The sequence below is a fragment of the Ruegeria sp. BF6 genome, from assembly GCF_056538665.1.
Genome location: NZ_JBQFTN010000007.1, coordinates 1 through 56,271, shown reverse-complemented (window position 1 = coordinate 56,271; position 56,271 = coordinate 1). Strand labels below are relative to the sequence as shown.

General features: G+C 58.8%; 56 protein-coding genes and 1 pseudogene (1 of these 57 only partly in view). 27 read left to right on the top strand and 30 right to left on the bottom strand.

From position 1 onward, the window contains the following. Positions 1–383, bottom strand: partial view of a crotonase/enoyl-CoA hydratase family protein gene (locus tag ACR0IM_RS15700; RefSeq protein WP_480642967.1) — the beginning only. 400 nt of this gene lie to the left of the window's left edge; the window shows 383 of its 783 coding nt (coding positions 1–383); the start codon lies at positions 381–383; the stop codon falls past the left edge of the window. A gap of 131 nt (positions 384–514) precedes the next feature. On the opposite strand from ACR0IM_RS15700, the gene ACR0IM_RS15695 reads away from it, so the two are divergent. Then, on the top strand, positions 515–1,624 hold the full coding sequence (locus ACR0IM_RS15695) for a pyridoxal phosphate-dependent aminotransferase (protein WP_480682486.1): 1,110 nt from the start codon (positions 515–517) through the stop codon (positions 1,622–1,624). A 14-nt stretch (positions 1,625–1,638) separates the two neighbouring features. Here ACR0IM_RS15695 and ACR0IM_RS15690 read toward each other — a convergent pair whose 3' ends face one another. The 6 genes from ACR0IM_RS15690 to ACR0IM_RS15665 form a co-directional block, all read right to left on the bottom strand. Continuing rightward, positions 1,639–2,829 carry a pyridoxal-phosphate-dependent aminotransferase family protein gene (locus ACR0IM_RS15690; protein WP_480682485.1) on the bottom strand — a complete coding sequence of 397 codons (1,191 nt, stop codon included), beginning with the start codon at positions 2,827–2,829 and terminating at the stop codon, positions 1,639–1,641. 50 nt (positions 2,830–2,879) lie between these two features. Then, positions 2,880–3,512, bottom strand: a complete 633-nt coding sequence (locus ACR0IM_RS15685; RefSeq protein ID WP_480682484.1) for a bifunctional 4-hydroxy-2-oxoglutarate aldolase/2-dehydro-3-deoxy-phosphogluconate aldolase — start codon at positions 3,510–3,512, stop codon at positions 2,880–2,882. Between the two features lie 5 nt (positions 3,513–3,517). Next, on the bottom strand, positions 3,518–5,323 hold the full coding sequence (gene edd / locus ACR0IM_RS15680; RefSeq protein ID WP_480682483.1) for a phosphogluconate dehydratase: 1,806 nt from the start codon (positions 5,321–5,323) through the stop codon (positions 3,518–3,520). Position 5,324: 1 nt separating this feature from the next. Beyond that, positions 5,325–6,770 (bottom strand): glucose-6-phosphate dehydrogenase, encoded by a 1,446-nt coding sequence (zwf, locus tag ACR0IM_RS15675; RefSeq protein ID WP_480593888.1) that lies wholly within the window; start codon positions 6,768–6,770, stop codon positions 5,325–5,327. A gap of 139 nt (positions 6,771–6,909) precedes the next feature. Then, positions 6,910–9,153, bottom strand: a complete 2,244-nt coding sequence (ptsP, locus tag ACR0IM_RS15670) for a phosphoenolpyruvate--protein phosphotransferase (protein WP_480593889.1) — start codon at positions 9,151–9,153, stop codon at positions 6,910–6,912. A gap of 46 nt (positions 9,154–9,199) precedes the next feature. Next, entirely contained in the window at positions 9,200–10,438 is a 1,239-nt protein-coding gene (locus tag ACR0IM_RS15665) for an aspartate kinase (protein ID WP_480593890.1), read from the bottom strand. Between the two features lie 164 nt (positions 10,439–10,602). On the opposite strand from ACR0IM_RS15665, the gene ACR0IM_RS15660 reads away from it, so the two are divergent. Then, entirely contained in the window at positions 10,603–10,956 is a 354-nt protein-coding gene (locus ACR0IM_RS15660) for a hypothetical protein (protein ID WP_480642957.1), read from the top strand. On the opposite strand, the gene ACR0IM_RS15655 is transcribed toward ACR0IM_RS15660, so the two are convergent. The 5 genes from ACR0IM_RS15655 to ACR0IM_RS15635 form a co-directional block, all read right to left on the bottom strand. Continuing rightward, positions 10,950–11,588, bottom strand: a complete 639-nt coding sequence (locus ACR0IM_RS15655; RefSeq protein WP_480642956.1) for an SDR family NAD(P)-dependent oxidoreductase — start codon at positions 11,586–11,588, stop codon at positions 10,950–10,952. The two genes, ACR0IM_RS15660 and ACR0IM_RS15655, sit on opposite strands and share 7 nt — an antisense overlap. A gap of 3 nt (positions 11,589–11,591) precedes the next feature. After that, positions 11,592–12,047, bottom strand: coding sequence for a DUF1178 family protein (locus ACR0IM_RS15650; protein WP_480593893.1), 456 nt, complete (start codon positions 12,045–12,047; stop codon positions 11,592–11,594). A gap of 71 nt (positions 12,048–12,118) precedes the next feature. Beyond that, complete coding sequence (locus ACR0IM_RS15645; RefSeq protein ID WP_480642955.1) at positions 12,119–12,688, bottom strand: NUDIX hydrolase; 570 nt, start codon at positions 12,686–12,688, stop codon at positions 12,119–12,121. A gap of 15 nt (positions 12,689–12,703) precedes the next feature. Next, positions 12,704–13,447 carry an EcsC family protein gene (locus ACR0IM_RS15640; protein WP_480593895.1) on the bottom strand — a complete coding sequence of 248 codons (744 nt, stop codon included), beginning with the start codon at positions 13,445–13,447 and terminating at the stop codon, positions 12,704–12,706. A gap of 53 nt (positions 13,448–13,500) precedes the next feature. Continuing rightward, the gene (locus ACR0IM_RS15635; protein ID WP_480593896.1) at positions 13,501–13,995 is read right to left on the bottom strand and encodes a GNAT family N-acetyltransferase; all 495 of its coding nucleotides are present in this window, start codon (positions 13,993–13,995) and stop codon (positions 13,501–13,503) included. Between the two features lie 72 nt (positions 13,996–14,067). On the opposite strand from ACR0IM_RS15635, the gene ACR0IM_RS15630 reads away from it, so the two are divergent. Then, positions 14,068–14,673, top strand: a complete 606-nt coding sequence (locus tag ACR0IM_RS15630) for a flavin reductase family protein (RefSeq protein ID WP_480642953.1) — start codon at positions 14,068–14,070, stop codon at positions 14,671–14,673. A 127-nt stretch (positions 14,674–14,800) separates the two neighbouring features. On the opposite strand, the gene ACR0IM_RS15625 is transcribed toward ACR0IM_RS15630, so the two are convergent. Next, positions 14,801–16,435 carry a SulP family inorganic anion transporter gene (locus ACR0IM_RS15625; protein ID WP_480593898.1) on the bottom strand — a complete coding sequence of 545 codons (1,635 nt, stop codon included), beginning with the start codon at positions 16,433–16,435 and terminating at the stop codon, positions 14,801–14,803. 204 nt (positions 16,436–16,639) lie between these two features. Here ACR0IM_RS15625 and ACR0IM_RS15620 point away from each other — a divergent pair, with 204 nt between their 5' ends. After that, positions 16,640–17,512, top strand: a complete 873-nt coding sequence (locus tag ACR0IM_RS15620; RefSeq protein ID WP_480682482.1) for an S-methyl-5'-thioadenosine phosphorylase — start codon at positions 16,640–16,642, stop codon at positions 17,510–17,512. On the opposite strand, the gene ACR0IM_RS15615 is transcribed toward ACR0IM_RS15620, so the two are convergent. Continuing rightward, on the bottom strand, positions 17,509–18,381 hold the full coding sequence (locus ACR0IM_RS15615) for an alpha/beta hydrolase (protein WP_480642949.1): 873 nt from the start codon (positions 18,379–18,381) through the stop codon (positions 17,509–17,511). The two genes, ACR0IM_RS15620 and ACR0IM_RS15615, sit on opposite strands and share 4 nt — an antisense overlap. Before the next feature lie 245 nt (positions 18,382–18,626). Here ACR0IM_RS15615 and ACR0IM_RS15610 point away from each other — a divergent pair, with 245 nt between their 5' ends. Next, the gene (locus ACR0IM_RS15610) at positions 18,627–19,256 is read left to right on the top strand and encodes a LysE family translocator (RefSeq protein ID WP_480682481.1); all 630 of its coding nucleotides are present in this window, start codon (positions 18,627–18,629) and stop codon (positions 19,254–19,256) included. Positions 19,257–19,259: 3 nt separating this feature from the next. Here ACR0IM_RS15610 and ACR0IM_RS15605 read toward each other — a convergent pair whose 3' ends face one another. Continuing rightward, positions 19,260–19,433: a hypothetical protein gene (locus tag ACR0IM_RS15605; protein WP_480682480.1), complete on the bottom strand. Its 174-nt coding sequence runs from the start codon at positions 19,431–19,433 to the stop codon at positions 19,260–19,262. 322 nt (positions 19,434–19,755) lie between these two features. Between ACR0IM_RS15605 and ACR0IM_RS15600 the strand changes: the two genes are divergently transcribed. Next, the gene (locus tag ACR0IM_RS15600) at positions 19,756–20,295 is read left to right on the top strand and encodes an adenine phosphoribosyltransferase (protein WP_480593903.1); all 540 of its coding nucleotides are present in this window, start codon (positions 19,756–19,758) and stop codon (positions 20,293–20,295) included. Between the two features lie 168 nt (positions 20,296–20,463). Further along, complete coding sequence (locus ACR0IM_RS15595; protein WP_480682479.1) at positions 20,464–20,946, top strand: fasciclin domain-containing protein; 483 nt, start codon at positions 20,464–20,466, stop codon at positions 20,944–20,946. A 39-nt stretch (positions 20,947–20,985) separates the two neighbouring features. Here the strand turns inward: ACR0IM_RS15595 and ACR0IM_RS15590 are convergent, their stop codons facing one another. From ACR0IM_RS15590 to coxB, 12 genes are all read right to left on the bottom strand, one after another. Then, entirely contained in the window at positions 20,986–22,398 is a 1,413-nt protein-coding gene (locus tag ACR0IM_RS15590) for an FAD-binding oxidoreductase (protein WP_480682478.1), read from the bottom strand. Between the two features lie 38 nt (positions 22,399–22,436). Then, complete coding sequence (locus ACR0IM_RS15585) at positions 22,437–23,255, bottom strand: MBL fold metallo-hydrolase (RefSeq protein WP_480682477.1); 819 nt, start codon at positions 23,253–23,255, stop codon at positions 22,437–22,439. Between the two features lie 289 nt (positions 23,256–23,544). Continuing rightward, positions 23,545–23,943 (bottom strand): hypothetical protein, encoded by a 399-nt coding sequence (locus ACR0IM_RS15580; RefSeq protein WP_480682476.1) that lies wholly within the window; start codon positions 23,941–23,943, stop codon positions 23,545–23,547. Positions 23,944–23,967: 24 nt separating this feature from the next. After that, complete coding sequence (locus ACR0IM_RS15575; protein ID WP_480593908.1) at positions 23,968–24,552, bottom strand: GNAT family N-acetyltransferase; 585 nt, start codon at positions 24,550–24,552, stop codon at positions 23,968–23,970. Further along, complete coding sequence (locus tag ACR0IM_RS15570) at positions 24,552–25,814, bottom strand: M16 family metallopeptidase (RefSeq protein ID WP_480682475.1); 1,263 nt, start codon at positions 25,812–25,814, stop codon at positions 24,552–24,554. The genes ACR0IM_RS15575 and ACR0IM_RS15570 overlap by 1 nt, the downstream gene beginning before the upstream one ends. Beyond that, a complete protein-coding gene (thrC, locus tag ACR0IM_RS15565) occupies positions 25,811–27,199 on the bottom strand; it encodes a threonine synthase (protein ID WP_480682474.1) in 1,389 nt (462 codons plus the stop codon). Before thrC ends, ACR0IM_RS15570 begins: the two co-directional genes overlap by 4 nt. Continuing rightward, positions 27,196–27,873: an SURF1 family protein gene (locus tag ACR0IM_RS15560; RefSeq protein WP_480593913.1), complete on the bottom strand. Its 678-nt coding sequence runs from the start codon at positions 27,871–27,873 to the stop codon at positions 27,196–27,198. The genes thrC and ACR0IM_RS15560 overlap by 4 nt, the downstream gene beginning before the upstream one ends. 155 nt (positions 27,874–28,028) lie before the next feature. Next, positions 28,029–28,844 (bottom strand): cytochrome c oxidase subunit 3, encoded by an 816-nt coding sequence (locus ACR0IM_RS15555; RefSeq protein ID WP_480642936.1) that lies wholly within the window; start codon positions 28,842–28,844, stop codon positions 28,029–28,031. A 22-nt stretch (positions 28,845–28,866) separates the two neighbouring features. Then, a complete protein-coding gene (locus ACR0IM_RS15550; RefSeq protein ID WP_480682473.1) occupies positions 28,867–29,442 on the bottom strand; it encodes a cytochrome c oxidase assembly protein in 576 nt (191 codons plus the stop codon). Beyond that, positions 29,442–29,603, bottom strand: a complete 162-nt coding sequence (locus ACR0IM_RS15545; protein ID WP_480593918.1) for a hypothetical protein — start codon at positions 29,601–29,603, stop codon at positions 29,442–29,444. The genes ACR0IM_RS15550 and ACR0IM_RS15545 overlap by 1 nt, the downstream gene beginning before the upstream one ends. After that, positions 29,600–30,556: a heme o synthase gene (gene cyoE, locus ACR0IM_RS15540; protein WP_480593919.1), complete on the bottom strand. Its 957-nt coding sequence runs from the start codon at positions 30,554–30,556 to the stop codon at positions 29,600–29,602. The genes ACR0IM_RS15545 and cyoE overlap by 4 nt, the downstream gene beginning before the upstream one ends. A gap of 74 nt (positions 30,557–30,630) precedes the next feature. Next, positions 30,631–31,542, bottom strand: a complete 912-nt coding sequence (gene coxB, locus ACR0IM_RS15535) for a cytochrome c oxidase subunit II (protein ID WP_480593920.1) — start codon at positions 31,540–31,542, stop codon at positions 30,631–30,633. 176 nt (positions 31,543–31,718) lie between these two features. Between coxB and tldD the strand changes: the two genes are divergently transcribed. The 5 genes from tldD to ACR0IM_RS15510 all read left to right on the top strand — a co-directional run bounded on the left by tldD (position 31,719) and on the right by ACR0IM_RS15510 (position 38,707). Continuing rightward, positions 31,719–33,140: a metalloprotease TldD gene (gene tldD, locus ACR0IM_RS15530; protein WP_480682472.1), complete on the top strand. Its 1,422-nt coding sequence runs from the start codon at positions 31,719–31,721 to the stop codon at positions 33,138–33,140. Positions 33,141–33,367: 227 nt separating this feature from the next. Beyond that, positions 33,368–34,495 carry a DNA-processing protein DprA gene (gene dprA / locus ACR0IM_RS15525; protein ID WP_480682471.1) on the top strand — a complete coding sequence of 376 codons (1,128 nt, stop codon included), beginning with the start codon at positions 33,368–33,370 and terminating at the stop codon, positions 34,493–34,495. Positions 34,496–34,654: 159 nt separating this feature from the next. Beyond that, entirely contained in the window at positions 34,655–37,273 is a 2,619-nt protein-coding gene (gene topA, locus ACR0IM_RS15520; RefSeq protein ID WP_480682470.1) for a type I DNA topoisomerase, read from the top strand. Positions 37,274–37,376: 103 nt separating this feature from the next. After that, the gene (locus ACR0IM_RS15515; RefSeq protein ID WP_480642926.1) at positions 37,377–38,081 is read left to right on the top strand and encodes a CoA transferase subunit A; all 705 of its coding nucleotides are present in this window, start codon (positions 37,377–37,379) and stop codon (positions 38,079–38,081) included. Then, entirely contained in the window at positions 38,081–38,707 is a 627-nt protein-coding gene (locus ACR0IM_RS15510; protein ID WP_480593927.1) for a CoA transferase subunit B, read from the top strand. Before ACR0IM_RS15515 ends, ACR0IM_RS15510 begins: the two co-directional genes overlap by 1 nt. 42 nt (positions 38,708–38,749) lie before the next feature. Here the strand turns inward: ACR0IM_RS15510 and ACR0IM_RS15505 are convergent, their stop codons facing one another. Next, the gene (locus ACR0IM_RS15505) at positions 38,750–39,616 is read right to left on the bottom strand and encodes a lytic transglycosylase domain-containing protein (protein ID WP_480593928.1); all 867 of its coding nucleotides are present in this window, start codon (positions 39,614–39,616) and stop codon (positions 38,750–38,752) included. 353 nt (positions 39,617–39,969) lie between these two features. On the opposite strand from ACR0IM_RS15505, the gene ACR0IM_RS15500 reads away from it, so the two are divergent. The 15 genes from ACR0IM_RS15500 (at position 39,970) to pdeM (ending at position 55,220) form a co-directional block, all read left to right on the top strand. Beyond that, complete coding sequence (locus ACR0IM_RS15500; protein ID WP_480593929.1) at positions 39,970–40,179, top strand: Flp family type IVb pilin; 210 nt, start codon at positions 39,970–39,972, stop codon at positions 40,177–40,179. A 98-nt stretch (positions 40,180–40,277) separates the two neighbouring features. Continuing rightward, positions 40,278–40,493, top strand: coding sequence for a Flp family type IVb pilin (locus ACR0IM_RS15495; RefSeq protein WP_480593930.1), 216 nt, complete (start codon positions 40,278–40,280; stop codon positions 40,491–40,493). Between the two features lie 150 nt (positions 40,494–40,643). Beyond that, positions 40,644–41,519 carry a Flp pilus assembly protein CpaB gene (cpaB, locus tag ACR0IM_RS15490; protein WP_480593932.1) on the top strand — a complete coding sequence of 292 codons (876 nt, stop codon included), beginning with the start codon at positions 40,644–40,646 and terminating at the stop codon, positions 41,517–41,519. A 192-nt stretch (positions 41,520–41,711) separates the two neighbouring features. Continuing rightward, positions 41,712–43,118, top strand: a complete 1,407-nt coding sequence (locus ACR0IM_RS15485) for a type II and III secretion system protein family protein (RefSeq protein ID WP_480593933.1) — start codon at positions 41,712–41,714, stop codon at positions 43,116–43,118. Between the two features lie 16 nt (positions 43,119–43,134). Next, the gene (locus tag ACR0IM_RS15480) at positions 43,135–43,755 is read left to right on the top strand and encodes an OmpA family protein (protein WP_480593934.1); all 621 of its coding nucleotides are present in this window, start codon (positions 43,135–43,137) and stop codon (positions 43,753–43,755) included. 198 nt (positions 43,756–43,953) lie between these two features. Next, positions 43,954–45,186 (top strand): CpaE/TadZ family protein, encoded by a 1,233-nt coding sequence (locus tag ACR0IM_RS15475; RefSeq protein WP_480593935.1) that lies wholly within the window; start codon positions 43,954–43,956, stop codon positions 45,184–45,186. A gap of 26 nt (positions 45,187–45,212) precedes the next feature. After that, a complete protein-coding gene (locus ACR0IM_RS15470) occupies positions 45,213–46,646 on the top strand; it encodes a TadA family conjugal transfer-associated ATPase (protein ID WP_480593936.1) in 1,434 nt (477 codons plus the stop codon). A gap of 11 nt (positions 46,647–46,657) precedes the next feature. After that, positions 46,658–47,626 carry a type II secretion system F family protein gene (locus ACR0IM_RS15465; protein ID WP_480593938.1) on the top strand — a complete coding sequence of 323 codons (969 nt, stop codon included), beginning with the start codon at positions 46,658–46,660 and terminating at the stop codon, positions 47,624–47,626. Positions 47,627–47,636: 10 nt separating this feature from the next. Then, positions 47,637–48,623 (top strand): type II secretion system F family protein, encoded by a 987-nt coding sequence (locus tag ACR0IM_RS15460; protein WP_480593940.1) that lies wholly within the window; start codon positions 47,637–47,639, stop codon positions 48,621–48,623. Positions 48,624–48,726: 103 nt separating this feature from the next. Beyond that, positions 48,727–49,209, top strand: a complete 483-nt coding sequence (locus tag ACR0IM_RS15455) for a tetratricopeptide repeat protein (protein WP_480593942.1) — start codon at positions 48,727–48,729, stop codon at positions 49,207–49,209. A gap of 29 nt (positions 49,210–49,238) precedes the next feature. Next, complete coding sequence (locus tag ACR0IM_RS15450; protein ID WP_480593943.1) at positions 49,239–50,090, top strand: tetratricopeptide repeat protein; 852 nt, start codon at positions 49,239–49,241, stop codon at positions 50,088–50,090. A 3-nt stretch (positions 50,091–50,093) separates the two neighbouring features. Next, entirely contained in the window at positions 50,094–50,639 is a 546-nt protein-coding gene (locus tag ACR0IM_RS15445) for a prepilin peptidase (protein WP_480593945.1), read from the top strand. Positions 50,640–50,756: 117 nt separating this feature from the next. Beyond that, positions 50,757–52,064, top strand: a complete 1,308-nt coding sequence (locus ACR0IM_RS15440) for a P-loop NTPase family protein (RefSeq protein WP_480593947.1) — start codon at positions 50,757–50,759, stop codon at positions 52,062–52,064. A 40-nt stretch (positions 52,065–52,104) separates the two neighbouring features. Continuing rightward, complete coding sequence (locus ACR0IM_RS15435; protein WP_480682469.1) at positions 52,105–54,516, top strand: ligase-associated DNA damage response DEXH box helicase; 2,412 nt, start codon at positions 52,105–52,107, stop codon at positions 54,514–54,516. Positions 54,517–54,557: 41 nt separating this feature from the next. Then, entirely contained in the window at positions 54,558–55,220 is a 663-nt protein-coding gene (pdeM, locus tag ACR0IM_RS15430; protein WP_480642918.1) for a ligase-associated DNA damage response endonuclease PdeM, read from the top strand. 6 nt (positions 55,221–55,226) lie between these two features. Here the strand turns inward: pdeM and ACR0IM_RS15425 are convergent, their stop codons facing one another. Together ACR0IM_RS15425 and ACR0IM_RS15420 are read right to left on the bottom strand one after the other, a co-directional pair. Further along, positions 55,227–55,973, bottom strand: coding sequence for a LytTR family DNA-binding domain-containing protein (locus ACR0IM_RS15425; RefSeq protein WP_480682468.1), 747 nt, complete (start codon positions 55,971–55,973; stop codon positions 55,227–55,229). Between the two features lie 205 nt (positions 55,974–56,178). After that, a pseudogene (locus ACR0IM_RS15420) lies at positions 56,179–56,271 on the bottom strand (bifunctional methylenetetrahydrofolate dehydrogenase/methenyltetrahydrofolate cyclohydrolase); the annotation flags it as partial.

Here is a 56,271-nt window from a genome sequence, read left to right as displayed (position 1 = left end):
GCGATACGGATGTCCGCGCCCAGTGCGATTTGCAGACCACCTCCATAGGCCACGCCCTGAATGGCGCAGATCACCGGCACCGGCACGCGCCGCCAGACCAAGGCCAGTTCCTGCATCTCGTTGGCATCTTCATGGCTGCGGGCCATCAACCACTCGGTCGGATCCATATGGGCCATCTTGGCAAAGCTGGCCATGTCGAGTCCGGCGCAAAAACTCTTGCCTTCACCCGACAGAACCACGGCACGCGCGTCCGAGGCCGCGACCTCTTGCCCGGCCGACAGAAGCGCCTTGACCATCGCGTCATCCAGCGCGTTCATCTTGTCGCCGCGCGTCAGGGTGACATGAGCGATGTGATCTTTGTACTCGACGGATACGCGTGTCATGAAGACCTCCCAAACTCTCTTGCCCCAACCATGCCCGGAAGGCTCTCCGAGTTCCACCGCAACGTCGGGGCACGTTTGGCGGTGCTATTGCAGGTGTTGCCTGACGGGCGACCTTGGGTTTATCTCGCTGCATGACTGACCCACGCTATACCCCGCTTGCCCTGTCACTGCCCGCAACCGTGCCCTTTGTCGGGCCCGAAACCCAAGAGCGTCAGCGTGGCGCGCCTTTTGTGGCCCGGCTTGGCGCGAATGAGAGCATCTTCGGCCCCTCCCCCCGTGCAATCCAGGCAATGGCGGCGACAGATATCTGGATGTACGGCGACCCCGAGAATCATGACCTGCGCAATGCGCTTGCGGATCACCACGGGGTAAAACCGGAAAACATTGTGGTTGGCGAGGGTATTGATGGCTTGCTGGGTTACCTCGTACGGCTTCTGGTTGGACCGGATGATGCGGTTGTCACTTCGGACGGGGCTTACCCCACCTTCAACTACCACGTCGCGGGCTATGGCGGCGTGGTACACAAGGTGTCATATCAGGGCGACCACGAGAACCCCGCGGCGTTGTTCGCCAAAGCGGCTGAAGTGGATGCAAAGCTGGTCTACCTGGCCAACCCCGACAACCCGATGGGCAGTTGGCACAGCGGCGCTGAAATCGTCGCCGCCATGGAGGCTCTGCCCGAAGGATGCCTGCTGGTTCTGGACGAGGCCTATGTGGAATGCGCGCCCGAAGGCACCGCAGCCCCGGTCGCGGCGGATGATCCGCGCGTGATCCGGATGCGCACCTTTTCCAAGGTCTACGGCATGGCCGGGGCGCGGGTTGGCTATGCGATTGGCGCGCAGGGATTGATCGAAGCTTTCAACAAGGTGCGCAACCATTTCGGCATGAACCGGGCCGCACAGGCAGGCGCCCTGGCCGCATTGCAGGATGCTGAATGGCTGACCCATGTGCAGGCGCAGATCGCGGCCGCACGCGACCGGATTGTACAAATCGCTCAGAATAACGGGCTGGAACCGCTGCCCTCTGCCACGAATTTTGTGGCCATCGATTGCGGGCAGGATGGCGCCTTTGCCAAGGCAGTTCTGGAGGCACTGGTGACACAGGGTATCTTTGTGCGCATGCCCTTCGCCGCTCCACAGAACCGGTGTATCCGTGTCAGCTGTGGCACGGCGGCGGATCTGGACGCCTTTGCCGCCGCGCTACCGAATGCCTTGGCAATAGCGCGTGGAGACGAACGATAAAAGGCGCCGGTACCTTAATGGGAAAGAACAGCGGCAGCGGCCTCAAGCGCGCCTTTGCCGCGCGGGATGTTAAGCGCGGCCATTGCCGTCTCCATCCCACCCAACATAGCCATTACCATCTGACCGTTCACATGGCCCATATGACCGAGACGGAAAAAGCCGTTCCAGTCTTCCATGCCAAGGCCGATACCCAGCGTCAAACCCATCTGTCCCTCGGTAAACTGGCGCAATGGCGTGCCGCGCTCATCCGTCAGGCACAGGGTGGTGACGGCATGGCTACGATGGGCGCGATCCACGACGTTCAGGTGTAGCGCGCCACCTTCAGCCCAGTTTTCGCAGGCTGTCCATATTGCAGTGGCAAGGCGATCGTGGCGCGCCCAGACATGCTCGATGCCTTCTGCGTGAATCATGTCCAGTGCCGCGCGCAGTCCAAACAGGTGATGCGTCGGCGCAGTACCATTGAAATACTGATAGAACAGGTCCGGGTTCACGCGCGGCTGCCAGTCCCAATACTGAGAGACTCGCGGCATTTCGGCCCGCTTGGCTTGCGCTTTGTCGTTGAAAAAAACAAAGCCAACACCCGCCGGAGTCATCAGCCCCTTTTGGCAAGCGGTGACCATGACATCGACGCCCCAGGCGTCCGTCTCGAACCGGTCACAGCCAAGCGAGGCGATGCAATCCGCCATCAAAAGCGCCGGGTGGTGCAGGTCGTCCAGCAGCGCCCTCAGCGCCGGGACGTCGTTGCGGATGGAGCTTGAGGTATCCACATGCACCGCCAGAACCGCCTTGATCCGGTGGCCTGTATCCGCGCGCAGAGCGTCCGCGATACGCTCCAGATCCCACGGTGAGGACATGCCGAAATCAATCAGCTCGACCTTGGCTCCGATTGCCTCGGCCATTTCGGCCCAGCCATGGGTGAACCGGCCCGAAGCCGGAGCCAGCACGGTTTCCCCCGGCGCGATCACGTTTGACAGCGCGGCCTCCCACGTACCGTGACCGTTGGCGATATAGATGGCGACGTGATGCTCGGTCCGGGCCACGCGCTTCAGATCGCGGGTCAGAGCGGGCATCATCTCGATCAGTTCACCGTCATAGATATTGGGCGATGGGCGATGCATGGCCTGCAGAACCGCATCGGGCATGACCGACGGGCCGGGAATAGCCAGATACTCGCGGCCCCGCGCGCGAGAGACTTGGTTTGTCATGGGATCAACCTGTTTGAATTGCCCCCACCCTAGCGCCGCAAAAGGTGGCGTCAATCCACCAGCTTGGCGGCCTCACGGGCAAGTGCTTCGATCCCGGCCCAGTCGCCATCCAGAACCATCTGCTTGGGCGCAACCCAGCTGCCACCGGCACAGACGACATTTGACAGCGACAGGTAATCCCGCGCATTTGCGGGCGAAACGCCGCCGGTGGGGCAGAAGGTGATCTGGGGCAGAGGTGCGCCTATTGCCTTCAGAGCAGGCGTGCCGCCCGACGCTTCGGCTGGGAAAAATTTCAGCATGTCGTAGCCCTGCTCCAGCAATCGCATCGCCTCGCTGGCCGTGGCGGCACCGGGCAGCAATGGCAGGCCTTCGGCTTCACAGGCGGCGATTAGTACATCAGTTGCACCGGGTGAGACGCCAAACTGCGCGCCGGCCTCTTTGGCGGCGCGGACATCATCAGGAGTAACCAGCGTGCCTGCGCCAACGACACCGCCGGGCACCTGCGCCATCTCGCGGATCACGTCCAGCGCCGCAGGTGTGCGCAGCGTGACTTCGAGCGCGGGCAGCCCACCGGCGACCAGAGCCTCGGCCAGGGGACGGGCGTGCTCGGCATCATCGACGACCAGAACGGGTACAATCGGCGCAAGGGCGCAAATTTCGCGGGTACGTTGAGTTTTCGACATGGGGATTACGCTCCGAAAATGCTGGCACCGGCGTCGGCAGAACCGACGTTGTTGCGAAATGCGGTGAACAGCTCACGCCCGACGCCATGTTGATTGGCAGACAGATCCGCGGTGACGGGGCTTCGATCCAGAACACCAGGGGTGAGGATTTCCAAGTCACCCTTCACCGCATCAACGCGCAGCAGGTCGCCATCCTGCAGACAGGCAATTGCACCGCCCTCCAGCGCCTCGGGGCAAACATGGATCGCGGCGGGCACCTTGCCCGAAGCCCCGGACATGCGGCCATCTGTGACCAGCGCGACCTTTTGCCCCCGGCCCTGCAAGATCGACAGCATTGGTGTCAGCGAGTGCAGTTCGGGCATGCCGTTGGCCTTGGGGCCCTGAAAGCGGACAACAACGATGACGTCGCCAGTGAACTCTCCGGCCTTGAAGGCGGCTTTGACCTCGTCCTGATCTTGGAACACGCGTACGGGGGCCTCGACCACCTGGTGTTCGGGGGCCACGGCCGAGACCTTCATGACAGCGGTACCAAGGTTACCGGTCAGGCGTGACAGACCGCCGGTGGGCTGGAACGGGTCCTTGGCAGGGCGAACGATCTTGTCGTTCAGGCTGTGGCCCGCGCCCTCTTCCCAAATCAATTCGTCGCCCTTCAGCTTGGGCTCTTTGGTGTAGTTGTGCAGGCCCTGCCCCGCCACGGTCAGCGTGTCGGGATGCAGCAACCCGTCTTCCAGCAGCGTGCCGATGCAATAGCCCAGACCACCGGCTGCGTGGAAATGGTTTACGTCGGCCAGACCGTTGGGATAGACCCGCGCGACCAATGGAACCACGGCAGAGATGTCGGAAAAGTCTTCCCAATCCAGCACGATACCACCCGCACGCGCCATTGCTATCAGGTGGATCAGCAAGTTGGTCGATCCACCCGTCGCCATCAGGCCGACGATGCCATTCACAAAGGCGCGCTCGTCAAGCACTTGGTAGACCGGCGTGTATTCATTTCCCAAAGCGCTGAGAGACAGGGCGCGGCGGGCGCCCTCCTGTGTCAGCGCATCGCGCAGGGGGGTGTTGGGGTTGACGAAGCTGGAGCCCGGCAGGTGCAGGCCCATGAACTCCATCAGCATCTGGTTGGTGTTGGCAGTGCCGTAGAAGGTACAGGTGCCGGGGCCGTGATAGGCGGCCATCTCGGCAGCCATAAGCTCTTCGCGCCCAACCTCTCCGGCGGCGAATTTCTGGCGGACCTTGGCCTTTTCGTCATTCGGCAAGCCGCTGGTCATGGGGCCAGCGGGCAGGAAAACAGCAGGCAAATGGCCAAAGGCCTGCGCACCGATGATAAGGCCCGGCACAATCTTGTCGCAAACGCCGAGGAACACCGCCGCGTCGTAGGTATTGTGGCTCAGCGCCACGCCGGTCGCCAAGGCGATCACGTCGCGCGAGAAGAGAGACAGTTCCATCCCCGCCTCACCCTGCGTGACGCCATCGCACATCGCGGGAACACCGCCTGCGACCTGTGCGGTGCCACCCGCCGCGCGGATCGCATCGCGGATCAGGCCGGGATAGCGTTCGAACGGCTGGTGGGCCGAGAGCATGTCGTTATACGAGGTGACAATGCCCAAATTCCCGGCAGTCCCCGTTGCCATAGATTGCTGATCCTGACCCGCGCCAGCATAGGCGTGGGCCTGACCGCTGCAGGACAGATGCGCGCGAGCCGGCCCTTTCGAGCAGGCTTGTTCCATCCGCTCTACATGTGGCCCCCGCAGATCAGCGCTGCGGTCGATGATCCGCTGGGTGACGTCGGTGATAACAGAGTGGACCATTTTAACCTCCGATCTGACGCCAGCGGCGCCCATCGCGATGCATCAGCATCAATGCTTCTTCGGGGCCGGAACTGCCCTGATCATAACGCGCCGGGCGATCGCCCCGATCCTCCCAGCCCTGAATGATGGGATCGACCCAGGCCCATGCGGCCTCGGCCTCGTCCCCGCGCATGAACAGGGTCTGGTCGCCGCGAATGACGTCCATCACCAGCCTTTCATAGGCGTCAGGCACACTGGCCTCGGCGCCCAGCGCGTCGGCAAAGCTCATGTCCAGCGCCACGTCTGACAGTCGGAAGCCGCCCGGGCCGGGGTCTTTGATGGTGGTGCGCAAGGTGATGCCTTCGTCCGGTTGCAAACGGATCACCAGCACGTTGCCGTGCAGCGGGCCGACATTCGGAAAGATCGTATGCGGGGGATCGCGGAAGAACACGGCAATCTCGGATTCCCGTGCCCGAAGACGTTTGCCAGTGCGCAGATAAAACGGCACCCCGGCCCAGCGCCAGTTGCCCAGATGAACCTTGAGGGCAATGAAGCTTTCGGTCCGGCTGGCGGGATTGCCAACATGATCGACATAGCCGCCTTGCCCATGTTCCGCGCGATACTGACCGCGCGCGATGTCTTTAGGCTCAATCGGCTCCAACGCCTCAATTACCTTGACCTTTTCATCACGTACGGCGTTGGGCGAGAATTTCGAGGGCGGCTCCATCGCCGTAAGGCACAGAAGCTGCACCAGATGGTTCTGGATCATGTCCCGCATGGCGCCGGACTGGTCGTAATAGGCTCCACGCCCCTCGACCCCGACGGTTTCGGCCACGGTGATCTGCACATGGTCGATATGGGTCGCGTTCCACAGCGGCTCGAACAGCGAATTTGCGAAGCGCAGGGCCATCAGATTTTGCACCGTCTCTTTGCCCAGATAGTGATCGATCCGGTAAATCTGATGCTCTTCGAAACAGGCGCGCAAGCCTTCGTTCAGCGCCTTGGCCGAGGCCAGATCGTGTCCGAAGGGTTTTTCCACTACTATGCGGCTATCCGGCGTGGCCAGCCCATGTTCATGCAAACGTTGCGCAATGCCCGAGAACAGGCTGGGGCCGACCGACAGATAGAAGGCACGCACCACATCCGGGCGCAGAGCCTTTGCCAGATCTGGCCAACCCGCCTCACCCATTGCATCGACCGGGACATATTCGACCCGGCCGAGAAACTGATCCAGCACAACCTTTTTGAACTCCGGCGCGAATTCCTTCATCGAGGTGCGGATCTGCTCACGAAACGCATCGCTGTCCATATCCGAACGGGCCGTCCCGATGATCCGGGCATCCTCGGGCATCTGGCCCACTTCAAAACGGTGATAGAGGCCCGGCAAAATCTTGCGCTGTGCCAGATCGCCAGTGGCGCCGAACAACACCAAATCGAACGGGCTGACCGGAATAACACGTGAAACCATCGACAGGCTCCTTCAATTTCCACCCGAGTCATCATAGCACCGACCCTTCGCAGCGCACGTGACACGGCGTATGTTATCGCTAACATTTACGGTCTGAATAGGCAATGCGGATGCAGAAAGCAAGCCCGGATTTGGTAAATCAGCTTTGATTGCGCAGCCATTCCATGACAGCGGGTCGCACCGACTGCTCTCCGCGGTGGCGCGCGTCAGCGATGATTTTGCGCAGCGACTGCAAATCGGCCCGCAGCAGAAGGCTCTTGACCGGACCAATCGAGGCGGGGCGCATCGACAGCGACCGAATGCCCATCGCCGCCAGACACAGCGCCTCGACCGGGCGGCCCGCATCCTCGCCACAGAAGGACAGCGGCGTGTCCGAGATGTTGCAGCGCTCCACGATCCGCTCGATGAAAGAGAGAAAGCTGACATTAAGCGTATCATAGCGGCGACGCACCAGTTCGTTCTCGCGGTCGGCGGCAAAGAAGAACTGCTTCAGATCGTTTCCACCGATAGATACGAAATCAACTTCGTCAAAGAACTTCTGCGGCGCAAAGGCAAGCGACGGCGTTTCCAGCATCGCTCCGACTTCGATGGTTTCAGGCAGGACGTGGCCAAGGCGCTTTTCCCGCTCGATGGTCTTGTTGACCTCCCACTTCGCCTCGCGGAATTCATCGGCCTGCGCCACAAACGGGAACATTATTGTCAGCGGCCGGCCGTTGGCGGCGCGCAACAGGGCCTGCAACTGCATCCGCATCACGCCGCGCTTGTCCAGTCCGACGCGAATCGCGCGCCAGCCCAGCGCCGGGTTCGGCTCGGCCACGTGTTTCATGTAGGGCAGAACCTTGTCCGAGCCGATATCCAGCGTTCGGAACACCACGCGTTTGTCCCCTGCCGCATCCAGAACACGCTGGTATTGCGCCACCAACTCCGACCGTTTCGGCATCTGGTTTCGGATCAGAAACTGCAATTCGGTCCGGAACAGCCCCACACCCTCGGCACCCGAGTTGTTCAAGGATGGCAGATCGGCCATCAGGCCCGCATTCATCACCAGATTGATCCGCTCGCCGTCCCGCGTCACGGTCGGGGTTTCGCGGATCGAGGCGTAACGTTCCTGCGCCTTGGCCTGCATCGCGATCTTGTCTCTGAAAGCGCTGACAACGGTGTCTTCGGGACGCAAATGCACGACACCATGATCACCATCAACCAGGATGTGGTCGCCGTTCAATGCCTCGGTGGTGATGCGGCCCACGTGAACAACCAGCGGAATCGCCAGTGCGCGGGCAACAATGGTGGCATGACTGCCGACCGAACCCTCCTCGAGCACGATACCTCTCAGCGAACGGCCATATTCCAGCAGGTCACCAGGGCCTATATTGCGGGCAACCAGGATCGGATCGGGCGGCAGGTCGGCCCCATCGGTCTTGCCCTGCCCGGTCAAAATCCGCAACAACCGGTTGGACAGGTCGTCCAGATCCGCCAGCCGCTCGCGCAGATAAGGATCGGTGACCTGCCCCATACGGGCGCGGGCCTGAGATTGTTCCTTTTCAACCGCAGCTTCGGCACTGAGACCGCGGGCGATGTCCTCTTCCATCCGCCGCATCCAGCCCTTGGAGTTGGCAAACATGCGATAAGCTTCCAGAACCTGAAGCTGTTCTTTGTCAGCCCCCTGCGAGATTTCCAGCATCTTGTCGACGCCGACACGCAGTTCTTCTACCGCCTCGTTCAGGCGCTCAAGCTCACGATGCGGGTCTTCGGCGATGGGGTTGGTTACCACCACGCGCGGTTCGTGCAGCCAGACATGTCCCTCTGCCGAGCCCTCTTGCGCCGGGCCACCGTTCAGTTGCACCGATTGCTGGTGCAACGGCGACAGGGCAGCGCCCTCGCCCACGAAAGCGCCCAGCTCGGCCATTTCGGCGAGAACCATAGCGACCACTTCCAGCGCATAAACCTCATCCGCCGAAAGCTCGCGCGCCTCGCGGGACTGAACCACCAGCACACCCAGCTTTTCGCCCAGGCGCTGAATGGGCACGCCAAGGAAGGACGAAAACCGCTCTTCGCCGGTTTCGGGCATATAACGGAAGCCCTTGGCCGAAGGTGCATCCGCCGTGTTCATCACTTTGCCGGATTGCGCAACGCGGCCCACCAGCCCTTCGCCCATACGCATGCGGGTCTTGTGGACCGCCTCTGGTGACAGGCCTTCGGTAGCGCACAACTCGAGCGTATCTTCGTCGCGGAACAGGTAGATCGAACACACCTCGGCCCGAATGCTGTCCGCAATCAGGCTGGTGATCCGGTCAAGACGTTCCTGACCGGCGGCCTCGCTCGCCATCTCTTCGCGCAGCCGCCCCAGCAGCTTGCGGGATTCTGTTTCGGTGCCGTCCGCCATGGCCCAACCAAATTAGTGCGTTAGGCGTGATCCTTGGCTGAAATGCTCAGGCCGCCTTGTCCAGTTCAAAGGCATCATGCAGTGCCTGAACCGCAAGTTCCATGTATTTCCGATCCACCAGGACGGAAATTTTAATCTCAGAGGTTGTAATGACCTTGATGTTGATCCCCTCATCCGAGAGGACCTTAAACATTTTGGCCGCAACACCGGACTGAGAGCGCATGCCAATACCTACGACAGAAACCTTGCAAACGTCTTCGTCGGCAACCAGTTCAGCGTAGTTCAGCTCGCCTTTTTCCTTGATGCCCAGCAGTGCTTTTTCGGCGCGCGCCACTTGGTCGGTGGGGCAGGAAAAGGTCATATCGGTGCGACCCTCGTCCGAGATGTTCTGGACGATCATGTCAACATTCACACCCTCATCGCTAAGCGCGGTAAAGATGGTCGAGGCGATACCAGGGCGGTCCGCCACCGAAACGACGGTCATCTTGGCTTCGTCCCGGGAATAGGCCACACCGGCCACAACATTGGATTCCATGATATCCTCCTCGTCGACAACCAGCGTACCGGCCTCGTCGGATTGTTCTTCAAAACTTGAGAGAACGCGCAGTTTTACCTTATACCGCATCGCCAGCTCGACCGAGCGGGTTTGCAGTACCTTGGCCCCCAGCGAGGCCAGTTCAAGCATTTCCTCAAACGCGATCTTATCCAGCTTGCGCGCTTTTTCACAGATACGTGGGTCAGTCGTATAAACCCCGTCCACATCCGTATAAATGTCGCAGCGTTCAGCACCGAACGCTGCGGCGAATGCCACAGCAGTGGTGTCCGACCCACCCCGGCCCAGCGTGGTAATGCGGCCTTCGGGACTGATACCCTGGAACCCGGCGACAACGGCAACTTTCATGCCTTCGTCGAATTTCTGGCCGATGTTCTCGGTCGGAATTTCCTCGATCCGAGCCTGGCTGTGGGCACTGGTGGTTTTCAGAGGCACCTGCCAGCCTTGCCAACTTCGGGCCGGTATGTCCATTTCCTGCAGGGTCAAGGCCATCAGACCGGCGGTCACGTTCTCACCCGAAGAAACCACGGCATCATATTCACGCGCGTCATACAGCGGCGAAGTCTCATCAACCCAGCCGACCAGTTCGTTGGTCTTGCCAGACATGGCCGAAACGATGACGATCACGTCATAGCCCTTGGCCACCTCGACACCGATGCGTTTGGCCGCGCGGCGGATGCGGTCAAGGTTGGCAACCGATGTGCCACCGAATTTCATAACGAGTACGGGCATGAGGGTGGTCTCTCCGCGCCTTGGAATTCAGATCCCGTGCGTCTTATGCGAGGGGGCCCGTAAGGGCAAGGGCTCAAAAACTGCATCGAATGCGGTATCGGGTCGCTTTACATCCGACTGCTGCAGTGTCAGCCTTGGGCGACGCTTTTTCCATGAGGTTTTCCATGCTCCGCCTTGTCATCGCAACCGTCCTGCTGTCCTCTCCCGCCATTGCGCAGGTATCCACACTGGCCGCGACCGATGGCAAGAATGCTTTGGGTACTGTTCCCTGCGCCGTGGGCGGCGCGGCACTAAGCGACTGCCACGCCGAATTGCGTCACCACGACGACGGCACCACCACTTTGGCCGTGGCACTGAGTGCCGGAGAGGTACGCAGCATCTACTTCACCGATGGCGTTCCGAGTTCCAGTAGTTCGCCCGCCAAGATCAGCCACGAAACCCGCGGTGATCTCACGGTGGTTTTCATTGACCCGGATGAGGTCTACGAAATCCCCACCGCCGCGCTGATCCGTCAATAAGCTTGGGGCCGTCCGTCCCAGGTTTCGAAACTGCCTGTGGTATTCAGTGACAACGCGTCGAACCGCTTGATCAAGCCCTCTGCGGCTTGGTCCGAAGTGATTTCGGCCGCAGATCCACCCATTTCCGTCTTCACCCAGCCAGGGTGATAGATGCCCACGGCGACGCCGTCCGCGCGCAGATCGGTGGCGAGATTCCGCCCCAAGTTCAATGCGGCGGCTTTCGAGGCACGGTAAATGTAGCTACCGCCCGGTGCCCGCGTGTGCGACGCCATTTGTGAGGACAGGATGGCAACCTTGCCGCGCGCGGCGCGAAGGTTGGGCAACAAGGCCTGAACGGTCAGGAAAACGCCGGTGACATTGGTGGCAAAACTTTGCGCCCACATCTCTGCCGGAAAGCCGTCGATGTCCTGCCCCTTGTCCAGATAAACCCCGGCATTGCAGATCAGCAGATCAACCGGCTGATCAGCCAGTTGCACCGCCATATCTGCGTGCTGCGCCGGGTCGGTAACATCCAGTAAAACTTGAGCGCTACCGTCCCGCGCGGTGCCGGTCAGCGTGTCTCCCCGCGCCCGATAGTGATCCGCCAGCGTTTTACCGATTCCACGACCGGCGCCAGTAATCACAACATGCATGATCTAGTTAGTCTTCCTGCTGGGCACAAATGGCAGTGGAGTTACCGGCACCCCATCATCAATCAGGGCCTGCGCTTCATCCGGCCTGGCCTCGCCATAGATTGCCCGTTCGGGGGCATCACCCAGATGAATCTTACGGGCTTCGCTAGCGAAATCCTTGCCGACATAGTCCGAGCTTTCCTCGACTTTGCGGCGCCATTCAGCCAGCACTTTTTCGACGTCAGGTGCAGGGGCTGCCACATCTATCGTATCGGCTCCTGGCATCGGCGCAAGAGGTCGCGCCTTGGCGTTGCGGGCCGGACGGACGCGTGGTGTCATGATGGCCTTTTCGACGTCACGACACCCGCACTCCGCGCATGTTACCATGCCCGCAGTTGCCAGTTTATCGTAAGCGGCGGCCGATTGAAACCAACTGTCAAATGTATGGCCGTTGCTGCATTTCAATGCGTATTGAATCATGGTCCGTCCAAATGTCGGTTGCCGAATAGATACCGAGGGACATGGCAAGATCAAGCCCTTCCAAAGGCAACTCAGTGCCTAACAGGCTCAAGCTTTCGTAACAATACTGCCAATTCGTGAGAATTTACCTTTTGAGCAGCCTTTTTCGAAGAAAACCACTTTCGATCCCGCTGCCTGCATTCAGGAAAACGCTGGGCCACCGACCGCACCAATAAGGGAAACACATCGACAGAACACAGCACTGGCCCCTTTTTCTTGCGCTGCTTCTGATAATGGAACCGCCCCAGCGCCTGCGTCTCGCACAGCCCGCGAATTCCGGCTTCTTCCCATGCTTCCTGGCTGGCTGTCTCGGACGGGCTCAGACCGTCAATCAGCCATCCTTTGGGAATGATCCAACGACGGGATTTTCGCGTCGTTATCAGCAAAACCTCGAGGCGCCCCTGCTCAATGCGATAGCATAACGCAGCCGATTGTTGCCGCACCGGCAAGTGCCGAGTCTTTCGCGAAACATATGGCGCAAGTCTGGCATCAGTCACGCTGTGCCGCCTTTCAACTGCAATTCTTGCCTGTCTTCCCGCAATTTTTTGCTTATTTAGCGGGCCCTCGGTAAAACAGGTACCATATAAAGCGTTTTTCTCCAAGCCCTCGGCTTTGGATCACATACGCGCTGCCAGCTTCCGCACCAGATCATCATGCGGGATATCGGCGTCAATCGCCAAGCGCCGCAGACCAAAATGAACGCGGGCGATCTGTTGGTAATAGCGCGTATAGACATAGTTGGTGCTGCCCCCGGCGATCGCCCCAAGAACGGGCACGGATTGCGCCGCCAGTTTTTGCCCCAACACGACGGACAAACGCGGGGCAACCGTCGCGACCAGCTTTTGCATGGCCGGGCCGGTCAACGTCAATCGGACGGAAAAGAAACCGAGATCGGCACCATCGTCATTGGACAAAGGCCCTGCCGCCGACAGCACGCGCACACAGTCGAATTTCACACCTTCTTCGGATGGATCAAACCCCTCGCGCGCCGCGGCGCCCTGAATCGCGCGCAACAGCATCGCGGTGGTCGCAGGCAATTCCATCAAAGCAGTAGACACACCGCCCAAACCACCCGCCGCGCCCATTGCTGTAGTCACTGCGGTATTGACCCAGGGACGCTGATCGGGAACAGCACGGCGCGAGCCTTCCGCCACGTGCATCGCCAGCCAAAGAGCCTGTTCCGTCGCACCCGTTAGACCCTGCCGGATAGGTTCCGGCAATTGTTCCAGCAGAGATTCAGCCGACCCGCCCAGACTGTTCAACAGCTTGACGCCCGGACCGCCAGCAGACCTGTAATACCCGGCCAAACGGTCAAGTTCCGCTTCTGCATCCAGCTTTTCGACAAGAACCACGTCCTGCATTAACACCCTCCTGCCCTTTAGACATCGGGTTTTATGGACTGCGTTTCAATAGGTCAGCGACTCCACCGGGTCACCGGGCCGCGTACACCCTTCCAAACTCCTGGCAGCAACTCCAACCCCAGAACACGGTCCGGGTTGGTGGGCGGCGGCATCTCTATCCCGTTGAGACGGCAGAACCCGAATCGGGCGTAATAGGGCGCATCACCGACCAACATGACGCGATCCCAGCCCAACGCCCGACCGGCCTCAATACCTTCGTGGATCAAAAATCCGCCCAAACCTTCGCCCTGATGGGTAGGGTGCACAGCCACCGGCCCCAGCAGCAGCGCATCGTGATCGCCCACATGCACTGGCCAGAATCGGATGGCCCCGGCCAGAATGCCTTGCCCGTCCCGCGCCACCAATGACATTCCTGTCACAGGTGGCACATCATCGCGCAGACGATACGAGGACAGCGCCTCGCGCCCCGGCGCAAAGCACAGGTCATAAAGGGCTTCGACCTCCCACCAATCATCCGGCTCTTCCGGCCTGATTTCGAACTGCTGCACCCCGGCCCTCTTTTCCTTGCTGGCTTTCGCCCTAGCACTTCGGTACGCCTTGGGCAAACGCTTGGAGATCAGATGTTCTACCGCCCCGAAGACGGCCACGGACTGCCGCACAATCCGTTCAACGCCGTCATTACCCCCCGCCCGATCGGCTGGATTTCCACCCGCGGTCCGGATGGGATCAACAATCTGGCGCCTTATTCCTTTTTCAACGGCGTCGCCTACACGCCACCGCAAGTGATGTTCGCATCAACGGGAACCAAGCACGATCAGGACGGCGGTAAGGACAGTGTATCGAATATCGAGGCAACCGGCGTGTTCTGCGTGAACGTGGTTGCCCACGCGCATCGGGATGCGATGAATGCCAGCTCCGCAGGCTTGCCCAAACATCACGACGAATTCGAACATGCCGGTCTGACAGCGGTTGAATGCCAAACTATCCCTTGCGCCCGGGTCGAGGGCGCTCCGGCGGCATTGGAATGCAAGCTGACGCAGATCGTCACTCTACCGGGAGAGTCAAACCGGGTCGTGTTCGGCGAGGTCACCGGTGTTCACCTGCGTGACGATTGCCTGAAAGACGGTATTTTTGATGTGACGGCCTTTAACCCACTCGCGCGGCTTGGATATCGGGACTATTCGGTGGTCACCGAGCTGTTTTCTCTCAGCCGCCCAGACGATTGACACCGGCTTAGGGGCGTTGCTCACAGCCGCCTACCCCGAGGGGTTTGAGGCCAGTCAGATGAAAAAGGACACCCTGTTTTCATCTGACTGAAAATAACCAGAAGCCCGAGCCAGAGCCCCGCAAAAATCAGTGCCCACCAAGAATGCCGGTGCGAACCGAGTAATCCACCGCCAGCTCGTAATCCGGGTCATCATCGCTATCGACCATCAGGTGACCGGCTTTGTTGAGCAGCTTGTGGCAGTCACGGCTGAGGTGCCGCAGCATGACGCGTTTGCCTGCGGCCTCGTATTTGGCGGCGATGTTCTCGATCGCCTGCAGCGCAGACTGGTCGACAACGCGGCTTTCGGCAAAGTCCACGATCACCGTTGCCGGATCTTTCGGCACATCGAACAACTCGACAAACCCATCGGACGAACCAAAGAACAGTGGGCCTTGGATCTCATAGACCTTAGCCCCCTTTTCGGTCGAAGAGTCGCGGGTAACGGCGTGAATGCGCTTGGCATTGTTCCACGCGTAGGCCAGCGCCGAGACGATGACACCAACGACGACGGCAACCGCAAGGTCCTCCATCACGGTGACAACGGTCACCAGCACGATCACGAACGCATCGGTCAGAGGCACTTTGCGCAGGATCTTGAACGAGTTCCAGGCAAAGGTTCCGATCACCACCATAAACATCACCCCGACCAGCGCGGCCAGCGGGATCTGCTCGATCAGAGGCGCGGCAAACAGGATGAACACCAGCAGGAAAAGCGCTGCCGCGATGCCCGCGATGCGGGTGCGGCCGCCGGATTTTACGTTGATCATCGACTGACCGATCATGGCACAACCACCCATACCACCGAAGAACCCAGTGGCCACGTTGGCGACACCCTGCGCGATGCATTCCTGCGAGGCCCCTCCCCGCTTGCCGGTGATTTCACCCACAAGGTTCAACGTCAGCAGCGATTCAATCAAGCCGATGGCGGCCAGAATGACCGCGTAAGGTAGGATAATTTCAAAGGTTTCCCAATTCAGCGGCACCATCGGAATGTGGAATGCGGGCAGCCCACCCTCAATCGAAGCAAGATCGCCGACGCGTGGCACATCCAGCCCAAAGCCGATCACAAGCGCGGCGACAACCAGAATACCCGCCAGCGGTGCAGGAACGATGCGCGTGATACGCGGCATGACCCAGATCACCGCCATGGTCAGCGCCACCAGCCCCAGCATCGTGTATAGCTGCAGACCCGAGAGCCATTCGCCCCCACCAACACCGTGGCCGGTGTTTTCCATGCTACCCGGCACCTTGAATTGGCCCAGCTGCGCAAGGAAGATAACGATGGCCAGGCCGTTCACAAAGCCCAGCATAACTGGATGCGGCACCAGACGGATGAACCGCCCCCAATGCATGGCCCCGGCAATCACCTGCAGGATGCCCATCAGCACTACGGTTGCGAACAGATATTCAACCCCATGTTCAGCGACCAGCGCCACCATGACCACGGCCAGAGCCCCGGTCGCGCCCGAGATCATGCCCGGACGACCGCCGATCAGCGCCGTGATCAGACCGACCATGAAGGCCGCATACAAACCAACCAGCGGATGCACCCCGGCAACAAAGGCAAAGGCCACTGCTTCGGGCACCAGCGCCAACGCCACAGTCAGACCGGACAGCAGTTCGATCCGCAGGCGCGAAGCAGTCAGCCCCTCGTCCGGTACCCAACGCAAGTCGGGTTTGACAATACGATTGGCAAAGCTTGCCAGCATGGCTCGGGGCATGGGACAGTCCTGTTGGTATTTTTGTTCGCGCGAAAGGGGCCTTTTAGCGGTCAAACCCCGCCTGAGATACCGCGTCAGGCGGGACCCTGATATGCGCCAGACGCATACCAGACAAGCGCCTGACACAAACCGTTGAAGCCACTTGCCAAATCCTTTGCCGCCCCGCAGAAATTCCTCAACGGTTTTTTTATGCGGAGAGCAGCCATGACCCAGACCAAAATCGCCATCATCGGTGGATCAGGCATTTATGAGATCGATGGGCTGGAGAATGCGGAATGGGTTACCGTTGAAACCCCATGGGGCGATCCGTCGGATCAGATTCTGACCGGATCGCTGAACGGCGTGGGCATGGCCTTCCTGCCCCGCCACGGACGCGGGCATGTGCATTCGCCGACCGAAGTCCCCTATCGCGCCAATATCGACGCGCTGAAGCGGCTGGGGGTGACGGATGTGATCTCGGTTTCTGCCTGCGGGTCGTTTCGCGAGCATATGGCACCAGGGGATTTCGTGATCGTGGATCAGTTCATCGACCGAACCTTTGCCCGCGAGAAAAGCTTCTTCGGCACCGGATGCGTCGCCCATGTAAGCGTTGCCCACCCCACTTGCCCGCGCCTGTCCGATGCCTGTGAAACGGCTGGCAAGGCTGCGGGTATAACCATTCACCGCGGCGGCACCTATCTGGCGATGGAAGGGCCACAGTTCTCGTCACTGGCGGAATCGAAAATGTATCGTGAACATTGGGGTTGCGATGTGATCGGCATGACCAACATGCCCGAAGCCAAACTCGCCCGCGAGGCCGAGCTTTGTTATGCCTCGATCGCCATGGTCACCGATTACGACAGTTGGCATCCGGATCATGGAGAGGTCGACGTGACCGCCATCATCGCCACCCTGACCGGCAATGCCGAAAAATGCCGGGCGTTGGTGAAAGGCCTACCCGACCTGCTGGGCACCGAGCGGGTGCCCTGCCCGCACGGGTGTGACCGGGCATTGGAGTACGCCATCCTGACTGCGCCGGAAAAACGCGATCCGGCGCTGCTGGCCAAGCTGGATGCGGTTGCTGGTCGCATCCTCTAGCCAGGTTGTTGCCCCAACGCGCTTTGCACCTCGGCCCACAGCCCATGCGACCAGAGGTCGTTATGAGTTCCGCCGGGGATAACATGAAGTTGGGCAGTATCCCCAGACATCGCCGCCAGAGCTTTACCGTGGTGCAGCGGGATGGTTTCGTCCTCGGTCCCGTGAAATATCAGTGTTGGCACGGTGATTCTGTCGATCAAGTCACGGGTGGCGAACTGATCTTTCATCAGGGCCGAGACCGGTAGAAACGGATACCGCTCGGTCGCCACATCCACAGTAGCAGTGAACGGTGCCTCAAGCACCAGCAGCTGCGCATTTGGGCGCTCTTGGGCCACCGCAGCCGCTATGCCGGTGCCGAGGCTCTGGCCATGCAGGACAATGTCTGCGCCCTCTACCTCCAAACGGTCAAACAGCTGAATCCCGTCTGAGACCAGCGCCAGTTCCGAAGGCTCACCTTCGCTGCCTGGAAATCCGCGATAGCTGGGCGCAAGCAAGCCATAACCGCTGTTGAGAATTTCACGCATACGGTCAGCCCGGTCGCCCAGATTACCGCTTTGACCATGAAAGAACAGAACCGTCGGCGCGCCCTCAATCGCTGGCGGTGCGGACCATGTGGTCAGTACTACACCGTCGGACATGGGGACTTTGATTACGTCCACATCTGCCAGCCCAACAGCCTTGGGGTCGGGCAATTCTCCGGAGGGCTTGTACAGCAGCGCGTTTTGATTTGCGTACATGTACCCGACGATCCCGGCATAGAAAACACCAGCGATCAGGACCAAAAGGGTAAGCACACGTTTCACCCGCATGGTCTTCGACCGGGACATGTCTTCGAACACTTTCGAGTAGTCAGGGGACGTCTGCGTCACGTTTGCCTCCAATCCTGAGTTCATCCAAGTTTGGAGTGTCGGACGCGTGTTTCAAGAAAGATGTACGAGCCTTAACAGAATCTTTATTCGGCGCAGGCCGGGCGCCATGCCCGGGACAGACGAAACAAAAACTTGTCCACGCTCGTGAACTGTTCGTCCGAAACAGGTATCGGAACGATCCACGAAAGGCTTGACCTTGCCGCCGCTCCGAGGCTTGGTGAGTTCGACACTTGAACAGGAACCCCATGTCTCTTGACCTTTGGCTGGCTTTTGTGGCCGCATCGACCGCTTTGCTTCTGATCCCAGGGCCGACCGTTCTGCTGGTGCTCAGCTATGCTCTTTCGAAGGGGCGCAGTGTTGCCGTGGCCTCGGCCACAGGGGTCGCGGTGGGGGATCTGGTGGCCATGACAGCGTCACTGCTGGGGTTGGGGGCCCTGGTGCTGGCCTCAGCCACCCTGTTTTCCGTGCTGAAATGGGTTGGCGCGGCCTATCTGGTGTGGCTGGGCATCAAATTGTTGCGCAGCGCGCCTGCGGGCGGGCTGCAGACAGTGGAAACCGGGCGCGATGTCACCGCCCGCAGCGTTTTTGGCCACGCCGGCGCCGTCACCGCGCTGAACCCGAAATCCATCGCATTCTTCATTGCGTTCGTGCCGCAATTCCTGCGCCCGGCAGAACCCTTGGGCCCGCAATTCGCAATCCTGATCGCAACATTCGTCAGCCTCGCCTGGCTAAACGCGCTGGCATACGCACTGCTGGCCGACAGGCTGCGTCGGATGATCGGACAGGCTGGCGTCATCACTGCGATGACCCGGTTCGGCGGTTTGACTCTGATCGGAATGGGGGTAGCAACCGCCGTCTTGCGTCGCCCGGCCTGAGGATCAATCCTCGGCGTGTTCCTTCATGAAACCACGGATGAACCGCCGGATTTCCCGTGCGGCTGAGGTATCCAGTTCCTTGCAAAGTTTGACAAATGCGTCGCGTTCATCCTTGTCCAATCGCAAGACCAACTGACTGTTTTTCTTGGTAGAACCTCTACCGTCCTTCTTTCCCACGCGTCTTGTCCCTGTTCAACCCTTGATTCTATAAGCGATGCATTGTATATACATGGCATAGAAATTGTAGTTATCGAGCACCTAACAATAAAATGGGGAATATGGCAATGAACCTTCATGCTGCTCAGGCATTTCTTTTGCGAGACCAGCGCAACTGGCGCAAACCGCACCTGTCGTGGCTGCCTGCCGCGCTTTACCGGTACAAAAGCTTGCCGAACTCTGTTTTGCATCGCCGCAAGTAAGGCGGCGGCAATCTTTCCTTGCAAGGCTGACCCCAATGGGCCAAACACGCCCGCGTGTTTTGACGCCAGAGGGGTTGGCCATGTCCAGAAACAAGTCGGTCAAAGATTACATCCGAACCATCGTTGATTTCCCGCACGAAGGGATCATGTTTCGGGACGTTACCACCCTGTTTGCCGACCCGCGCGGATTCCGCATGGCGATTGACCAGATGCTGCACCCCTATGCTGGCGAGCAGATCGACAAGGTTGTCGGACTTGAGGCCCGCGGCTTCATCCTCGGTGGCGCAATTGCCCACCAGTTGAGCGTCGGCTTTGTCCCGATCCGCAAAAAGGGCAAGTTGCCCGGCACAACCATCAGCCAAGACTATAAACTGGAATATGGTGAGGCCATCGTCGAGATTCACGACGACGCTATTCAACCGGGCGAGAAAATCCTCGTCGTCGATGATCTGCTGGCAACCGGAGGTACAGCCGCCGCCGGGATCAAGTTGATCGAACGCTTGGGCGGTGAGATCGTCTCATGCTCCTTCATTATCGACCTGCCGGAACTGGGCGGCCGCAAGGTGCTGGAAGACATGGGCATGGACGTGCATATTTTGTGCGAATTCGAAGGGCTGTAGGCACATTGCGGTCACAAATTTGTGAGTGGATGTCCGAGGCTAAGCGGGCTTAGCGCGGTTTAGCCCAATATCAACCCGATCCCAAAGACACATTCAGTGATCTTGTTGTGAGGGGAACCCGTACCCCTGTTGATGCCGCTTGAGGCATTTCAACAAGGGATTTGTATCATGTTTCGCAAACTCGCTTACGCCGGTGTGGCCAGCCTGCTCGTCGGCACACCCGCTTTCGCTGATGGTCACTCCAAGGATATCGTCGACACCGCCGTCGGTGCCGGCAGCTTTGAAACCCTCGTCGCTGCTGTTCAGGCCGCCGATCTGGTGGACACGCTGAAGGGTGAAGGCCCGTTCACCGTGTTCGCCCCCACGGATGACGCTTTCGCGGCCCTGCCCGAAGGCACTGTGGAAACGCTCCTTATGCCCGAGAACAAGGATCAGCTAGTCGCGGTTCTGACCTATCACGTGGTGCCCGGCAAAGTGATGTCGGGCGATCTGTCCGACGATATGACCGCAGCCACGGTTCAGGGCGGGGACATCACGATCGATCTGGACAACGGTGTTATGGTAAATGACGCAAACGTCGTTCAGGCCGATATCGAGACCTCGAATGGCGTGATACACGTCATCGACAAGGTCATCCTGCCGGGATCGTAAATGCTTCGGCGCGGCCCGACACGGCCAAGGGCCGCGCCTTCACCTTAGAACCGCGCCTGGGTTCATGATCCCCATAGGGTCCAGCGCCGTTTTGATGGTGCGCATGGCAGCCAACTTTGTCGCATCCGCGTATGTCTCCAAATCACCGGCTTTGAGCCGTCCGACCCCGTGCTCGGCACTGACGGACCCGTCGAACGCGTTAACCAGATCATGCACGGCGTGCTTCACAGCCTGCCTTTGCCCATCGAATTCTGACCGGTCATGGCCCAGCGGCGGAAAAACGTTGTAGTGCAGATTGCCGTCCCCCATGTGCCCAAAGCAATTGATGCGGAATGGGCCAAGCCCTGCCACTACTTGGGCACCACGACCAATAAACTCGGGAATCCGCGAGATCGGGATTGAGATATCGTGGCTCGACACCGACCCGATCAACCGGTTCGCCTCGGGAATGCGTTCGCGCACGGCCCAGAGGTCCATACGCTGCGCCTCGCTCTGCGCGATGACCGCATCACCAACCAATCCAGCCTTGTCCGCCGCGGCGTAAAGCGTTTCCAGCGCCTCCGACGGTGCATGTCCGGCAAACAGCCCTATTTCGATCAGCACGCACCATTCCGGCTGGGTCACAAAGGGTTGCCGCACATCCGGCAGCACCTCGGTCAGGAATTGCAGCCCCTGCCGGTGGATCAGCTCAAACGTGCTGACCGCATCACCCAACTGGTCCCGCGCCAGCGCCAGCAACTCGATCGCGGACTCAGGCGACGTGATCTGTAGCATCGCGGTTCCCACCGCTTCGGGCCGCGGAAACAGATGCAGAGAGGCCGCCGTGATAATTCCCAGCGTCCCCTCGGACCCGATCAACAGGTTGCGCAGATCATACCCAGTGTTGTCCTTGCGCAAGCGGCTTAGCCCGTGCCAGATCTCACCGTTGGGCAAAACCACCTCCAACCCCAGACACAGATTGCGCGCATTGCCATAGCGCAGAACGTTCACCCCGCCCGCATTGGTGGCGAGGTTCCCACCGATCCGGCATGATCCCTGCGCCGCCAGCGCCAGGGGGAACAGCCGGTTGGCGTCCTCAGCGGCGGCCTGAACATCGGCCAGAATGGCACCCGCCTCGGCGATCAGAATGTTCTCGGTCGGGTACACCGCCCGGATCGCCGTCATCCGCTCCAGCGAGATCAACAGCGGCGCAGGCCCATCGGGCATGACCTGCCCGCCCACCAGCCCAGTGCCACCGCCATAGGGTACAACCGGAACCCGCGCTTCCGAGGCCAGTCGGACCAATGCAGACACGTCCTCAACTGTTCGCGGCAGGGCAAGCAGCCCCGCCTGCCCGGCAAACCGGCGACGCGGTTCCTCCAAGTAACGTTCGGTGACAGGGCGCAGGATATCGTCGCCCAGATCGGCCCGGATCAGTTTAGCAAGGGTCTCATCGGCAGGATTCAGTATCATACCCATTCCTTGCCCAAGCAGCCTTACCCCCACAAGCCCTATTCCAATTCAATCAGATAGCGCGGCTCCAGCACCACTACGGTGGGCCGGTCCGGAAGCGTCTTCAAAGAAACGGTCAGTTCCGAGACACCATTACGCTCGACCGGGAAGTCATTGCGGACATCAACCAGAAACCGGTCCAGCGAAAAGCCGGAAAACCAGTGCATCGGGATAATGACCGAGCTTTTCAGCCGCCTCAAAACCGAGATCATTTCGGGCAGAGGCATGGTCGTGCCGCCATCCACTGCGGCCATCACCACATCCAACCGCCCCAAGGCAGCAAACTGTTCGTCCGACGGCACATGATGCAGATGCCCTAGGTGACCGATACACAGCCCTTCGATCTCAAACACAAAGATCGAATTGCCACGCTCTTCGACCCCGCCATAGGGGGACCGGATATCGGTCGAGACATTGCGCACCAGCATCTCACCCAGATCAAGGTGATGCTCGATCCCCTGCCCGAAATCTCCCCAGCCGGGCAGTACATGCGGAATGGCCGGATCGGGATGCGCGGTCCAATGGGTGCTGTGCGCGTGGTTCATGGTGACCACATCCGGGATCAGATCAGCGCTGCCGATAAAGCCGGTGAAATCGGTCACCGCGTTCAACCCGCCGCGCGTCTGGATCAGAAACGAGGCATGGGCGATATAGCTGATCCGAACTGAATACTCGGGTATCGGGTCCTGCCACGCGGCCTTGTGAACATACTCGATTCCAGGCGCAGCATCCGCGATGGCTATACAATGGCTCGGTCGCCGCTCCTGCGCCGCAGCCCCGCCCGAAATCACCATCAATGCCGCAACAATCCAGCGCATGAGGGAAGTGTAGCGCAGCGCGCAGTTAAGTCACCCCTGCAAATGGTGGGTCAGCGAAAACACGGGGCTGGTCATAGCGGCAGTCTTAGATGACGACGCACTTGCGCAGCGCGAATGGGCGAGAAACCTTCGCTACGCGTAAGGCTTGTACCAACGGACCACTCACAAAAAAAGCGCGGTGCAACCGCGTATCCATCCAAAGATCCAGTCCTTCCTAAGCGTTCGACGAGACAGCAATATCCTTGTCCTGCATCGCCAGAGGCTCCCAGACGTCATGGTTCGCGCTAGGCTAATCTATGCGTGGTGGCTGATCCGTAAGAACGGCCGTCTTCTGCACACCAAAGTTCAAACAGAAGTACTCGCCTTCAACGGGCTTGGTAGGGTCATGTTGAAGCAGTTTCACTGGATCGAGCTTTCCCTCACCCAGATCGAATTGACGCAAAACAGCGGCACAGTCAGAAGAAACCGCCCAAAAACCTCCAACCATGAATAGGTGGGGTTGCTTCCCTTCCTTTTTGTCTTTGCGTTTTGCATGTAATTCTTTTGGGAAAATTTCGTCTGGCTGAACTTCTCCAAGCTTATTCCAGGTCATCGCCTCGATAGCGCGTTTTCTGTCACTCAGGACTAGCTCAGCTTCAAACCCTATGATATTTGAAACGCTCATCATTGCATGGCTGATCCAGACCATCGGCTTCCTTGCCCGCGCCACGCCCTACCCTGCGTCAGTCTTTCCGCGCCGGTCCGACCGCAGGCTGGCATAGAGAACATGCGTCCGCCAGCGCCCATTGATCTGCAGATAAGACTGCGCCACGCCCTCGTATTTGAAGCCCGAGCTTTCCAGCAACCCGCGTGAGGGCTTATTTTCCGGCAGACAGGCAGCCTCGATCCGGCTCAGGTCCAGACGGGTAAAGGCGTGGTGCACCACGGCCCCGATCGCCTCGCGCATATACCCGTTGCGGGCGAAGGCCTCACCGGTCCAATACCCCAGCGTCCCTGCCTGTGCCGGACCGCGACGCACATTGTCCAAGGTGATTGCGCCCAGCAGCACATCGTCAGATCGGCGGAACAGGAACAAAGGGATCGCGGTGCCGCTGGAAACCGACCTCTGCGCCCAATAGACCCGATTGGTAAAGGATTTCCGGCTCAGGTGATCCTTGGCCCAGACCGGCTCCCACGGGGTCAGGAATTCCTTGGACGCACGCCGCAGCGCCGCCCAGTCATTGAAGTCGGAATGCACGGGCGGGCGCAGGCTCAGGCGCTCGGTTTCGAGTTTCAGCTTGCGTCTGCCCAACAGCATCACGCCGCGCGCCTCTCCTGCAATTCAGCCAAGGTGGGTGCACCGGAAACCGGACCATAAAGGGCCAGCGCTGCCGGGGCCTTTACGGCCATGTCTTCGGCAAAGGCACGCACGTCCTCGGTGCTGACAGCGTCGATTTTGGCGACGGTATCCTCAAGCGAGGGTACTCGGCCCCAGATCTGCACCAACCGCGCCAGACGTTCCGCCCGGTTCGACGGGCTTTCCAGCCCCATCAGCATTCCAGCCTTCATCTGGGCACGCGCACGAGCAACCTCTTCGGGGTTCATGTCCTCGGCGGCGCGCTTCATCTCGTCGATAGTGATTGTCGCCAGTTCCGCTACCTGATCGGCGGAGGTCCCTGCATAGATCGTCGTTGTCCCGGTATCCGCATAGGCCCCGGTTTGCGCGAAGATCGTGTAGCAGAGCCCGCGGGTTTCCCGCACTTCCTGAAACAGGCGCGAGGACATACCCCCGCCCAATGCAGTCGAGTAAATCTGTGCCGTATAGATCGCATCGTCGCGATAGCCCGGGCTTTCCAACGCCAGCGCGAAATGCGCCTGTTCCAGCTCTTTCTCCTGCCGCGCTTCGCCACCTGTGAACCGTGCTGCTTCGGGGATAAGGCCCCTGCGCGGCTGTAGATAGCCAAACATCTCTTCAGCCATTTTCATCAGTTGGTCATGATCCACGGCGCCAGCAGCCGACAGGATCATCTGCTCGGGGCCGTAATGCTCGGCCACGAATCCCGACAGGTCCTCACGCGAGAACGCACTTACGCGCTCGGTCGGGCCAAGAATGGTGCGGCCCAACGGCTGATCGTGATAGCTCTGCTCTTGCAACCAGTCAAAGATCACGTCATCGGGCGTGTCATAAGCCTGGCCGATTTCCTGTAAGATCACGCCGCGCTCGACCTCGATCTCGCGCGGATCAAAGATCGGGTTCAGAACGATGTCGCCGATCACATCCATCGCCAGCGCCACATCGTCTTTCAGAACCCGCGCGTAATAGGCCGTCACCTCGCGCGAGGTATAGGCGTTGATGTACCCGCCCACATCCTCGATCGCTTCGGCGATTTGCAGCGCAGAACGCCGCTCGGTGCCCTTGAACGCCATATGCTCAAGGAAATGCGCAATCCCGTTCTGCTCGATCCGCTCATGCCGCCCGCCGGCGGTCACCCAAATGCCGATGGCCGCAGATTGCAGCCCCGGCATGTTTTCACTGACGATACGAAACCCGTTCTTCAGTTGGTCTTGTCTGACTGTCACTCAGCAATATGCCTTCTGATATGATCCTCAAGGGCGCCCAGATCGTTGGCAATGCGGGTCACCCGTTCCGGACGTTCATACAGATCAGACATGCGGGATGGAAGAGGCGGATGCACACCGCTGGCCTTCTCGACCGCCGCCGGGAATTTCGCCGGGTGTGCAGTGGCCAGAGTGATCATCGGCACGTCTGCCGCGCGGTGCTCTTCCGCAACCTTGATGCCGACTGCGGTGTGCGGGCAGACCAGCTCAGCGCTGTGAGCCAGCGTGTGCTTGATTGTTTCCAAAGTTTCGTCCTCAGACACGCGACCCGAGTCAAAGCTTTCGCGCAGGGCTTCCATCGCGCCCTGGCTGACGTTGAAGCCTCCGGTCTTGAGTTCATCCATCAACTGAGTGACAGCACCGCCATCCTCGCCATAGGCATAATACAGCGCGCGCTCAAAGTTCGAGCTGACCTGAATATCCATCGACGGGCTGATCGAGGGGATGGTGTTTCCTTTGAAATACCCCTCGCCAGACAGGCAGCGATGCAGGATGTCATTCTGGTTGGTCGCCACGACCAGACGGTCAATGGGCAGTCCCATACGTTTTGCCAGATAGCCCGCGAAGATGTCGCCAAAGTTACCGGTCGGCACTGTAAAACTGACCTTGCGATGGGGTGCGCCAAGGCTGACGGCAGCCGAAAAGAAATAAACGATCTGCGCCAAAACCCGCGCGAAGTTGATCGAGTTCACACCCGCCAGCTTCACGTCATCCCGGAAATCGAAATCGTTGAACATGTCTTTCAGCGCGGCCTGACAATCATCGAAATCGCCATCCACGGCCAACGCATGCACGTTGCTATCCGCAGGCGTCGTCATCTGGCGGCGCTGCACTTCCGAGACACGGCCATGCGGGAACAGGATGAACACATCCACTGCGTCCAGCCCCCGGAACGCCTCAATCGCGGCCGAGCCGGTATCCCCGCTGGTGGCGCCCACGATGGTCACACGTTCACCGCGCCGCTTCAGGGCCACCTGGAACAGTTGTCCGATCAGCTGCATGGCAAAGTCCTTGAACGCCAGCGTTGGACCGTGGAAAAGTTCCAGCAGGAAGTGGTTCTCATTCAGCTGCTTCAGCGGCGCACGCGCATCATGGTCAAAGCCCTCATACGCACGGGCGATGATCGCCTTGAATTCATCCTCGGCGAACGAGCCGCTGACATACGGCCACATCACCCGAAACGCGATCTCCTCATAGGGCAGACCGGCCAGCGCAGCGATCTCGTCCTTCGACATCACCGGGATCTCGGCGGGCAGGTACAGGCCGCCATCACGGGCCAGCCCGGTCAGCATCGCCTCTTCAAAGGTCAGTTCAGGCGCTTGGCCACGGGTCGAGATGTATTTCATTGCTCTTCACTTTCAGAAGGGGCGCGACTGCGCCACAGGAAATAGCCGGTCATCGCGGCCCAGACCAGAGCCAGACCAAACCATGTGATTGCGTATTGCAGATGATCGTTGGGAATGCCCGCCGTATCCACTGGCAGAGGCGTAACACCCGGGTCCGTTTCCGATCGGGCGATCAACAGTACAGGCTCGGCCCCCAGGGCCGCAGCCAGATTGGGCACGTCCCGGGCAAACCAAATGTTGTCGTCAATGTCTGGTTCGGGCGTGTAACCGTCGATCTCGTCCGGCCAGTGCAGATTGCCAGTAACCTCCATCGGCCCGGTTAAGCGATCAGCCTGCTTGGCAGTCGTCTGCACAAAACCCCGGTCCACAAGAATGGTCCTGGCTTCCGTGCTGAAGGATTGAATGATCCGATACCCCGCCCCAACCTGCTTGACCGAAACCAGAACATGGATTTCTCCCGGCTCCATTTCTCCGGCCACCGTCACCGGCAAATATCTGTCTCGCTCTGGCGAGATATCCCGTGGCAAGCCCACAGGCTTCGCCTCAATCCTGGCCTCGATGTCCGACAGCACTTCCTGTTTCCACGCCAACCTCTGCACTTGCCAGATGCCCAGCCAGAGCAACACGCCCAAGCCGGCAAGACCGAAAATCATCAAAAAGAGAATGCGGCGCATCTATAGACCATGTTGCAAATCCGGAACCGGCGTCTTGTTAAGGGGCACGCGGACCGAATTGCAACCACGCAATTGTATGGGGCGCAATCTTGCTACCTAATTGAGAAAAAGCCGCCCCAAAGGGCGGCTTTTGCAATTGAACAGCCCAACCGGCGTTACATCAGTGGCGCTTGACCCCAGATGTAGACGGCGAAGAACAGGAACAGCCACACAACATCAACGAAGTGCCAGTACCAGGCCGCGGCCTCGAACCCGACGTGCTTTTCGGGGGTAAAGTCACCACGCAGAGCCCGGATCAGACAAACCGAAAGGAAGATGGTGCCGATGATCACATGCGCACCGTGGAAACCAGTGGCCATGAAGAAGTTCGAATAGAACTGATCGCCACCGAATTTCCAACCTTCATGGGCCAGCAGTTCATAATATTCAAAGCCCTGCAGGAAGGTAAATGCGATGCCCAGAGCGATACCGATGGCCAGACCCTGCACCAGCGCCCTGCGATCATTGCCATGGACCAGAGCATGGTGCGCCCAGGTGATGGCACACCCCGACAGCAGCAGAACCAGAGTGTTGATCAGCGGCAGGTGGAACGGGTCAACCGCATGGATATCCGGCTGGATGTATTCGGTGCCTGCATAATCGTACATCGGGTACATGCGATGTTTGAAGAACGACCAGAACCAGGCGAAAAAGAACATCACCTCGGACATCACGAACAGGATGAAACCATAGCGCAGGCCGATACGAACAACTGGTGTGTGATCGCCCGCGCGGCTTTCGGCCACCACTTCGGACCACCATGCAAACATGGTGTAAAGAACTGCCACCAGACCGGCCCAGAACATGAACGAGGTGATGCCGTGCATCCAGAGGACGGCTCCGAACAGCATCACAAAGCCGCCGACCGCGCCAAATAGCGGCCAGATCGACGGGGTCAGAATGTGATAATCATGGTTTTTAGCGTGTGCCATCAGCGTCCCTCACCTACAGGCGTTAGTTCGTGTTTGTATCTGCCTGCGTTTCAAGGGCGGCGTAGCCCTCGGGCAGGTCTATTTCATAAAAAGTATACGACAGAGTGATCGTATGCACATACTTGGCTTCAAGATCCTCGACCATTTCAGGTTCGACGAAGAAAGTTACCGGCATCTGAACCCGTTCACCGGGCTTCAGCACCTGCTCTTCAAAGCAGAAACAGGCGATTTTCTGAAAATACCCACCGGCCGAATAAGGCGCGACGTTATAGGACGCCTGCCCTGCAATCGGTCGGTCGGTCGGGTTATAGGCCTCATAGAAGGCCAACCCGGTCTCACCGATGCGCACTTCCATCTCGCGCTCGACGGGCTTGAACTCCCAAGCCATGCCCTTGGCCTTCGAGGCGTCAAAGCGGACGGTCACGGTGCGGTCCAGAATATCCTCGGGCGCCTGTGCGGAAACGCCGGTGGTACCACCAAAACCGGTGACGCGGCAGAACCAGTCGTAGAACGGGACAGCGGCCCAGGCCAGGCTGCCCATCAAGACAACCACACCCACCGTCTGCACCACCGTTTTCTGTGGACCGGTCAATGCCATCAGTTCTGCACCTCCTGCGCCGGCACACCCAGGCTTGTGCCTGAGACTTTGACGATGGTCAGGCCGAAGATGATCACGATGAAGGCCGCCAATGTCAGGCCAACCCCCAGATTTCGGCTAAAGCGGCGTTCATGCAGTTCGTGGCCTTTGCGCAGGCTCATGACCATCCTCCCAAGCCATAGGGTTTCAACAGCGCTTCGGCCAGAATCGCACCGAAGTGCAGGAACAGGTAGAGCAGTGACAGCTTGAAGAAAGCGCGCTCGACCCTGAAATTGTCCTCCTCTGCGTCGTCCTCGGTCCGACGCGAGATCTGCCACGCACCGCGCAGGAACAGAGCGTTCATCACCACCGCAACAGTCAGATAGATCGGGCCGCCAATGCCCGAAAATGCGGTGCCAACTGCCAGCGCGGCCAACAACGCAGTATAGACCAGAATATGCCAGCGTGTCGCGCGGCGACCGTGGGTTACGGTCAGCATCGGCACGCCCGCATCGTCATAGTCCGAACGCATGAACAGCGCCAGCGCCCAGAAATGCGGCGGCGTCCACATGAAGGTCAGCGCGAACATCAACCACGGTTCCAGCGTCATCGACCCGGTGGCTGCCACCCAGCCGATCACCGGCGGGAATGCCCCGGCTGCGCCGCCGATCACGATGTTCTGAGGCGTCGAGCGCTTCAGCCACATAGTATAGACGACCACGTAGAAAAAGATGGTGAAAGCCAGAAAGGCACCGGCGAACCAATTTGTCGCCAGCCCCAGCATGATCACGGACAGGCCGGAAAGCGCCAGTCCAAGCGCCAGAGCTTCACCCTCATCGACCTTACCGGACGGGATCGGGCGACGTTTCGTGCGTTTCATCACCTTGTCGATATCCGCATCCCACCACATGTTCAGCGCGCCGGACGCGCCACCACCGATGGCGATGAACAGGATGGCACAAAAGCCCACAAACGGATGTACCAGTACCGGCGCAGCCAGTAGACCGACCAGAGCGGTAAACACAACCAGAGACATCACGCGCGGTTTCAACAGGGCGAAATAGTCGCCAAAACTGGCCTCGTCCGCGCGCGCCGTGGCGGTCACAGTGCTGGCATTGATGCTTGCGTCGCTCATGTCCGGTCCTTCTGGGGGCCAAAGCCGCGCGATCCCCGCGCAGCCTGCGAGTGTTTACCTAAGCCTTGGCAGGCTCAGTTCGAGGCAACCTGATAGGCAGCAGGCTGGCCTGCATACTCTTCCAGAGCGCCTTGCAGCCATTGCTCATACGCCTCTTCGCTGACCACTTTGACCGTGATCGGCATATAGGCGTGGTCTTTGCCGCACAGTTCCGAGCACTGGCCGAAATAGACACCTTCCTTGTCGGCCTGGAACCACAGTTCCGCCAGACGACCCGGTACACCGTCCTGCTTTACGCCGAAGGACGGGATGGTCCACGAGTGGATCACGTCGGAGGCGGTGACCTGCATCACGATGACCTTGCCGACCGGCACGACAACGGCGGTGTCGGTGGCCAGCAGCCATTCGTCATCGCTGTAACCGGCATCGGCCAGCTTGGCGCGCATGGCGTCATCCAGAACAAACGGAGTAACATCCGCATCACCCGGGCGCGAGCCTTCGTCCAGCGTGGCCGGGTGGCCCAGCAGGTAGCTGTCGAATGCAAAATCGTGATCGACATACTCGTAGGTCCAGTACCACTGGTTGCCCACCACCTTGATTACAACATCGCCCTCGGGAATTTCCTGCTGCTTGAACAGAACCGGCAACGAGAAGGCACCGATAAAGACCAGAATCAGGATCGGGCCCAACGTCCAGGCGATTTCAACCGGGGTATAGTGCGAGAAGCGCGCCGGTGTCGGGTTCGCACGCTGGTTGTAACGCAAGATACAATAGACCAGCAGCGCAGCCACGAACAGGCAGATCGCGGTGATGATCACCAGAATCATGCTGTCCAGCCGCTGAATCCCGTCGGCAAGACTGGTGGCCGCGGGCTGGAAACCCAAGCCGCCGTCAACCGGTTTGCCAATAATCTCAAGCTCCTGAGCCATGGCGGGAAGGCTGGAGAGGGCTGTCATGAACCCCGAAAGCATCAAAGCATTCTTCATTTTCTGTCCTGATCGTTTGATCTTTGCGTCCCTGGCGAAAAGGTGTGAATCGGTCGCACCTCTCCCGTTGTCTTTGGCGAAGTTAAAAACCATATTCCTGATGCTAGATAAAGCAAAATGCTTGCGTCAAACAGACGCTATTTTTGATCTGGATCAAACCCGAAAGGTACCAAGTGATGCCCAACGACCCGTTTCGCCCCTTTGAAAGCGCTCTTCCTCAGGACGAAGCGCTCGCGGTTTTGCAGTCTGCTACTGCCGGGGCGGAAGACGGAGAACTGTTCGTAGAACGGCGAAAGTCCGAATCTCTGGTCTTTGATGACGGGCGTTTGAAGACCGCATCCTATGACGCATCCGAAGGGTTCGGCCTGCGCGCCGTTCAAGGTGAGGTTGCAGGATATGCCCATTCTACCGACGTCTCGATTCCCGCGCTGAAACGGGCAGCAGAAACCGCCCGCCTGGCTGTGGGCGACGGTGGCGGTACATTGGCAGAAGCACCGCGCCCTACAAATACGCGACTTTATACGGACGAAGACCCGATCGAATCCGCCAGCTTCCCGGTCAAGATCGAAACCCTGCGCGAGATCGATGCCTACACCCGAGACCTTGACCCGCGCGTCGTACAGGTCAGCGCCACCATTGCCGCCGCCGTGCAAGAGGTCGAAATCCTGCGCCCAGATGGCGTTCTGGTGCGCGATGTGCGTCCGATGACCCGCCTGAATATCTCGGTCATTGTGGAACAGAATGGCCGCCGCGAAAGTGGCTCGGCAGGTGGTGGAGGTCGCGTGGGTCTGGACGGGCTGATTGATCCCTCTGATTGGCAGGGCAAAGCCCGCGAGGCGCTGCGGATCGCGCTGGTCAATCTGGACGCCGTCCCTGCCCCGGCCGGCGTGATGGAGGTCGCCCTTGGCCCCGGGTGGCCCGGTATCCTGCTGCACGAGGCAATCGGGCACGGGCTGGAAGGCGATTTCAACCGCAAAGGAAGTTCAGCCTTTGCCGGACTAATGGGACAGCAGATTGCATCCAAAGGCGTGACAGTCGTCGATGACGGCACCATCGCGAACCGGCGCGGCTCGATTACGGTGGATGACGAAGGCACGCCAAGTTCGCGGACCGTGCTGATCGAGGACGGCATTCTGACCGGCTACATGCAGGACAGGCAGAACGCCCGATTGATGGGGGTTGCACCCACCGGAAACGGGCGGCGTCAGAGCTATGCGCACAATCCCATGCCGCGCATGACCAATACGGTGATGCTGGGCGGGAACGACGATCCTGCCTCTTTGGTTGCAGGTATTAAAGACGGCATCTGGGCCGTGGGTTTTGGCGGCGGTCAGGTGGATATTACCAACGGCAAGTTCGTGTTTTCCTGCACCGAAGCCTACCGTGTCGAAAACGGTAAAATCGGCGCGCCGGTCAAAGGCGCTACACTGATCGGCGACGGGCCATCCGCACTGAACCGCATCCGCGGCTTGGGCAACGACATGGCACTGGATCCGGGCATGGGAACCTGTGGCAAGGACGGTCAATGGGTGCCGGTAGGCGTCGGTCAGCCTACAGTTCTGCTGGATGGTCTGACGGTCGGCGGATCAGCAGCCTGACAGAGAATCGCCCCCGCGATGGTTAACGCCTAGCCATTGGAAGTTTGGTTTTTTCGCGCCTGCTTGATTCACACCTCAAGTGGGCGCCATTATTTTGCGCTTTAAAATCAGGTTATTACAAAGTTTCGCACATAAAGCCCCGAAAATTATCCGAATAATTTGACGGGATTCACAAGCTGTTAACCCCTGCAGCCGTAAACCAGTTCTGCAATCAGGCGGAGCAACGGATGACCGAAGAGCAGCTTTCTTCCTATCACCCCACACTCCCACCCACCACGGAAGAGGATCGGTTTTCCTGGCTTCGTCTGTTGCGCTCGCGCAAGGTCGGTCCGGCGACGTTTCGTCGGCTGTTGCGCGAACATGGTTCGGCGCAGAACGCGCTGGCCGCGCTGCCTGAAATGGCACGTGCAGCCGGAATTGAAGGGTATGAAATTTGCCCGCCCGGCGTGATTGAGGCGGAACTCAAGGCCGCAAAAGCCGCAAATGCGCGGCTTTTGTGCCTTGGGTCCGCTGATTTTCCTGATGCCTTGAATAACTTGTCGGATGCCCCTCCGGTGTTGTGGGCGATTGGAGATGTGTCTTTGCTGCGTAAACCCTGCATTGCGATGGTCGGGGCGCGAAACTGTTCGTCACTGGGTGCACGGATGGCGCGTGGGTTGGCGGTCAACCTTGGAAAGCAAGGGTATATCGTTGTGTCAGGGTTAGCGCGCGGAATCGACACCTCTGCACATATGGCAGCATTGGATACCGGCACTGTTGCTGTCATGGCTGGCGGCGTGGACGTAATCTACCCAGCAGAAAACACCGATCTGGCCAGAGAGATCGCCCAATCGGGGCTGCGCGTGTCCGAGCAACCGATGGGCGTGACCCCGCAAGCACGGCACTTTCCGCGCCGCAACCGGATCATCTCGGGGCTGGCTCAGGCGGTTGTCGTGGTTGAAGCCGCCGCTAAATCCGGCAGCCTGATCACCGCGCGGGACGCCTTGGATCAGGGCCGCGAGGTTCTGGCTGTACCCGGCCACCCCTTTGATGCCCGTGCGGCCGGATGCAACCTTTTGATCCGCGACGGGGCCACCCTGGTGCGGTCCGCCGAAGACGTAATCGAAGCGCTGCCGCAGCAGCAGGCAGACTTGTTTGAGGCCTCGCTGCCTGAAGCATCTGTGGAACAGGCCCCCTCGAGTGCAGCATTACATGATGAGATACTGGCCCGGCTGGGACCGTCACCGATAGCCGAAGACCAGTTGATCCGCGACATCTCCGCCACTGCGGGCGAGATTGGTCCGGCTTTGGTCGATCTGGAACTGGAAGGGCGAGTTCAGCGCCAGCCCGGCGGTTTGCTGTCCCTGACGGCCTGACGCACTTTCGCGTGACGCACGGGTATTTTCACTTCTAGCACGCTGAAATTGCCGTCTAATTTCGGTTTTTGAAGGAACGCATTGACAATTCGCTCTTGCCCTACACATTTTGCACGATCATAGAAGGCGCCCAATTCGTCGAGCGAGGTTTTCCCTTAAATGCCTGTAGTTGTTGTAGAATCCCCGGCAAAAGCCAAGACAATCAATAAGTATCTTGGCCCCGACTACACGGTTTTGGCGTCTTATGGCCATGTGCGGGACCTGCCGCCCAAGGACGGATCGGTCGATCCCGCGCATGAATTTGCGATGAAATGGGAAGTCGGCAATGACAGCCGCAAGCACGTCAAAGCCATCGCTGACGCGCTGAAGGAAGACAACGCCCTGATCCTGGCCACTGACCCCGATCGAGAAGGCGAGGCGATCAGCTGGCACCTTCAGGAGGCGCTGACCAAGCGGCGCTCGATCAAGAAGGACACTCCGGTCAGCCGGGTCACCTTCAACGCCATCACCAAAGACGCGGTGACCGAGGCGATGCAGAACCCGCGTGAGGTCGATATGCCTCTGGTCGAGGCTTATCTGGCCCGCCGCGCACTCGATTATTTGGTAGGCTTCAACCTGTCTCCGGTTTTGTGGCGCAAATTGCCGGGCGCGAAATCGGCGGGCCGGGTGCAATCGGTTTGCCTGCGTCTGATTGTCGAGCGCGAGATGGAGATTGAGGCGTTCAAGCCGGTTGAATACTGGTCGGTGCGCGCCCTATTCGAAACTCCGCGCGGTCAGACCTACGAAGCGCGGCTTGTCACTCTGGCCGGAAGAAAACTGGACAAACACGATCTGGCGAACGCCACGCAGGCGGAACTGGCGGTTCAGGCAATCTCCAGCCGCGCGCTCAGCGTCACATCGGTCGAGGCCAAACCCGCCGCCCGCAATCCCAGCGCGCCGTTTATGACCTCGACCCTGCAGCAGGAAGCCAGCCGCAAGTTCGGTATGGGCGCGCGGCACGCGATGCAGGTGGCACAGCGGCTGTATGAGGCGGGTTACATTACCTATATGCGGACCGATGGCATCGACATGGCGCCCGAAGCCGTCGCAGCCACGCGCGACGCGATTACCGAGCGATATGGCGCGGAATACGTGCCTGACAGCCCGCGCATGTACAAGAACAAGGCCAAGAACGCGCAGGAAGCCCACGAGTGTATCCGTCCGACGGATATGTCGCGCGACGCCAAGGCACTGAAGGTCACGGATGAGGATCAGCGCCGACTGTATGACCTGATCTGGAAACGCACCATCGCCTGCCAGATGGCCGCCGCCCGGTTGGAGCGGACGACGGTCGAGATTGGCAGCGCCGATGGCCAGGTCGGCCTGCGCGCAACCGGTCAGGTGGTTCTGTTCGACGGGTTCATGCGCGTTTATGAAGAAGGTCGCGATGACGTCTCTGACGACGACGAAAAGCGCCTGCCGCAGATCATGCAGGGCGATCCGGCGCCGTTCGCCAAAACCTCTCTGAAAGATCAGTTCGCGAAGGCGGAGGACAAGGCCGCCCTCCTATCGGACAACGAGGCTGTTCTAGCCTTGCAACACCACACCCAACCGCCGCCGCGTTACACCGAGGCCACCTTGGTCAAGCGCATGGAAGAGCTGGGCATCGGGCGCCCCTCGACCTACGCCTCGATCGTGACCACGATTCAGGACCGGGAGTATGTGCGCAAGGACAAGAACAGGCTGATCCCCGAGGAAAAGGGACGGATCGTCACGATCTTCCTGCTGAATTTCTTCCGGCAATACGTGGGCTATGAGTTCACTGCCAATCTTGAGGAACAGCTGGACGACGTCAGCGCGGGTGGTCGTGACTACAAGGAGTTGCTGAGCAAGTTCTGGCGCGATTTCTCGGCCGCCATTGGTGAGACGTCCGAACTGCGCATTTCCGAAGTTCTGGACAAGCTGGACGAAGCGCTGGCGCCACAGCTGTATCCGCCGCGCGAGGATGGGTCCGACCCGCGCGTCTGTCCGAAATGCGGCGTGGCCCAATTGCACCTGAAAACCTCGCGCACTGGTGGTTTCGTTGGTTGTGGCAACTATCCGGAGTGTACATACACGCGCCCCATTGCCGGTGAAGGTGCCGAGGGCGATGAACGTCTGCTGGGCGAAGATGCTGGCGATGAGATCTGGCTGAAATCCGGTCGGTTTGGGCCATATGTCCAGCGGGGCGAACCGACGCCCGAGAACAAGAAACCGCCGCGTGCGTCTCTGCCGCGCGGGTGGAGCAAGGATGACATGGATCTGGACAAGGCTCTGACCCTGCTGTCCCTGCCCCGACAGATCGGCGAACACCCCGAGGGCGGCATGATCAGCTCGAACTTCGGGCGGTTTGGTCCTTATCTGATGCATCAGCTGGCGGATGAGGCCAAACCGGTTTATGCCAACCTCAAAGACCCCAACGACGTGTTCGAGATCGGCATGAACCGCGCGGTTGAAATGCTGGCCGAAAAGCGCGCCAACCCCGGGCGGGGCCGTCGCGCAGCAGCCAAAGCGTTGAAAGAATTGGGCGAACACCCCGATGGCGGTGCGATGCAGGTTCTGGACGGGCGTTATGGGCCGTATGTGAAATGGGAAAAGGTCAACGCGACCATTCCCAAGGACATCAAGCCCGAAGACGTGACGCAGGAAATGGCCATCGAATTGGTCAACGAGCGCGCGGCCAAAAAGGGCACCAGGAAAAAAGCAACCCCCAAGAAGAAAGCTGCCGCCAAGAAAACGGCCAAAAAGGCGGCCACCTGACTGTCGGCTAGGTAGAAATACCACCTACGCCTTGGTTTCATTGACTTCCCCGTGACGCGGCGGCACAACCTGCGCCATCACCATGTCATTGGGGGAGTTTTCCATGAAGAAAGTCTATGCCAATGCCACCGAGGCGCTCGATGGAGTGATTTCGGACGGCATGATGATCGCCGCGGGCGGTTTCGGCCTGTGCGGTATTCCCGAGTTGCTGCTAGAGGCCATCAAGGACTCGGGCGCTCAGGACCTGACCTTTGCCTCGAACAACGCGGGCGTCGACGATTTCGGGATCGGCATTCTGCTGCAGACCAAGCAAGTCAAAAAGATGATCAGCTCTTACGTCGGAGAAAACGCCGAATTCATGCGTCAGTACCTGGCCGGAGAGCTGGAGCTGGAATTTAATCCGCAAGGCACCCTTGCCGAACGGATGCGCGCCGGTGGTGCGGGTATCCCCGGCTTCTATACCAAGACCGGTGTGGGCACCGTGATTGCCGAGGGCAAAGAGCACAAAGACTTCAACGGCGAGACTTATATTCTGGAAGAGGGCATCTTCGCCGATCTGGCCATCGTCAAGGCGTGGAAAGCCGACGACACCGGCAACCTGATCTTCCGCAAGACCGCCCGCAACTTCAACGTACCCGCCGCGACCTGCGGAAAGATCTGCATCGCTGAGGTCGAAGAAATCGTACCCCGCGGCTCGCTGGACCCGGACAGCATCCACCTGCCCGGCATCTATGTACATCGCATTATTCAGGGCGATCACGAAAAGCGCATCGAACAGCGCACCACCCGCAAGAAGGAGGACGCATAATGCCCTGGGATCGCAATCAGATGGCCGCCCGCGCGGCGCAAGAGCTGGAAGACGGCATGTATGTAAACCTCGGCATCGGCATCCCGACGCTGGTGGCGAACTATGTGGGTGACAAAGACATCACCCTGCAATCCGAGAACGGTATGCTGGGCATGGGACCATTCCCGTTCGAGGGTGAGGAAGACCCCGACCTAATCAACGCAGGCAAACAGACTATCACCGAATTGTCCCGCACATCCTACTTCGACAGCGCGACTTCTTTCGCCATGATCCGAGGCGGCAAGATCGCCGCAGCCGTTCTGGGCGCGATGGAGGTGGACGAGGAAGGTGATCTGGCCAACTGGATGATTCCCGGCGTGCTGGTCAAAGGCATGGGCGGCGCGATGGACCTTGTGGCCGGCGTGGGCCGTGTAATCGTCGTGATGGATCACACCAACAAGCACGGTAAGTCCAAACTGCTGAAGAAATGCACCCTGCCGCTGACCGGTAAGAAGGTGGTGGATCGCATCATCACTAATCTGGGTGTTCTGGATGTGGTCGAAGGTGGCCTGAAGATCGTCGAAATTGCCGAGGGCGTAACCGAGGACGAAATCCGCGCCGCCACCGAAGCCAAGATCGTCAACTGATCCTTTACACCAAAATGGCCCGCCGTTACTGGCGGGTCTTTTTCAGTTCTGGGTCTGGAAGACGCACCCGTCCGAAATAAGCTCAGGCGGAGTTGAACACAGGGCCTTGGCAATCTGAAAGGCCGCAAGGACCTTAGGCACATAGTCGCGCGTCTCGGCATAAGGTGGCACACCACTGTGCTTGCGGACCGCGCCTTCGCCCGCGTTATACCCGGCCAACACCAGAATCGGATCATTGCCAAATTCTTCCATCAACCAGTTCAGGTATTTCACCCCACCCGAAATATTCTGAGAGGGCTTAAAGCTGTCTTTTACACCAAATCGTTTGGCGGTTGCTGGCATCAACTGCATCAACCCCTGCGCCCCGGCAGAACTGACTGCATCCGCGCGACCAGCGGATTCAACAGAAATAACGGCCAGCACCAATGCGGGAGAAACATTGGTCCCCACGGTCGAGCGCAGGATCTCGATGCCCTGCTGTTGTGCGATGTTCTGAAGAGTCTGCAGTCGTGGTGAGGCCACATTGGTCGCGGCCAACGCTTTTATAGCGTCGTTCAACCGCCCTGCACCCGATGCGGAGAGCGCCGGAGAAATTTTATCCCAGAAGGCTTTGTATGACCCGACCGGCTTGTTCTTTGGCCCTGTGCCCGGAACGCTTGGGGGGACAGCTGTTGTGCGCGTTGCAACCTCGGGAACGGAAATCTCAGCCCCGGTGCTGGGTGCGTATGGGGCCGCCGCATGTTCCTCGGGTGATATTTGAACAGTCACCTTGGGCCGCGTGCCAGGCTTTGGCGCCTTCACTCTCTTATATACGCCCCTGGGTTCAGTCTCGGTTGCGACAGCTGACATTGGTGCTGCCACCACCAGCGCCAAGATGCCGGCGCAGGTCATTGCGTCCCGGAGTTTCATTTGCCTGCCTCGTGCTTTTTCTTTTCAACAGTTTGAAGCGCGAATCCCTTTGAAAAGCCAGAAAAACACGTCGAATTGGGGCAATTTCGCCTCATTTGCCGCAATTTTGCATCGGCGGCAACATGGGGCGCCCTCCCTTGTGATTTTTTAAACCTTTATTTTCAATATGTTAGAAATAAAACTACCAAAAAGTTAAGCCCGGAAGAAAAAAGACGGTGTTTGGCCCAATTCCTGCCATGCCAGACAGGCAAACATAATGCCATACCGAGACGGTCGGGAGCGGACTGAGAGAGAAAGCTCTGTTAGACGCCGAGGTTTAAATGACTTTTTTGATCCTTTAGGAGGGACGTAACATGATCAAGTTCATCAAGAACTTCCGCAAAGACGAAGACGGCGCCGTAACTGTTGACTGGGTTGTTCTGACCGCAGCTGTTGTTGGCCTGGCCGCCGTTGCCTACACCCAAGTTGGTGATGGTACCAAAGCAATCGCAGACGCCGTTGGCTCGACCCTGGATGTCGCAGCCTCCAACGTTGCAAGCGATATTCCGATCACCCCGAAGTAATCGGAACCACAGCTTAGTCTGAGAAATTCTTTTGTGGGGCCTTGCCTGTTCAGGCGTGGCCCCATTTGTTTTGCAACAACTCCAACTCCGGCGCTTTCATGATGAACAGAATCCAAACTTTCATAGAGCACGAAGACGGGGCAGTCACTGTTGACTGGGTCGTGCTGACAGCTGCGATCGTGGGCATCGGCGCAGGTGTATACGCTTACTTTGGCCAACCCGTCAAAGAACTGGATGCCAGAGCTGGCGCAGCCCTGAGCAAGGTTGATGTCGCTGAAGAGATCAGCGTCAAATTCGGCGCAACCGATCCCTGATCGATACGGCCCTTGATTGTCCCGAAAGCCACGGAGGCAAAATATTTCAAATATTGTCCCCTTTTTCGACACAATCTACCTTTATCCAAAACTGATCTTTGTCGTAGTTTCTGCGGCAACTAAACGGAAAAGAAAAACGAGGGGACGCGAATGCGTTTGGTATTTGGACTTGTCCTGATTGCCGGGGTAGCTTTGGCCGGGGGTGCGGTCTATATGGCTCGCGACTACATCGCTCAGCACCAGGATCAGCTCGCCCGTGAACGCCAAGCCACAAAGGATGCGCTGGCAAACGTCAAATCGGTGCCAACCGTAGGCGTCATCGTTTCCAACCGGGCCATGAAATACGGCGAGCCGCTGGTCGAGGATGATGTTCGAATCGTGAACTGGCCCGAGGATGCCATTCCAGAAGGCAGCTTTTTGGACATGGAAGTACTGTTCCCCGAAGACGCCAAAGGTGATCGATTCGTGCTAAGGGCGTTGGAAAAAGACGAAGCGCTGATGGAGGTCAAGGTCACCAAGCCTGGCCAGGCAGCAGGCCTTGTTTCCCGAATTGAAAAGGGTATGCGCGCGTTTGCTATCAGCGTCGATGTTTCGTCGGGCGTTTCCGGCTTTCTGCGTCCAGGCGACAGCGTGGATGTGTATTGGACCGGCTCTGTCAGCCGAGAATTCGAAGGCGGCGGTGACCAAATCACCCGCCTGATTCAGACCAACATCGAATTGATCGCAGTGGACCAGACCGCCGGATCTGACCTGACCGGCGCGACGATCGCGCGCACCGTGACCGTTGCTGCAACACCGGAACAGATCGCGGCTTTGGCGCAGGCGCAGAACACTGGCCAGTTGTCACTGGCCCTGGTTGGTGTGCAGGACGATACGGTCGCAACTGCAGTTGAAGTGGACCAGCGCAAATTGCTGAACCTCAAGGAATCGGCTCCTGCTCCGGCCCCGGTCACAGAAAAGGTCTGCACCGTGAACACGCGGCGCGGCGGTGAGATCGTCAAAACCCAAATTCCTTGTACAAACTGATGTAAATCAGAGATTTACGACCGCAAGCCGCGCCATGTGCGCGGCTTGTTACGTTTTGGATGTTGCGCATTGTCCACATAAGGAAAATTCCGGAAACCATTGATTATTGCAATAAATTCGTAATTCGCGCAGTGTTACCCAGCATAGGGCATTAGACCCAAAAAACGAGGCGTGATCGGAGAGGCAGGTCACATGAAAATACGTTCTTGGATCAGCGCAACCCTGCTTGGGTTGGCGCTTACAGTTGGTCCGGTCGGCCAAACGGCCTGGGCTGAAACTTTGCGCGTGGTGAAGAATGGCACAGCGGAAACGCTGGACGTTCCGATGAACCGCGCAATTGTCGTGGAAAGCGAAGAACCGTTCGCCGAGCTCAGCATCGCCAATGCCGGCATCGCTGATATCTCGTCGCTTTCGGATCGTACGATTTATGTGTTGGGCAAAACACCGGGTCTGACCACGCTGACCCTGTTTGACGGCGCGGGCAACCTGCTGGCGAACGTTCGGGTGCGCGTGTCTCCGGATGTGTCCGAGTTTAAGGAGCGGCTGCGGCAGATTCTTCCGGCTGAGCAGATCGAAGTCCGGACCGCCAATGACGGAATCGTGCTTTCAGGTGTGGTTTCAAGCAGCGCGAAACTTAGCCGTGCACTGGAACTGGCCGAACGATACGCACCCGACCGCGTTTCGAACTTGATGTCCGTCGGCGACGTTCAACAAGTAATGTTGAAGGTACGTTTTGCCGAGATGAGCCGTAGTGTGGCCAAAAGTCTGACCGCATCGTTAGGTTTTGGCGGCGGTGACGTAACCGGAGGTATCAACACACTGAACACTGCTGGTGCGTTGGCCAACGCCTTGAACAACAACATTCCTGTTCAGCAAACTAATACCGGCGCGATCTTGTTCGGTTTTGGCGCAGGCTCTACACAGGTCCGCCTGCTGCTGGAGGCCCTTGAAGCCAAAGGGCTTGCACGCAGCCTCGCAGAACCGAACCTTTCCGCCCTTTCGGGGCAAGAAGCAGAATTTCTGGCAGGTGGCCAAGTTCCGATCCCGGTCCCCGGGGATGACGGGCAAATCGCCATCGAATACCGCAACTTCGGTGTTCAGGTTCTCTTTACACCGCGCGTAGTGGACAGTGATCTGATCAATCTCGAGATGGGGGCTTCAGTTTCAAGCATTGATTCTAACTCGTCCTTCACAATTGCAGGTAACAACGTCCCAACCTTTATCGTTCGACAGACAAAGACGACGGTTGAACTACGAGACGGTGAAAGCTTTGCCATTGCCGGCCTGATTCAGGATGATTTCAGGGACGCTGCCAGTCAACTTCCATGGATCGGCGATGTTCCGGTGCTCGGCGCCCTGTTCCGTAGCTCGAATTACCAGCGCCAACAAAGCGAGCTAGTCATCATCGTCACAGTTCATCTTGTGTCCCCAACACGTGGCGAAGCCCTGGCATTGCCGACGGACCGGGTCAAACCGCCCAGCGAATTTGATCTGTTCGTAAACGGCAGAGTCGGTCGTACAACGCGTCCGGGTTCCGGTGCGGCTTCGGAAGTGGCCAAACAGGACTTTGGCAGCTCCTACGGCTACATTCTGGATTGATAGGAGGATAGGACCAATGCAGAAGTGGATTATCGCACTGGGTCTTTCGGTCGCTGTCTCCGCATGCACGCGTGAGGCTGGGTACGAAGTAGACCAAGGCGCATTCGGAAACGCGACTCTGAATAACCTCAAGGTCATGAATGGCGAATTGACCTACGCTCAGATCCTAGGCCAGCGCTTCGCAGCCGAGGTTCCGACGCAGATCAACTTTGCCTTCGACAGTGCACAGCTAGATGAAACGGCTCAACGTGTTCTGTTGCGGCAGGCCTCGTGGATCAAACAATTCCCCGAAGCACGATTCCGCGTGTATGGCCATACCGATGCGGTTGGTTCGACGTCATATAATAAAGCACTGGGTCAGCGGCGCGCTAATGCGGCCGTTGCGTTCCTGACACGGCAAGGCATCTCGCGCTCGCGCCTCGAGGCTGTCGTGTCCTTTGGGAAAACGCGGCCTCTTATCGACACGCCGGACAGGGATCGCCGCAACCGCCGCACCGTGACAGAAGTTTCAGGCTTTGTGGATCGTGCACCGCAGCTGCTGGATGGCAAGTACGCCGAAGTCATCTATCGCGAATATGTCGAGAGCGCGACAAGAGCGAGCTACATCCAACGCGAAGACGGCTCTGGTGGTGAATAATCTTTAGGAAATGGGCGGCATCGTCGCCCATTTCCCTACAATTGGTTCTTTTGCGCCCAAATCTTGCCTAAGTTCCAAGCCAAATTTTCAACAATTAGGTGACTTGCGGCCGATCCTGGCCGCACTGGGGCAAGAGCGAACCAGACAGGGTATTCAAGCCCACTGTGTTTGCCTGCTCCCGCGACGAGGATTGTGTTAATGACGAGCGCTTCGCCACAAGACGACAAGAATGCCATTCAGGCTTGCACCATCAGCCGTGATGTCCAGAACTTCGATCTTTTGATCGAGGACATGGAGGCGGCACTGGGGGAACGCTGGGGTGACCTGGGTTTCGCTGAAGCGCTGGCCTTTTTCAGCCAACCCGATGCCGATTCTCTGGAATTTGTGGCACTGGCAATCGATGGCGAAGATGAAGACAACCTGTCACTGATGGGCGAAATCATCACCCGCGCTAAAGAAAAGAAGATCAAGATTGTTCTGATCGCCGAAGACGTCACGCCGGCGTCTCTGCATCAGCTGCTGCGCAAGGGTGCGGATGAATTTGTCCCCTACCCCCTGCCCGAAGGCGAGCTGCAGGAAGCGATCACCCGAATGAACCAGCCCGATCCGGTCGCAGTTCACGAGACGGCTTCGCCGCTGACGCAAGGCGAATCAAAGGAAGGTGCCCTGTTCGTCGTGCACGGTCTGGCCGGAGGCGTGGGATCCACTACGATGGCGGTCAACCTGGCCTGGGAACTGGCCACCGTATCCGAAAAAGAAGAACCGTCGGTTTGCCTGCTCGATCTGGACCTGCAGTTTGGCACGGTATCGACCTATCTGGACCTGCCGCGCCGCGAAACCGTCTTTGAAATGCTGTCTGACACAGCCTCGATGGATGAGGAAGTGTTTGCGCAGGCGCTGCAAACCTACGAGGAAAAGCTGCAGGTTCTGACCGCACCGTCGGATATGGTTCCACTGGACCTGATCACGCCGGAAGATATCCAGCGGGTGATCGACACGGCCCGCCGCCACTTTGACTACGTCGTCGTGGACATGCCATCGACGCTTGTTCACTGGTCAGAGACAGTACTTCAGGCCTCGCACGTGTATTTCGCATTGATCGAACTGGACATGCGCTCGGCCCAGAACGCGCTGCGGCTTAAACGTGCCCTGCAGGCCGAAGAACTGCCGTTCGAAAAATTGCGTTTCGCCCTAAATCGGGCTCCGAAATTCACCGATCTGAACGGCAAGGGCCGGGTAAAGCGGATGGCGGAAAGCCTGGGTATCTCCATCGATCTGCAACTGCCTGATGGTGGCAAACCAGTCATGCAAAGCGGTGACCACGGACAACCGCTGGCCAATGCAGCCGCCAAGAACCCACTGCGTCGCGAAATCGCGAAACTTGCTAAATCGCTTCACAGCTTGGGCAGCAGCAACGCTGAAGCTGCGTAACTCAGTCTGAAAGGGAACGAGCCGCCGTGTTTTCAAGATACAAGAAACAGTCCGAAGCGCAGCCGGTTCAATCCCCGGCCGCAACACCGAAGCCTACGGTTGAAAAAGCTCCGTCGGCCAATGCGGTCGCCCGACGCCCCCAGCCAAAGAAAACCGCCGAGCCTGTGGTGGCCGATCGCGACCGCAAACGCAAAGAGCGTCTTGGTGAAATCAAGATCGAACTGCACCGCGAGCTGCTGGAAAACCTGAACCTCGCCGCGCTTGAGAACGCAGGCGAAGCGGAGTTACGCGCAGAAATCAGTGCGATTGCCAGCGAAGTTCTTGAATCGCGCAACATCGTCCTGAACCGCGAGGATCGCACGCAGCTCAACAAGGAGCTGTATGACGAGGTAACTGGCCTGGGTCCGCTTGAGACCTTGCTGCAGGACGACACGGTCAACGATATTCTGGTCAACGGTCCTCAGCAGATCTTCGTGGAACGCAACGGTAAGCTGGAAATCAGCGACATCACCTTCAAGGATGAAAAGCACCTGATGCGGATCATCGACAAGATCGTGTCCGCTGTGGGTCGTCGCGTTGATGAATCCAACCCCTATGTTGACGCCCGTCTGGCTGATGGTTCGCGTTTCAACGCAATGGTCCCGCCGATTGCGGTGGATGGCTCGCTGGTGTCGATTCGTAAGTTCAAAAAAGACAAGCTGGGCATCGATGACCTGGTCAATTTCGGCGCGTTCACTGAGGAAATGGCGGCCTACCTGCAGGCCGCTGTGTCAACTCGGCTGAACATCATCGTTTCTGGTGGTACGGGTTCGGGTAAGACGACGACTCTGAACGCCTTGTCCAGCTTTATCGACGACGCCGAGCGCATCCTGACCATCGAGGATACAGCGGAACTTCAGCTGCAACAGACCCATGTGGGCCGGATGGAAAGCCGCCCGCCCAACGTTGAAGGCAAAGGTGAGGTCAGTCCCCGCGACTGTCTGAAAAACGCTCTGCGTATGCGTCCTGACCGCATCATCGTGGGTGAGACGCGGGGCGCCGAGGTGATCGACATGCTGCAGGCCATGAACACCGGCCACGACGGTTCGATGACCACGATCCACGCCAACTCAGCGCGTGATGGTATCTCGCGCCTGGAAAACATGATCGCTATGGCCGGTATTGAAATGCCTATCAAGGCGGTCCGCAGCCAGATCTCAAGCGCTGTGAACCTGATCGTGCAGGCCAGCCGCCTGCAGGATGGTTCGCGCCGTATGACCTCGATCACCGAGATTACCGGCATGGAAGGTGATGTAATTTCGATGCAGGAAATCTTTAAATTCCAGCGGGTTGGCCTGACACCGGACAACAAGATCATCGGCCACTTCACGGCAACAGGCGTGCGAAGCCACTATTCCGAGCGATTCCGCCTGTGGGGCTTTGATCTGCCCACTTCGATCTATGAACCGACGACTATGTAGGAGATCTGGATATGCAACTGCCTCTTGAGGCGCTCATATATGTCGTGATCTTCATCGCGGTGTTCTTTCTGGTCGAAGGCATCTATCTGGTGGCCTTCGGGAAATCCATCAGCCTGAACAGCAAAGTCAACCGCCGTCTCGACATGCTCGACAAAGGAGTCGGGCGGGAGCAGGTTCTGGAACAGCTGCGCAAGGAAATGCAGCAGCATATGAAGACGCAGAGCATCCCGCTCTATTCGCTGCTGGCCGACAAGGCACAAAAGGCGGCGATCGCCTTTACTCCGCGACAACTGATCATGGTTATGATCCTGTTGTCCGGCTTTGCCTTTGTAGGCCTGAGCATCGGCACCGCGACGGATATGGTTCTTCGGGTCGCACTGTCAGGCTTTATCGGAGTTGGCGGCGTTTACACGTGGGTAAATCGCAAGGCAAAAACACGCATGGCCCTGATGGAAGAGCAACTGCCTGATGCGGTTGAGCTGATGGTCCGTTCGCTGCGTGTCGGTAACCCGTTCGTCTCATCCGTCCAGATCGTTGCAAACGAGGTACAGGACCCGTTGGGCACAGAGTTTGGCATCATCGCCGATGAATGCGCTTATGGCCGTGACGTGGGTGAGGCTCTGAAAGACATGGCCGAGCGTCTGGGCATGCAGGATCTTCGCTTTTTGTCGGTGGCCGTCGGGATTCAGCAACAGTCGGGTGGTAACCTTGCCGAAATCCTGGCCGGTCTGGCCAAGGTGATCCGCGCCCGTTTCCGCCTGTTCCGGCGCGTCAAGGCGATCACCGCCGAGGCGCAATGGTCCGGCAAATTCCTGTCCGGTTTCCCGGTCTTTTGCCTGTTGTTCATTCTTGTGAACGATCCCGGATACTATGACGACGTGATCGATCACCCTCTGTTCATCCCACTCTGTTTCTTTGTCGGTATTATGCTGACGCTGAACCTGATTGTGATGCGCGTTCTTACCAACATTAAGGTCTGAGGGCATAGCAATGGAATTCCTGACCCAAATCAACGACCTGATCAAACAATACCTGGGTGAGTTCGGACCGCTGATCGTTATCGGCGTTCTTGGGCTATTCATGATCCTGATCGCCGTTTCTCTGATGCTGAACCAGCCAGAGGATCCGCTGAAAAAGCTACAGAAATCAACCGCGGCACCCAAGTCGGATAAAAAGTCCAAAAAGGACAAGCTCCGCAACGCCAGCCGCAACGAACAACTTCAGAAATTCGCCACCTTCCTCGAACCCCAGAACGAAGAAGAGCTTTCGGCGATGCAACTCAAGTTGCGTCAGGCCGGGTATCACTCGAAGGATGCGGTGCGATTCTTCCATTTTGCGCAGTTTGCACTGGGTATCGTCGGAATTCTGATCGGTGTGTTGTTGGTAACGGTGCTGTCAGGCGGAGAAGAATTCACCGGAAGCCAAATGACAATTCGCGTTCTGATTCCGTCAGCCGCAGGGTATTTCCTGCCGCGCTATTGGGTCACCCGGCGCGTCGAGGAACGGAAAGAGGCAATCACCGCCGGGTTTCCCGATACGCTGGACCTAATGCTGGTATGTGTCGAGGCCGGTCAGTCACTGGATCAGGCCATTGTGCGCGTGGCCCGCGAGATGAGCACCTCCTACCCGGATATCGCGCAGGAATTCGAAGTTGTCGCCCATGAAATGAAAGCCGGTAAGGACAAGGATACGGTGTTGCGCGATTTCGGAACCCGTTGCGGCGTTCAGGATGTCAGCTCATTCGTGACCGTAATGATTCAATCGGCAACATTCGGTACATCCATTGCCGAAGCTCTGCGGGTTTATGCCAGCGAGATGCGTGACAAACGCGTGATGCGGGCCGAAGAGGCCGCGAACAAGTTGCCAACCAAGATGACACTTGCCACAATGATGCTGACGGTGCCGCCTTTGCTGGTCATTCTGGTCGGACCTTCGGCAAAAGGGATCGCAGATTTTGGAAAAAGTGCCGGCGGATAAGCCCGCGAAGTTCAGCTTCAGGCGTATCTGCTCTGGGATATGCCACACACTAAGGGCCGCCGTGGTGATCGCCACGGTGGCCTCTTGTACTGATATGGGTTCAATGAATGATCTGGATGCCCCCGGGATTGATCCGAACGGTAGGGGCGCAGACGAGCTTACAGTTGGAAACCGGTTGATGGCAGCCGGAGAATACGAACTGGCGCTGGATTCCTTCACGCGCGCCGCTTTGGATCAGGGGATGACGTCGCAGATACTGACCGCGATGGGTACTGCCAACCTTGGGCTCAAGCGCCTAGGGCAGGCCGAAACCCTGCTGCGCCGTGCCGTAAAAGCTGACCCCGAGTGGTCGGTTGCCTGGAACAATCTTGGCGTTTTGCTGGTCGAGACAGGCGAATACTCTGAGGCCGCACAGGTCTTCAAACGTGCCTATGCGCTGGACAATGGCGAAAGTGACGCAATCCGCGACAATCTGCGCTTAGCACTCGCAAAAATGGAAAATCCTGCTAATAATACAGCGGAAGAACAAGAATATACTTTGGAGCGGCAAGGCGACGGGCAATACAAGCTGCGCAAGCTCCCATAACACAGGCAAGAGCAGTAAGGGACGCAAAAATGCGCCAACAATTCTTGATTGCGCCGATGATGATGTGCGGGCTGATCCTGTCCGCCTGCGAAAAAGAGACCGAGGAAGAAAAAGTCGAGCGCACCTATCAGGAGGTCAACGTCATTGACGAAACCAACCTGAGCGAGGTGCTTTTGACCGCCGCGGACCCGAACGAAGCAGTTACTTACTTTCAGGGCGCGGCAGCCAAAAACCCCGGCAGGATTGACCTGCAGCGCGGATTGGCGATCTCTCTTTCCCGGGCAAAACGTTCGACCGAGGCCGTCGCCGCCTGGAAAAAAGTGACGACCATGAAGGGCGCCGCAAGTGTCGACAAGGTTGAATATGCCGACGCCCTTGTGCGTGCCGGCAACTGGAGTGAGGCCAAATCCGTACTGGATTCAGTGCCGCCCACGTATGAAACCTTCAAACGCTATCGCCTTGAAGCAGTGGTGGCTGATTCCAAAAAGGATTGGAAACGCGCGGATCACTTCTATGAAACCGCGGTTGGCCTGACCACACGCCCCGGCGGGGTAATGAACAACTGGGGCTATTCCAAGCTGACACGCGGTCAATATGCCGAAGCCGAACGCTTGTTCAATGAGGCGATCCAGCAGGACAAGAACCTGTTCACAGCCAAGAACAATTTGGTTCTGGCCCGGGCCGCGCAGGGCAACTACAGTTTGCCGGTTGTTCCAATGTCTCAGACCGAGCGCGCCATGTTGCTGAACACGATGGGGATTTCTGCAGTCAAACAAGGGGATGTGGCCACGGCCAAGAACCTGTTCCGGGAAGCCATCGCCACGCACCCTCAGCATTTTGACGAGGCCGTCCGCTCGCTCCGGGCGCTCGAGGATGCCTGATAGATGAACATTCCCGCGAGTGCGGCGCTGTTATTTCTGCCCTTTGTTCTACCGATCTGCCTGTACGTGACCTTCACGGACTTGCGCGCCATGAAGATCAGAAATCAGGCGGTCTACGCGCTGTTGGCGGTGTTCGTTATCGTTGGCCTTTTCGTTCTGCCACCTTGGTCAACCACGTGGTCAACGGCTACCGTAGGCCCAGTGTCGATCTCGCTCCCCCCCTACGTCTGGCACTTATTGCATGTCATTCCGGCTTTAGCCATTGGTATCCTGTTCAACGTGATGCGCCAAATGGGGGCTGGAGACGCCAAGTTTCTGGCCGCAGCCTCGCCATTTATCTGGCCCGGCGACTATTTCCTGGTGGTTTTCATTCTGGCCACGATGAATGTGGCGGCTTTGGCCACCCACCGGCTGGCGCGCACTACGGGGCTTCGGAGTTTCGCGCCCGATTGGAAAAGCTGGAGCAGGGCCAAACACATACCGATGGGTCTTTCTCTCGGCGGCAGCCTAGCCCTCTATCTGATTCTCGGCACTGTTTACGGCTCGTAAACTATCATTAAGCCGCCTTGTCCGCGCCTTGGTGCTGACACAAAGCCGGGCCAGATTTTCCACTAACGGCCCTTTTCGGGGCCTTTTGCACGAAAACTGGATAGACGGGCAACGCTCATGAATATGCAGACGACCTCGGTAATGGCCCCCCCTGCCCCAAAAGGCTTGGGCGAAATGAGACTGCCCATCGTCATGATGCGCGACATCTTGTTGAAAACAATCTTCCGCAAGAATGTGGACACCGTCTCCGAGATCGCCGCTGCGGTCTGTCTGCCGGGTTCTGTCACGCAGGAACTGATCGACATGGCCCGCGAGCAAAAGTTGATCGAGGCAACCGGGACGCTGAACGCCAACAGCGGGAACGAGATGGGTTACCAGTTGACCGATGCCGGCAAGGCCCGTGCACTGGATGCGCTGAGCCAGTCAGAGTATTTCGGCGCGATGCCCGTACCGCTGGATGTCTATCGCGAACAGGTCAAACGCCAGTCGATCCGCAACATTCAGGTGACCCGAGACCAACTTACCGGCGCGATGGGCCATCTGGTTCTGCCAGACAGCCTGCTGGACCATCTCGGCCCCGCAGTCAGCGCCGGTCGCTCGATCCTAATGTATGGCCCACCGGGCAACGGGAAATCCTCGATTTCAAACGGGATCAAGGATGCGCTGGGGGATAATGTCTATGTTCCCTTTGCCATCGAGTATGCCGGTCAGGTGATTACCGTATATGACCCGATCGTGCACACCGCCGTTGAGCAGGAACCTGATGATCCCAACAGCCTGCGCCGCCGCAAAAGATTCGACACGCGCTATGTTCAGTGCGAACGCCCGACCGTTGTGACGGGTGGTGAACTGTCGCTGAGCATGTTGGACCTGGTCTACAACCCCACCGCGCGGACCTATCAGGCACCGCTGCAGCTGAAATCGACCGGTGGCATCTTCATCGTGGATGACCTTGGACGTCAGCAGGAACCACCGCAGGCGCTGATCAACCGTTGGATTGTTCCCTTGGAAGAGAAGAAGGATATTCTCGGCCTGCAATCGGGCGAAAAGTTCGAGGTGCCCTTCGACACGCTGGTCATCTTCTCGACCAACTTCCACCCCAACGAGATTTTCGACCAAGCGGCCCTGCGCCGGATCTTCTTCAAGATCAAGATCGACGGGCCGAATCAGGAAAACTTCCTGAAAATCTTTGCCATGGTGGCTCGCAAACGCGGTATGCCATTGGACGAAGCGGCTCTGGTACATCTGTTGAAGGTCAAATACCCGACCATCAACAATATCTACGCGAACTATCAGCCGATCTTCCTGATCGATCAGATGATCTCGATTTGCGAATTCGAAGGTATCCCCTATCAGATGAGCCCCGATCTGATCGATCGCGCCTGGGCCAACATGTTCGTCAAGGAAGAAAAGATCATTCACTGACCCCCTGCCATTCTGATCCCGGGCGGGTAATCATGCGACCATGACGCAGATTCCCGCCCGGATCACCGATTGGTTTGCCACCAAGGGCTGGTCGATCCACCCCCATCAACAGGACATGTTCGACCGGGCCTCGAACCCGGCGACTTTGCTGATCGCCCCTACTGGCGGCGGCAAGACCATGGCGGGGTTTCTGCCGACGCTGGCCGAGTTGGCGGAACAGGATCACACGGGCCTGCACACGATCTATGTATCGCCCTTAAAGGCGCTGGCCGCCGATATCCGCCGCAATCTGCGCGGCCCCGCGGATGAGATCGATCTGCCCATCCGGATCGAAGATCGCACCGGAGACACCTCTGCCACGCAGAAGAAACGCCAACGCGTGGACCCGCCGCATATTCTGCTGACCACACCGGAAAGCCTCGCCCTGCTGACTTCATATGAGGACGCACCACGGATGTTTGCGGGTGTGCAGCGGGTGATCGTAGACGAAATACACGCCTTGGCTGAAAGCAAACGCGGCGATCAACTGATGCTGGCCTTGGCACGGTTGCAAACCTTGTGCCCCGACCTGCGCCGGGTCGGGTTGTCAGCCACGGTCGAGGACCCCGATGCCATCGCGCGCTTTCTGGCTGGGCACCCTGACTCGTGTCAGATCGTGAAGGCCGACCCAGGCCCCGACCCCGAGATCCGGATGCTGGAAACGCAGGAAATGCCGCCTTGGTCCGGCGGCGGTGCAGCTTACGCGATCCCGTCGGTTCTGGACCAGATCAAGCAACACAAGACCACGCTGATCTTTCACAACACCCGCGCACAGGCCGAGATTTTTTTTCACAACCTCTGGCTCGCCAACGAAGACGGCCTGCCCATTGGCATCCATCACGGCAGTCTGGACCGGCAGCAACGCGAGCGGGTTGAAGCCGCCATGGTCCGCGGGGACCTTCGTGCCATCGTTTGCACCGGCTCTCTGGATCTGGGCATCGACTGGGGCGATGTGGATTTGGTGATCCAGATCGGTGCTCCCAAGAACGTCAAACGACTGGTGCAGCGGATCGGGCGGGCGAACCACCAGTACAACGCGCCTTCCAAGGCTGTACTGGTGCCTGCAAACCGGTTTGAGGTGGTGGAATGCGTCGCTGCGCTCGAGGCTGCCAAGGCGCACGAACTTGACGGAGAACCGCGCGGCCGGGGGCCCCGCGACGTGTTGTGTCAGCATATACTGATCGCAGCGGCAGCCGGACCGTTCGATGCGGATACACTATTCACAGAAATGACCGCCGCCGGGCCCTATGCGCAGCTAAGTCGTGCAGAGTTCGACGCCTGTCTGGAGTTCTGCGCCACCGGGGGCTACGCCCTACGCGCCTACGATAGGTGGCAACGGTTGCAACAGCGCGCCGATGGTCGCTGGCAGTTGCGCGACCCCCGCGCGGCACAGCGTATCCGCATGAACCTTGGCACCATACAGGATACCGACACGCTTAAGGTGCGCCTGAAGCGCAATCGCGGCGGCAAACCCTTGGGCGAGGTGGAAGAAGCCTTCGCTGCCTCTCTGACCCCCGGAGACACGTTTCTGATCGGCGGGCAAATCGTCCGCTATGAAGGGCTGCGCGAAATGGTGGTCGAGGTCAGCCGCCGCGCGGATCGTAAGCCAAAGGTGGCTGTTTTCTCTGGCACGAAATTCGCAACCTCAACGCAGCTAAGCGACCGTATCCTGCGGATGTTCGCGCAACCCAACTGGCCGCAATTGCCCGCGCACACGGCGGACTGGCTGGACCTGCAACGGAACATGTCCCGCCTGCCCCAACGCGACCGCCTGCTGATCGAGAGTTTTCCCAATGACGGGCGCGAGCATCTGTGTGTCTACGGTTTCGCCGGCCGCAACGCGCAGCAAACGCTGGGTTTGCTGCTGACCAAACGCATGGAGGAGACCGGACTGGCGCCGTTGGGTTTCGTGGCCACCGACTATGCAACTCTGATCTGGGGGTTGGACGCGGTGACTGATCCACGCCCCCTGTTTCAACTGGATGCCTTGCGTGATGGGCTGGAAACCTGGCTGGCCGGGAATGCGGTAATGAAACGGACCTTTCGAACCTCGGCCACCATCGCCGGTCTGATCGAGCGCAACACCGGTGGGCAAAGGAAAAGCGGACGCCAGGCGACATTTTCCTCGGATATCCTTTACGACACGTTGCTGAAATACGACCCCGATCACCTGCTCATGCAGATCACCCGAGAAGAAGCCATGCGCGGGCTGGTGGACTTCGGGCGAGTCGAGGCGATGATTGAACGCATTGGAGACAGGATTGATCTGCTGCGTCTGGATCGCGTCTCACCCCTTGCGGCGCCGCTGTTCCTTGAGGTCGGCAAGGTTCCGGTCAAGGGCGCGGCCGAGGAACGCCTGCTCGCCGAGGAAAGTGCCCGGCTGTTGCAGGCTGCGGGGCTGGAACCCGGCTGATACCGCTTGCGCCCCGGCTCGAAACGCGCAAAGAACGGATCATGAACAGCATCGCGTTTTCTTTTGCCGGGCAATGCCTCAGCGCGCTGGGGTCCGGGGCGCTCTGGTGGCCCGAGAAGAAGTTGCTCTGTGTTTCTGACCTGCATCTGGGCAAGTCCGAGCGCATCGCCCGGCACGGAGGCTCGACCCTGCCGCCCTATGACAGCCAGGAGACCCTGACCCGCCTGGCCACCGACATCACGCACACCAATCCGGGCACCGTAGTCTGTTTGGGCGACAGCTTTGACGATTTGGATGCCTCGATGGCAATGGGTACGGCCGAGAAACGGGACGTCACCGCCCTGCAAGCTGGTCGCCGCTGGATATGGATAGAAGGCAACCACGATCCCGGCCCGATTGATCTGGGTGGGACACACCTGTCTGAATGCAATATCGGCCCGCTGACGTTTCGGCACATTGCACACCCCCAGGCACAGGCGGAGGTGTCCGGCCATTACCACCCCAAGGCCCGGCTGAGGGCGCGCGGATGCTCGATCAGCCGCCCGGCTTTTCTGGTCGACAAGACGCGGCTGATCCTGCCCGCCTACGGCACCTATACAGGCGGGCTGCGCAGTTCGGACCACGTGCTGAACGCTTTGATGCACGACGGGGCCCTGGCCATCCTGACCGGCCCCCATCCACAGATCATTCCCATGCCCAGGTAAGGTGGCTCAGATTAAGCCATCCCGTTCCAATGTCGGTTTGTACTTTCGGCTGACTGGAACAAGATTGTTATTCTTCAGCCGCACAAAGGTCTTGCCGCCCTGCCGCTCAACACCGGCAATGGCATCATCCACCACCCAGTGCGAGCGATGCGTACAATGGCCCGGCACCGGCTCCATCTCGGCTATCGCATCGCTCAGGCGCGACCGAATGGTGAATGTTCCCTCGGACGTTACGACATCAACGGCATGATCCCGGACAGTCAGGCGATAAATCTGGCCCTTAAACGTTTCCGGCAGACGCTTTGCCAGCCGCGGCGGCGCGGGTTCAGCCTTTTCCGGCGGCGTCTCTTTCTGTGTATGCCCCGGTACCAGCACCAAACCGGTGACAAACAGCGCTCCGTACGGAGCCACTGACAGGAAACCGGGGGCTTGTTGCCCGTTGAAGGTGATCAAAAGGTAGGACAACACCCAAAGGGCCGGAACGAAAAGCGCCATATTGACCAGAACCAACGCGGTATCGCGCCTGGAAAAGTGAACGCCCAAAAAAATGATCCGCGTCACGTGTCTTGCGATCCTTGTCACAATCAGGGCCAGTCCCATGACCCCGACCCAAAACACCAGGCGTTGAAAAAAGGTCAGGTCAATGGTTGAAAAAGGTTGGAAAGCAGAGGCCAGCAAAGGCGGAAAGGCAACGGCGGCAATCACTTTGCGCAACGAGACCTCGGCCAGAATTGGGCTCAGGAATATGTTCATACCAACTCAACAATAAGCCTGCGGGTCCAGCGCAACCCCAGAGACTTGCAATATCACAACGTAACTGGCTGGATTCACTTGTTTATCATTGATACCCGTTACATTCAAACCCCAAGATTTAAAACTTAACGCGAGTATGTTGAAACAATTAGGCCGAGGAGTGTTTCCAACCCTCGGCCCCGAATAGATTGTAGTGCGCACAGGATCAGGCGGTCAGGCCTTCTGGTTCTGGTAGTTTGTTTGTGCGGCAGCATGCTGTGAGAGTGTTGGCCAGCAGGCATGCGATGGTCATGGGGCC

Excerpts from the sequence above, each read along its gene's own strand:
- ACR0IM_RS15695 (WP_480682486.1), top strand. The coding sequence starts at position 515 with ATGACTGACCCACGCTATACCCCGCTTGCCCTGTCACTGCCCGCAACC.
- ACR0IM_RS15690 (WP_480682485.1), bottom strand. The coding sequence starts at position 2,829 with ATGACAAACCAAGTCTCTCGCGCGCGGGGCCGCGAGTATCTGGCTATT.
- ACR0IM_RS15685 (WP_480682484.1), bottom strand. The coding sequence starts at position 3,512 with ATGTCGAAAACTCAACGTACCCGCGAAATTTGCGCCCTTGCGCCGATT.
- edd (WP_480682483.1), bottom strand. The coding sequence starts at position 5,323 with ATGGTCCACTCTGTTATCACCGACGTCACCCAGCGGATCATCGACCGC.
- zwf (WP_480593888.1), bottom strand. The coding sequence starts at position 6,770 with ATGGTTTCACGTGTTATTCCGGTCAGCCCGTTCGATTTGGTGTTGTTC.
- ptsP (WP_480593889.1), bottom strand. The coding sequence starts at position 9,153 with ATGGCGGACGGCACCGAAACAGAATCCCGCAAGCTGCTGGGGCGGCTG.
- ACR0IM_RS15665 (WP_480593890.1), bottom strand. The coding sequence starts at position 10,438 with ATGCCCGTACTCGTTATGAAATTCGGTGGCACATCGGTTGCCAACCTT.
- ACR0IM_RS15660 (WP_480642957.1), top strand. The coding sequence starts at position 10,603 with ATGCTCCGCCTTGTCATCGCAACCGTCCTGCTGTCCTCTCCCGCCATT.
- ACR0IM_RS15655 (WP_480642956.1), bottom strand. The coding sequence starts at position 11,588 with ATGCATGTTGTGATTACTGGCGCCGGTCGTGGAATCGGTAAAACGCTG.
- ACR0IM_RS15650 (WP_480593893.1), bottom strand. The coding sequence starts at position 12,047 with ATGATTCAATACGCATTGAAATGCAGCAACGGCCATACATTTGACAGT.
- ACR0IM_RS15640 (WP_480593895.1), bottom strand. The coding sequence starts at position 13,447 with ATGCAGGACGTGGTTCTTGTCGAAAAGCTGGATGCAGAAGCGGAACTT.
- ACR0IM_RS15630 (WP_480642953.1), top strand. The coding sequence starts at position 14,068 with ATGTTCTACCGCCCCGAAGACGGCCACGGACTGCCGCACAATCCGTTC.
- ACR0IM_RS15625 (WP_480593898.1), bottom strand. The coding sequence starts at position 16,435 with ATGCCCCGAGCCATGCTGGCAAGCTTTGCCAATCGTATTGTCAAACCC.
- ACR0IM_RS15620 (WP_480682482.1), top strand. The coding sequence starts at position 16,640 with ATGACCCAGACCAAAATCGCCATCATCGGTGGATCAGGCATTTATGAG.
- ACR0IM_RS15610 (WP_480682481.1), top strand. The coding sequence starts at position 18,627 with ATGTCTCTTGACCTTTGGCTGGCTTTTGTGGCCGCATCGACCGCTTTG.
- ACR0IM_RS15600 (WP_480593903.1), top strand. The coding sequence starts at position 19,756 with ATGTCCAGAAACAAGTCGGTCAAAGATTACATCCGAACCATCGTTGAT.
- ACR0IM_RS15595 (WP_480682479.1), top strand. The coding sequence starts at position 20,464 with ATGTTTCGCAAACTCGCTTACGCCGGTGTGGCCAGCCTGCTCGTCGGC.
- ACR0IM_RS15590 (WP_480682478.1), bottom strand. The coding sequence starts at position 22,398 with ATGATACTGAATCCTGCCGATGAGACCCTTGCTAAACTGATCCGGGCC.
- ACR0IM_RS15585 (WP_480682477.1), bottom strand. The coding sequence starts at position 23,255 with ATGCGCTGGATTGTTGCGGCATTGATGGTGATTTCGGGCGGGGCTGCG.
- ACR0IM_RS15580 (WP_480682476.1), bottom strand. The coding sequence starts at position 23,943 with ATGGTCTGGATCAGCCATGCAATGATGAGCGTTTCAAATATCATAGGG.
- ACR0IM_RS15575 (WP_480593908.1), bottom strand. The coding sequence starts at position 24,552 with ATGCTGTTGGGCAGACGCAAGCTGAAACTCGAAACCGAGCGCCTGAGC.
- thrC (WP_480682474.1), bottom strand. The coding sequence starts at position 27,199 with ATGAAATACATCTCGACCCGTGGCCAAGCGCCTGAACTGACCTTTGAA.
- ACR0IM_RS15560 (WP_480593913.1), bottom strand. The coding sequence starts at position 27,873 with ATGCGCCGCATTCTCTTTTTGATGATTTTCGGTCTTGCCGGCTTGGGC.
- ACR0IM_RS15555 (WP_480642936.1), bottom strand. The coding sequence starts at position 28,844 with ATGGCACACGCTAAAAACCATGATTATCACATTCTGACCCCGTCGATC.
- ACR0IM_RS15550 (WP_480682473.1), bottom strand. The coding sequence starts at position 29,442 with ATGGCATTGACCGGTCCACAGAAAACGGTGGTGCAGACGGTGGGTGTG.
- ACR0IM_RS15545 (WP_480593918.1), bottom strand. The coding sequence starts at position 29,603 with ATGAGCCTGCGCAAAGGCCACGAACTGCATGAACGCCGCTTTAGCCGA.
- cyoE (WP_480593919.1), bottom strand. The coding sequence starts at position 30,556 with ATGAGCGACGCAAGCATCAATGCCAGCACTGTGACCGCCACGGCGCGC.
- coxB (WP_480593920.1), bottom strand. The coding sequence starts at position 31,542 with ATGAAGAATGCTTTGATGCTTTCGGGGTTCATGACAGCCCTCTCCAGC.
- tldD (WP_480682472.1), top strand. The coding sequence starts at position 31,719 with ATGCCCAACGACCCGTTTCGCCCCTTTGAAAGCGCTCTTCCTCAGGAC.
- dprA (WP_480682471.1), top strand. The coding sequence starts at position 33,368 with ATGACCGAAGAGCAGCTTTCTTCCTATCACCCCACACTCCCACCCACC.
- topA (WP_480682470.1), top strand. The coding sequence starts at position 34,655 with ATGCCTGTAGTTGTTGTAGAATCCCCGGCAAAAGCCAAGACAATCAAT.
- ACR0IM_RS15515 (WP_480642926.1), top strand. The coding sequence starts at position 37,377 with ATGAAGAAAGTCTATGCCAATGCCACCGAGGCGCTCGATGGAGTGATT.
- ACR0IM_RS15510 (WP_480593927.1), top strand. The coding sequence starts at position 38,081 with ATGCCCTGGGATCGCAATCAGATGGCCGCCCGCGCGGCGCAAGAGCTG.
- ACR0IM_RS15505 (WP_480593928.1), bottom strand. The coding sequence starts at position 39,616 with ATGAAACTCCGGGACGCAATGACCTGCGCCGGCATCTTGGCGCTGGTG.
- ACR0IM_RS15500 (WP_480593929.1), top strand. The coding sequence starts at position 39,970 with ATGATCAAGTTCATCAAGAACTTCCGCAAAGACGAAGACGGCGCCGTA.
- ACR0IM_RS15495 (WP_480593930.1), top strand. The coding sequence starts at position 40,278 with ATGATGAACAGAATCCAAACTTTCATAGAGCACGAAGACGGGGCAGTC.
- cpaB (WP_480593932.1), top strand. The coding sequence starts at position 40,644 with ATGCGTTTGGTATTTGGACTTGTCCTGATTGCCGGGGTAGCTTTGGCC.
- ACR0IM_RS15485 (WP_480593933.1), top strand. The coding sequence starts at position 41,712 with ATGAAAATACGTTCTTGGATCAGCGCAACCCTGCTTGGGTTGGCGCTT.
- ACR0IM_RS15480 (WP_480593934.1), top strand. The coding sequence starts at position 43,135 with ATGCAGAAGTGGATTATCGCACTGGGTCTTTCGGTCGCTGTCTCCGCA.
- ACR0IM_RS15475 (WP_480593935.1), top strand. The coding sequence starts at position 43,954 with ATGACGAGCGCTTCGCCACAAGACGACAAGAATGCCATTCAGGCTTGC.
- ACR0IM_RS15465 (WP_480593938.1), top strand. The coding sequence starts at position 46,658 with ATGCAACTGCCTCTTGAGGCGCTCATATATGTCGTGATCTTCATCGCG.
- ACR0IM_RS15460 (WP_480593940.1), top strand. The coding sequence starts at position 47,637 with ATGGAATTCCTGACCCAAATCAACGACCTGATCAAACAATACCTGGGT.
- ACR0IM_RS15455 (WP_480593942.1), top strand. The coding sequence starts at position 48,727 with ATGAATGATCTGGATGCCCCCGGGATTGATCCGAACGGTAGGGGCGCA.
- ACR0IM_RS15450 (WP_480593943.1), top strand. The coding sequence starts at position 49,239 with ATGCGCCAACAATTCTTGATTGCGCCGATGATGATGTGCGGGCTGATC.
- ACR0IM_RS15445 (WP_480593945.1), top strand. The coding sequence starts at position 50,094 with ATGAACATTCCCGCGAGTGCGGCGCTGTTATTTCTGCCCTTTGTTCTA.
- ACR0IM_RS15440 (WP_480593947.1), top strand. The coding sequence starts at position 50,757 with ATGAATATGCAGACGACCTCGGTAATGGCCCCCCCTGCCCCAAAAGGC.
- ACR0IM_RS15435 (WP_480682469.1), top strand. The coding sequence starts at position 52,105 with ATGACGCAGATTCCCGCCCGGATCACCGATTGGTTTGCCACCAAGGGC.
- pdeM (WP_480642918.1), top strand. The coding sequence starts at position 54,558 with ATGAACAGCATCGCGTTTTCTTTTGCCGGGCAATGCCTCAGCGCGCTG.
- ACR0IM_RS15425 (WP_480682468.1), bottom strand. The coding sequence starts at position 55,973 with ATGAACATATTCCTGAGCCCAATTCTGGCCGAGGTCTCGTTGCGCAAA.